General features: G+C 50.7%; 40 protein-coding genes and 3 tRNA genes (1 of these 43 running past the window's edge). 13 read left to right on the top strand and 30 right to left on the bottom strand.

Annotated features, from left to right (window positions below):
- Together HQ48_RS01260 and HQ48_RS01255 are read right to left on the bottom strand one after the other, a co-directional pair.
- Positions 1-887, bottom strand: partial view of an ABC transporter permease gene (locus HQ48_RS01260; RefSeq protein WP_235300176.1) — the 5' portion only. The gene continues 463 nt to the left of window position 1, outside the view; the window shows 887 of its 1350 coding nt (coding positions 1-887); its start codon is at positions 885-887; its stop codon lies beyond the left edge, outside the window.
- Complete coding sequence (locus HQ48_RS01255; protein WP_044186731.1) at positions 850-1758, bottom strand: ABC transporter ATP-binding protein; 909 nt, start codon at positions 1756-1758, stop codon at positions 850-852. The genes HQ48_RS01260 and HQ48_RS01255 overlap by 38 nt, the downstream gene beginning before the upstream one ends.
- 747 nt (positions 1759-2505) lie before the next feature.
- Between HQ48_RS01255 and HQ48_RS01250 the strand changes: the two genes are divergently transcribed.
- From HQ48_RS01250 to HQ48_RS01225, 6 genes are all read left to right on the top strand, one after another.
- A complete protein-coding gene (locus HQ48_RS01250; protein ID WP_081964706.1) occupies positions 2506-3240 on the top strand; it encodes a porin family protein in 735 nt (244 codons plus the stop codon).
- A gap of 38 nt (positions 3241-3278) precedes the next feature.
- Positions 3279-5549: an exo-alpha-sialidase gene (locus HQ48_RS08950; RefSeq protein WP_052408913.1), complete on the top strand. Its 2271-nt coding sequence runs from the start codon at positions 3279-3281 to the stop codon at positions 5547-5549.
- A gap of 329 nt (positions 5550-5878) precedes the next feature.
- Positions 5879-6217 carry a hypothetical protein gene (locus HQ48_RS01240; RefSeq protein ID WP_044186734.1) on the top strand — a complete coding sequence of 113 codons (339 nt, stop codon included), beginning with the start codon at positions 5879-5881 and terminating at the stop codon, positions 6215-6217.
- Between the two features lie 497 nt (positions 6218-6714).
- The gene (nifJ, locus tag HQ48_RS01235) at positions 6715-10272 is read left to right on the top strand and encodes a pyruvate:ferredoxin (flavodoxin) oxidoreductase (protein ID WP_044231313.1); all 3558 of its coding nucleotides are present in this window, start codon (positions 6715-6717) and stop codon (positions 10270-10272) included.
- A gap of 186 nt (positions 10273-10458) precedes the next feature.
- Positions 10459-11868, top strand: coding sequence for a PDZ domain-containing protein (locus HQ48_RS01230; protein ID WP_044231312.1), 1410 nt, complete (start codon positions 10459-10461; stop codon positions 11866-11868).
- Between the two features lie 2 nt (positions 11869-11870).
- Entirely contained in the window at positions 11871-12725 is an 855-nt protein-coding gene (locus HQ48_RS01225) for a S1 RNA-binding domain-containing protein (protein ID WP_044231311.1), read from the top strand.
- Between the two features lie 947 nt (positions 12726-13672).
- On the opposite strand, the gene HQ48_RS01220 is transcribed toward HQ48_RS01225, so the two are convergent.
- Positions 13673-13746, bottom strand: a tRNA-Asn gene (locus HQ48_RS01220).
- Positions 13747-14038: 292 nt separating this feature from the next.
- Here HQ48_RS01220 and clpB point away from each other — a divergent pair.
- From clpB to HQ48_RS08945, 3 genes are all read left to right on the top strand, one after another.
- Positions 14039-16636, top strand: a complete 2598-nt coding sequence (clpB, locus tag HQ48_RS01215; protein WP_044186745.1) for an ATP-dependent chaperone ClpB — start codon at positions 14039-14041, stop codon at positions 16634-16636.
- A gap of 170 nt (positions 16637-16806) precedes the next feature.
- Positions 16807-17832 (top strand): NAD(P)-dependent oxidoreductase, encoded by a 1026-nt coding sequence (locus HQ48_RS01210; RefSeq protein ID WP_044231310.1) that lies wholly within the window; start codon positions 16807-16809, stop codon positions 17830-17832.
- Between the two features lie 543 nt (positions 17833-18375).
- Positions 18376-21975, top strand: coding sequence for a C10 family peptidase (locus HQ48_RS08945; RefSeq protein ID WP_052408912.1), 3600 nt, complete (start codon positions 18376-18378; stop codon positions 21973-21975).
- Positions 21976-22370: 395 nt separating this feature from the next.
- Here HQ48_RS08945 and nagB read toward each other — a convergent pair whose 3' ends face one another.
- The 13 genes from nagB to HQ48_RS01140 form a co-directional block, all read right to left on the bottom strand.
- A complete protein-coding gene (gene nagB / locus HQ48_RS01200) occupies positions 22371-23165 on the bottom strand; it encodes a glucosamine-6-phosphate deaminase (protein WP_044231309.1) in 795 nt (264 codons plus the stop codon).
- Between the two features lie 39 nt (positions 23166-23204).
- The gene (locus HQ48_RS01195) at positions 23205-24425 is read right to left on the bottom strand and encodes an FprA family A-type flavoprotein (RefSeq protein ID WP_044231308.1); all 1221 of its coding nucleotides are present in this window, start codon (positions 24423-24425) and stop codon (positions 23205-23207) included.
- A 25-nt stretch (positions 24426-24450) separates the two neighbouring features.
- The gene (gene lgt / locus HQ48_RS01190; protein WP_044186755.1) at positions 24451-25341 is read right to left on the bottom strand and encodes a prolipoprotein diacylglyceryl transferase; all 891 of its coding nucleotides are present in this window, start codon (positions 25339-25341) and stop codon (positions 24451-24453) included.
- Between the two features lie 27 nt (positions 25342-25368).
- Positions 25369-26274 (bottom strand): diaminopimelate dehydrogenase, encoded by a 906-nt coding sequence (locus HQ48_RS01185; protein WP_044231307.1) that lies wholly within the window; start codon positions 26272-26274, stop codon positions 25369-25371.
- Between the two features lie 164 nt (positions 26275-26438).
- A complete protein-coding gene (gene ffh, locus HQ48_RS01180) occupies positions 26439-27794 on the bottom strand; it encodes a signal recognition particle protein (RefSeq protein WP_044231321.1) in 1356 nt (451 codons plus the stop codon).
- A gap of 64 nt (positions 27795-27858) precedes the next feature.
- Positions 27859-28209 carry an aspartate 1-decarboxylase gene (panD, locus tag HQ48_RS01175; RefSeq protein WP_044186762.1) on the bottom strand — a complete coding sequence of 117 codons (351 nt, stop codon included), beginning with the start codon at positions 28207-28209 and terminating at the stop codon, positions 27859-27861.
- 135 nt (positions 28210-28344) lie between these two features.
- A tRNA-Gly gene (locus HQ48_RS01170) sits at positions 28345-28417 on the bottom strand.
- Between the two features lie 22 nt (positions 28418-28439).
- A tRNA-Tyr gene (locus HQ48_RS01165) sits at positions 28440-28522 on the bottom strand.
- A 34-nt stretch (positions 28523-28556) separates the two neighbouring features.
- Positions 28557-29066, bottom strand: a complete 510-nt coding sequence (gene ribH / locus HQ48_RS01160) for a 6,7-dimethyl-8-ribityllumazine synthase (protein ID WP_044186764.1) — start codon at positions 29064-29066, stop codon at positions 28557-28559.
- 104 nt (positions 29067-29170) lie between these two features.
- Positions 29171-29860, bottom strand: a complete 690-nt coding sequence (locus HQ48_RS01155) for a tetratricopeptide repeat protein (protein ID WP_044231306.1) — start codon at positions 29858-29860, stop codon at positions 29171-29173.
- 183 nt (positions 29861-30043) lie between these two features.
- Positions 30044-31417: an alpha/beta fold hydrolase gene (locus tag HQ48_RS01150; RefSeq protein WP_044231305.1), complete on the bottom strand. Its 1374-nt coding sequence runs from the start codon at positions 31415-31417 to the stop codon at positions 30044-30046.
- A 150-nt stretch (positions 31418-31567) separates the two neighbouring features.
- Positions 31568-32023 carry a CYTH domain-containing protein gene (locus HQ48_RS01145; protein WP_044231303.1) on the bottom strand — a complete coding sequence of 152 codons (456 nt, stop codon included), beginning with the start codon at positions 32021-32023 and terminating at the stop codon, positions 31568-31570.
- Positions 32024-32033: 10 nt separating this feature from the next.
- Positions 32034-33158 (bottom strand): DUF2027 domain-containing protein, encoded by a 1125-nt coding sequence (locus HQ48_RS01140; protein WP_044231301.1) that lies wholly within the window; start codon positions 33156-33158, stop codon positions 32034-32036.
- A 769-nt stretch (positions 33159-33927) separates the two neighbouring features.
- Here HQ48_RS01140 and HQ48_RS01135 point away from each other — a divergent pair.
- Genes HQ48_RS01135 through HQ48_RS01125 form a run of 3 tightly spaced genes read left to right on the top strand, consistent with a single transcriptional unit; the run spans position 33928 to position 37256 of the window.
- On the top strand, positions 33928-35091 hold the full coding sequence (locus HQ48_RS01135; protein ID WP_044186781.1) for an AI-2E family transporter: 1164 nt from the start codon (positions 33928-33930) through the stop codon (positions 35089-35091).
- A complete protein-coding gene (locus HQ48_RS01130) occupies positions 35088-36521 on the top strand; it encodes a hypothetical protein (protein ID WP_081969679.1) in 1434 nt (477 codons plus the stop codon). The genes HQ48_RS01135 and HQ48_RS01130 overlap by 4 nt, the downstream gene beginning before the upstream one ends.
- 9 nt (positions 36522-36530) lie before the next feature.
- Entirely contained in the window at positions 36531-37256 is a 726-nt protein-coding gene (locus HQ48_RS01125; protein WP_052408911.1) for a tRNA1(Val) (adenine(37)-N6)-methyltransferase, read from the top strand.
- Here the strand turns inward: HQ48_RS01125 and tilS are convergent.
- The 12 genes from tilS to gyrA all read right to left on the bottom strand — a co-directional run bounded on the left by tilS (position 37253) and on the right by gyrA (position 51347).
- Entirely contained in the window at positions 37253-38608 is a 1356-nt protein-coding gene (tilS, locus tag HQ48_RS01120; RefSeq protein WP_044231300.1) for a tRNA lysidine(34) synthetase TilS, read from the bottom strand. The genes HQ48_RS01125 and tilS overlap by 4 nt on opposite strands.
- 17 nt (positions 38609-38625) lie before the next feature.
- Positions 38626-39384 carry a zinc ribbon domain-containing protein gene (locus HQ48_RS01115; RefSeq protein WP_044186785.1) on the bottom strand — a complete coding sequence of 253 codons (759 nt, stop codon included), beginning with the start codon at positions 39382-39384 and terminating at the stop codon, positions 38626-38628.
- A gap of 8 nt (positions 39385-39392) precedes the next feature.
- On the bottom strand, positions 39393-40493 hold the full coding sequence (locus HQ48_RS01110; protein ID WP_044231299.1) for a Nif3-like dinuclear metal center hexameric protein: 1101 nt from the start codon (positions 40491-40493) through the stop codon (positions 39393-39395).
- Between the two features lie 320 nt (positions 40494-40813).
- Positions 40814-42574, bottom strand: a complete 1761-nt coding sequence (aspS, locus tag HQ48_RS01105; RefSeq protein WP_044186790.1) for an aspartate--tRNA ligase — start codon at positions 42572-42574, stop codon at positions 40814-40816.
- Between the two features lie 633 nt (positions 42575-43207).
- Positions 43208-43780 carry a cob(I)yrinic acid a,c-diamide adenosyltransferase gene (locus tag HQ48_RS01100; protein WP_044231298.1) on the bottom strand — a complete coding sequence of 191 codons (573 nt, stop codon included), beginning with the start codon at positions 43778-43780 and terminating at the stop codon, positions 43208-43210.
- Positions 43781-43860: 80 nt separating this feature from the next.
- Positions 43861-44520: a hypothetical protein gene (locus HQ48_RS08940; RefSeq protein WP_052408910.1), complete on the bottom strand. Its 660-nt coding sequence runs from the start codon at positions 44518-44520 to the stop codon at positions 43861-43863.
- Positions 44517-45437, bottom strand: coding sequence for a TIGR01212 family radical SAM protein (locus tag HQ48_RS01090; protein ID WP_044231297.1), 921 nt, complete (start codon positions 45435-45437; stop codon positions 44517-44519). The genes HQ48_RS08940 and HQ48_RS01090 overlap by 4 nt, the downstream gene beginning before the upstream one ends.
- A 4-nt stretch (positions 45438-45441) precedes the next feature.
- Complete coding sequence (locus tag HQ48_RS01085) at positions 45442-46215, bottom strand: lipoate--protein ligase family protein (RefSeq protein WP_044231296.1); 774 nt, start codon at positions 46213-46215, stop codon at positions 45442-45444.
- Positions 46216-46430: 215 nt separating this feature from the next.
- The gene (locus tag HQ48_RS09125) at positions 46431-46595 is read right to left on the bottom strand and encodes a DUF362 domain-containing protein (RefSeq protein WP_081964709.1); all 165 of its coding nucleotides are present in this window, start codon (positions 46593-46595) and stop codon (positions 46431-46433) included.
- A 135-nt stretch (positions 46596-46730) separates the two neighbouring features.
- Positions 46731-47435: a ComF family protein gene (locus HQ48_RS01080; protein WP_044231295.1), complete on the bottom strand. Its 705-nt coding sequence runs from the start codon at positions 47433-47435 to the stop codon at positions 46731-46733.
- A gap of 108 nt (positions 47436-47543) precedes the next feature.
- Positions 47544-48725: a lipopolysaccharide assembly protein LapB gene (locus HQ48_RS01075; protein WP_052408909.1), complete on the bottom strand. Its 1182-nt coding sequence runs from the start codon at positions 48723-48725 to the stop codon at positions 47544-47546.
- A gap of 42 nt (positions 48726-48767) precedes the next feature.
- On the bottom strand, positions 48768-51347 hold the full coding sequence (gene gyrA, locus HQ48_RS01070) for a DNA gyrase subunit A (protein ID WP_044231294.1): 2580 nt from the start codon (positions 51345-51347) through the stop codon (positions 48768-48770).
- 882 nt (positions 51348-52229) lie between these two features.
- Between gyrA and HQ48_RS01065 the strand changes: the two genes are divergently transcribed.
- Positions 52230-53642, top strand: coding sequence for an arylsulfatase (locus HQ48_RS01065; RefSeq protein ID WP_044231293.1), 1413 nt, complete (start codon positions 52230-52232; stop codon positions 53640-53642).
- Between the two features lie 102 nt (positions 53643-53744).
- Here the strand turns inward: HQ48_RS01065 and HQ48_RS01060 are convergent, their stop codons facing one another.
- Both HQ48_RS01060 and purB read right to left on the bottom strand, forming a co-directional pair.
- Positions 53745-56018, bottom strand: coding sequence for a GH92 family glycosyl hydrolase (locus HQ48_RS01060; RefSeq protein ID WP_081969678.1), 2274 nt, complete (start codon positions 56016-56018; stop codon positions 53745-53747).
- 115 nt (positions 56019-56133) lie between these two features.
- Positions 56134-57474: an adenylosuccinate lyase gene (purB, locus tag HQ48_RS01055; protein ID WP_044231292.1), complete on the bottom strand. Its 1341-nt coding sequence runs from the start codon at positions 57472-57474 to the stop codon at positions 56134-56136.
- Positions 57475-57671: the final 197 nt, after the last annotated feature.

Below are 57671 nucleotides of genomic sequence, written 5' to 3'. Positions count from 1 at the left end.
TCACTTGCCGATAAGCTACCACTACTCTGTGCTGCGGCCAAGGCCTCGGGGCTGTACAAATCGCCTATTAGGAAGAATTGAGCAGCTAGGCCAATACCAATAAGGGCAACTACCCAAATGAAGATTTGCGTTAGCCCCACTAGGCCTATACCGACGATCTTACCCATCATCAACTCGAAGGGGCGAACAGAAGACACCATCACCTCTACGATACGGCTCTTTTTCTCCTCTATGACACTCTGAATAATCATACCTCCATAGAGCATGATGAACATATAACTGACGAAGCTAAGCAACAGCCCAATGACACTAGAAGCTGCCCCCGAGCTCACACTCTCGGCTCCATCTTCGCTCCACTTGTAGGTATTGGCGACGATCTCGACCTTGCTTGTACGGATAATTTCTTTAAGCTCAGGGATATTGTGCGAGGCTATTTTCTGATCCGTCACGTAAGTCGAGAGTAAGCTATTGATATGCCGCTCTAGTCCCGTGGGCAGAGTCTTGAAAGAAAATAGGTTGATTGCCTTGGGAGATACACCTAGATCCTCTGTGATCTCCAGCACAGCTGTGATCTCCTGCTCGCCACCTGCGGAGCGATATTCGTTGGCACTCTTGTCTGCCACGACGAAGCGATACTGCTCCGTATCTTCTAGCAGTGGTGCATATTGCCCCGTGCGGTCGATCACAGCAACGACCTGCTGCTCTCCCGTATCCATCTGACTGAGCAATATGGGGATTGTAGCAATCAGCACAAATACTACGGGCGCAAGCAGAGTAATAAGGATAAAGCTCTTTTTGGCAACACGGGTGATGTACTCTCGCTGGATAACCAGCCCTATTTTACCATAGTTAATCATGGTTCTGCACTGTATTAAGGAAGATCTCATGCATAGATGGGATCTCTTGATGAAACTCTAGGATATTGATATACTCGGGCAGTCGGTTGATGAGCGCTCTATTGCTCTCTCCCTCACGACGCATGAGCTTGAGCACCATTTGTCCTTGATGCAGCCTTGAGCTGATGGGGTCGATGTACTCCAGCTCCTCCTGAGATAGAGCTCTATCTACACGCAGCTCCACGTATGGGCTAGCATATCGGGCACGTATCTCCTCTACTGTGCCACTGAGCACTAGACGAGAGCGATTGATCAGGGCAATGTCGTCGCAGACCTCCTCTACACTCTGCATATTGTGGGTAGAGAAGATGATCGTACGCCCTTGATCCCTAAGTTGTAGGATCTCGCTTTTGAGTAGCTCAGCATTAACAGGGTCGAAGCCACTAAAAGGTTCGTCGAAGATCAATAGGTCGGGTTCGTGTAGGACAGTGCAGATGAATTGCACTTTCTGTTGCATGCCCTTGGAGAGCTCCTCGACCTTCTTATTCCACCAAGGCATAATGTCGAACTTCTCAAACCATTGCTCTAGGCGCTTCTTCGCCTCCGCCTTACTGAGCCCTTTGAGGCGAGAGAGATAAATAGCCTGATCACCCACTTTCATCTTACGGTATAGGCCACGCTCCTCGGGTAGATAGCCGATACGTGCCACATCATCAGCTTTGAGCGGATGCCCATCGAAAAGGATTGTCCCACTATCTGGAGCCGTGATGCGATTGATGATGCGAATAAGAGAAGTCTTACCCGCACCATTCGGTCCCAGCAAGCCGAAAACACGCCCAGCCTGCACGGACAGACTAACGTCGTCTAGGGCTGTGTGTGCGGCATAATGCTTGCTTACATGCTGTACATCTATAAATGCCATACGTATGATAAGTATTGAATTTGCTGTTGTTTATAGGCGTTATGGCACACAGCTTGGGGGAGAGTACTGAATACCAAAAACAATGCAAGATACACAATTTTCTCTATCTGATTCCGCTCTTGCGTGTTCATTCTCTCCCATTATTCCTGCTCGCATGACGGTGCTTGGCTAAGAAGCGAGATTTATATTTTAGCTCAAATTTCAGAATGTTGATGAGAAAAAGAGAATAGGACAGAGCAAAAATGGCACACGCCGTATTTAGCACCTAGCAGGCTCCACACGGCGCCCAATACTATTTGAGCACTTAGTCCTAGGCCAATGAAAACACCCGCCTAAAACAAAACTAAAACAACACACTTATTTACAGATACATAAAACAGGATCTGGAGAGATTGAGTTTGATTAAAGCAGACATTTCTGATTTTCTTCCCATCAATCTTGGGAGATTGGTGGGCACATTGCCGAGAATTGTAGGACTAATCAGAAAAAACGTTCCCTTCAATTTCTTATTTTGGGCGAAACCATTCTCCCAAAAACCTCCGTCAGTTCGCCCAAACAAGTCCAAACACATTTACATACTTTAACTCAAAAGACGAAAAGTAGCTTTTCAATGTCTTCGATTGAAAGCGACAGACTAAGAAAGCCCCAGTGGGGTATAAGTTTCCGAGCCTAGGACAAACGAACGTAGTGAGTGTCGCTTTGGGCATTCTTTTGGCTAGCGGGAGGATTTGAGTAAATTTGTCTTCTATGGAAGAAAGGCGTTTGATATGTCGAGGGCAGTGGCGATGGCTAATCGTATTGCTGTGCTTGTGGTTCGCTCCTATTCATAAGAGCACGGCACAGCGAGAGCGGGTTAAACATCAACCATACAGCGATCTAAAAACTTATTACCTAGGGTTCAACGTGGGGCTACATACCCAAGACCTTAGGATTAGCAACTCTGGCTTCGTGACACCGGAGGGACAAGCTCTCTTTGCAGACGTCCCTCACTACCGCCCCGGCTTCAGCGTTGGCGTTATGGCAGGTCGTGTCCTAATCCCGGGACTAGAGCTTCGGCTCAACCCAAGCCTCCACTTCGGCGACAAACCCATAGCCTATAGCGATGGTGTAAAAAAAGTAGCTGAATTTGGCCAGAGAGCCACTTACATCAGCCTACCTCTCATGCTCAAATATGCCGCCCTAAGACTCAACAACGTCCGCCCATACGTTGGGGCTGGTGTCTACACAGCCCTAAGCCTTGGAGGCAAGCGAGAAGATGTAGTACGTTTGAGGGCACTTGACTATGGATTATCCCTATCACTAGGCTGTGACTTCTATCTCAGATACTTCAAACTATCGCCCGAGCTTAGCTTTAGCTATGGCTTGACCAATGTGATCCAAACTAACCGACCCGAGCTGGCCGAGGATAAACGCCTGTACTATACGCAGGCGATCCGCTCGGGGCAGAATCGAATGATCGCCCTCACATTCTACTTCCAGTAGTTTGCGACTAAACCAACAATCAGGATAATTATAAATCAATGAAGAAGACCTTTCTTGTTTCACTTGCTCTAAGCTCTGCTTTGGCAGCTACGGCAAGTGATGTAAAGCATCGCTCTATCATCGAGCTAGATGGCACGAAGCAATACCTCAGTGTACCTGCCCATTCGGACTTTGATGTGGCTCCAAACGAGAGCTATACCATTAGCCTCTGGTTCAACTCCAACCGGACTTATTTCTGGGGGCCTACTCAACGTGTCGTTGGTCGCCGCCTCAATACCAAACGAGATAGTATAGACAGATCTGGATATGACCTCATGGTACTACGCAATACGGCAAAGAATTTCGTTGGAGCGACCCTGTCTGATCGCCAAGGCAGTGCGAAGAATGCTTTCGACGGCTGGGCGCCATCGGCCGAAAAAAGCGAGATGCGCCACTGGTATCATGTGGCTTGGGTGGTCGATCGCTCAGCAAACAAAATCCGCTTCTATGTAGATGGGCATGAAACTCACAATGCCGACATCTCGGCTAGTGAGCCTTGGCACACGACCAATGACCTGCCACTCTTCATCGGTGCTGGTCAGGAAGAGGGTAAGGCTTTTGCGCACTTCGGCGGCATGCTCGACAATTTGCGCTTCTACAAGCGTGCTTTGTCGCCCCAAGAGCTACTCGCCGATAGAGCTACAGAGCGCATCAAGCCTCGGACTAAAGGACTCGTCGCCGCTTTCGACTTCGATGGCTATAAAATTGGCGATACCACAATCAGAGATGTTACGGGCAAGCATACGGCAACCCTTATGGGCTTTGATACAAGCATTGAGCATGCCAATATCAAGTCTTTCACAGCTCGCCGCACCAATGGTAGCCTTGTAGGTCGTGGCGATACGCAGGCATTAGGTCTAGCGACCGTAGGACTTCGCACTCCAGATGTGCTGCAAGAGATCAGCATCAGCCTTACAGGGACGACACAACTATCGGATATCAAAGCCCTGAAGATTTATGAAACTGCCAATGGCGACCGGTACGATCATCGCAACCCCGGTAGGCTGGTAGCCGAGGGAATTGCCTCTGAGGAGTTAGTTACACTGCGTGCCGCCAAGGGTACCCCCACGCTCTCTAATCTAAGTAAGCTCTGGGTAGTGGCTGACGTGGCAGAGGATGCCACGGAGGGGAACATCATCAAGGCGGAGATTAAGAACCTGAAGTTTGCCAAGAGCAAGAACTTCACGCCAGACCAAGGCAGTCTTGGAGAGCAAACGATCGTACTAGGGCGCACGCTCGTCTGGACACCGGGAGAAAACCGCTCCGCGCACTACCGCATTCCAGCTTTGGTGCGCCTAGATAACGGCTCACTTGTCGCTGCGATAGACAAGCGTAAGAATAGCGACTACGATCTACCAGAAGATATAGATGTAGAGGTCAAAATAAGCAAAGACTACGGCAAGACGTGGAGTGAACCCATTACAGTGGCACAAGGGACTCCCGAGCATGGCTATGGAGATGCCGCTATTGCCACGGACGGCAAGACCATACATATGGTGATGGTGGCAGGCTCCGGACTATGGTTCTACCCAAGCGCAGCCAAGAAGCCTCTAGAGATGTACTATAGCCAGAGTGTCGATGGAGGTAAGACTTGGACGCCTGTCAAGGATATTACCGCTATGGTGCAGACAGATCGCTACCCCAATGGCGGATTCTTTGGCTCTGGCAATGGCATTATCACGAGCAAGGGACGCATTGCATTCGTTGCTGCAATGCGTATTGATGCTAAATGGGGCGGACAGATGGACAATGTAATGGTTTACTCCGACGACAATGGAGCTACATGGCAGGCCTCTCCTGTGGCTCGCTACAACGGAGATGAAGCCAAAGTCGTGGAGCTCGCCAACGGAGATCTGATGATCTCTAGCCGTAATAGAGCCTACAAGGCTACACCTCGTACCTATGTAACCTCGGAAGATCATGGTATGACTTGGTCGGGACCTCGTGTATGGGAAGATCTGAGTGGCAATGCCTGCAACGCATCACTAACACGATACAGCAAAGAAGATGGCAAAGGAGGAAAGAATATCCTCCTACATACGCTCCTAGAGGCAGACAATCGCACCAATCTACGTATCTATATGAGCGAAGATGAGGGTAAGACTTGGCCCTATGCACGCACGCTTTGCCTAGGCGAGGCGGCGTATAGCGAGATTGCTGTCTTGCCCGACGGCACGATAGGGATTATCTCTGAGGAGGACGATAGACCTGCCTACGACATCTACTTCACACGCATCTCTCTAGACTGGCTACGTGCTGGCAAACGATAGTAGACTGATAGGTAGATTAATCTAGTTTCTTGACCAAGGACTAATGGACGAAAAAGTCAAAAATCGATCTATTTAAGGTCTGTTTTGGGATAAAAAATCACATAAAAAGAACTTTTTTACTCACTTTTTGGTCAAGAAAGATAAATTACAATATATTTGCGGTTCAGAGGCTATGAGAATAGGTGTGCATTCGTGGAGGTATTTATGAGCCTTTGGTACTCTCGCTTATCAGATTGCCCACTCGCTTTGCATAGAGGCTTGGCTCTCGAGCTAGCCTTAGCAGAGAATATCACATTTATAATACTAACTAAAACTAAAGATTGAAGAAAATGAAAAAGATTTTTGGTGCTCTTGGTTTGGCAGTAGCAATGCTTTTCAGCACAACAGCTATCGCACAGACCCCAGAGAAAAAGGACTGCTGCAAGAAGGAAGCTAAGGCTTGCGATACTAAGAAAGCTTGCGACAAGAAAGATGCCAAGGCATGCGAAATGAAGGCTTGCTGCAAGGCAGACAAGTCTTGCGATAAGAAGGCTTGTGATGCTAAGATGACTTGCGACAAGAAGAAGGCTTGTGACAAGAAGGACGCCAAGGCATGCGATGCCAAGAAGTCTTGTGACAAGAAGGAAGGTAAGACTTGCGATAAGAAAAAAGCTTGCGACAAGAAGTAATCTAACGAGCTGCTCACAAGTAGCAACCGATAGACCCCTAGGAAGAGTGGAGGCTGCATCGAACGAAATCTCGATGTGGCCTCCACTCGTATATACGTATTTATATCATGATGCACTGGAGGTATCATAGTCTAGGCATAGTCTATTTCTGTTCTCCCTCAAGCACAAATAGCTAGAGCAACGGCTCTATATTGTAGTACGATACAATATGAAATCAAAGGGCTTAATCAATACACTTTGGTAGTTTTGTCAAGAAAAATTACCTTTGCTACCAAATATTAGGTATATATGTGGACGAAAAAGATAGGCTCCCTTAGTCGCTATCGCAAAAGATAGGGGAGTTTGTCTGCTTTTGGTTGTTATAATCCGAAGCTCGTTTCGCACAAAACCTACTAAACAACCCTAACCTAACTATAGCGCTCACCTCTGTCTGCTCTTTGAGCTGGCGGTCGAGGAGCATTGAGAAGTCTTACAATGTTAATAACGGATTACTACAAATGGCGAAAGAAAAAAAGTTTCTGACCTGTGATGGTAATCAGGCTGCTGCGCACATCTCGTATATGTTTAGCGAGGTAGCCTGTATCTACCCAATCACGCCATCCTCTACGATGGCCGAATACGTAGACGAATGGGCCGCCCAAGGACGCAAAAACATCTTTGGAGAGACCGTACTGGTAGAAGAAATGCAGAGCGAGGCTGGTGCAGCAGGTGCTGTACATGGTTCACTACAGACTGGGGTACTTACTACGACCTACACTGCATCTCAAGGTCTACTGCTGATGCTCCCCAATATGTACAAGATCGCAGGGGAGCTACTCCCAACGGTGTTCCATGTATCAGCTCGTGCTATCGCTACGCATGCGCTCTCTATCTTCGGCGACCACCAAGACGTTATGGCCGCTCGCCCCACAGGTTTTGCTCAGCTCTGTACTGGTTCTGTGCAGGAAGTTATGGACCTAGCAGGCGTAGCCCACTTGGCCACACTCAAGGCTCGCGTTCCTTTCATTCACTTCTTCGACGGCTTCCGCACCTCACACGAGATCCAGAAGATTGAGGCTCTAGACAACGAAGATCTAGCTCAGTTCATCGACTGGGACGCTCTGCGTGAATTCCGTGAGCGAGGCCTCAACCCAGAGAAGCCCGTGTCACGTGGTATGGCAGAGAACCCTGATGTTTACTTCCAGCACCGTGAAGCTGCCAATCCGTTCTATGATGCAGTGCCCGAGATCGTGCAGGAGTATATGGACAAACTCGCCACGGTAACAGGCCGCAAGTATCACCTCTTCGACTTCTATGGTGCAGAAGATGCCGAGCATGTAATCATCGCTATGGGATCTGTGACCGAAACGATCCGTGAAGTAGTAGATCATCTACGTGCCAAGGGCGAGAAGGTTGGTCTACTCTCCGTGCACCTATATCGTCCATTCAGCGCCAAGCATTTCTTGGCAGCTATGCCTAAGACCGTGAAGCGTGTAGCTGTACTTGACCGCACTAAGGAACCCGGAGCCGATGGCGAACCACTATACCTAGACGTGCGCTCATGCTACTACGGTGTAGACAATGCTCCTCTCATCGTAGGTGGTCGCTATGGTCTATCGTCCAAGGACACTACGCCTGCACATATTCTCTCGGTATTCGAGAACCTATCTATGCGCCTACCCAAGGATCACTTCACGATCGGTATCGTAGATGATGTAACCTTCACATCTCTGCCCGAGAAGGAAGACTTGATCTTCGAGGACAATAAGACATTTGAAGCTAAGTTCTACGGACTTGGTGCCGATGGTACTGTCGGAGCAAACAAGAACTCCGTGAAAATCATTGGAGACAACACCAATAAGTACTGTCAGGCTTACTTCGCCTACGACTCCAAAAAGTCGGGCGGCTTCACCTGCTCACACCTGCGCTTCGGCGACAACCAGATCCGCTCTACCTACCTCGTGGTTACTCCTGACTTCGTAGCTTGTCACGTACCTGCCTATCTGCGTCTATATGATGTAACTCGTGGTCTGAAGAAGAATGGTACGTTCCTACTCAACTCCGTGTGGGACGTAGACAGCGTGGAGAAGCACCTTCCCAACAAGGTTAAGCGTCATCTAGCGAAAAACAACATTCGCTTCTATATGATCAACGCAACGGGTATCGCTGCTGAGATTGGTCTTGGCAATCGCACCAACACAATCCTCCAGTCTGCATTCTTCAAGATCTCGGGCGTTATCCCCTACGACTTGGCAGTAGAACAGATGAAGAAGGCGATCGTCAAGAGCTATGGCAAGAAGGGCGAAGACGTTGTTAATAAGAACTTCGCTGCAGTAGATCGTGGCTCTGACGTAATTGAAGTGCCCGTGAAGCCTGAATGGGCTAATCTACCCAACGACCCAACAGAGGTATACCCACACGACAGCGAGTTTATCCAAAAGATTGTTCGCCCAATAAATGCTCAAGATGGTGATAGTATCCCAGTATCTCAGTTCAGAGGTCGTGAAGACGGAACTTGGGAGAATGGCACGGCCGCTAGCGAGAAGCGTGGTGTAGCCTCTCACGTACCTGAGTGGATCGCAGAGAACTGTATCCAGTGTAACCAGTGTGCCTACGTTTGCCCTCACGCTACGATTCGTCCATTCGTGATGACAGCCGACGAGCAGGCTAAAACGGGCGTCAATGCGATCAAGGCTATCGGTAAGCAATTTGCCGATATGACTTTCCGCATCCAAGTGAATGTACTCGACTGCCTAGGCTGTAGCAACTGTGTAGACGTCTGTCCCGGCAACAAAAACGGCAAGGCGCTAGTGATGCAGGAGATTGAAGGACAATTCCCCGAGCAGGGCAACTGGGATAAGATGGTTTCCGAGGTATCTAGCAAGGCTCACTTGGTAGACATTACCTCAAACGTGAAAAACTCTCAGTTTGCGACACCTCTATTTGAGTTCTCGGGTGCTTGCTCTGGCTGTGGAGAAACGCCATACGTCAAACTGATTACCCAGCTATTCGGTGATCGCCAGATGGTTGCTAATGCTACCGGTTGCTCATCTATCTACTCTGGCTCAGCTCCGTCTACACCATACACTGTCAATGAGCGAGGCGAAGGGCCTGCATGGGCTAACTCACTCTTCGAAGACAACGCAGAGTTCGGTCTAGGTATGCACCTTGGCTATACCAAGATGCGTGAGCGCCTTGTGCGTCTTGCAGAGGAATGTATCGCTAACCCCGACATCGATCACGCAGAGCTCAAGGGGCTACTACGTGAGTGGATTGACAACCGTGAGGACGCTCCTCGAGCCAAGGCTCTAGCCGATGCGATCAAACCTATTATCGCACGTCGCATCACAGGCGTATGCCAGAAGATGTACGATATGCGTTCGTACTTTATCAAGCGTAGCCAATGGATCATCGGTGGTGACGGTTGGGCATACGATATAGGGTTCGGTGGTCTAGACCATGTGATCGCCTCTGGAGCCAATGTCAATATCCTAGTACTAGATACCGAGGTTTACTCCAATACTGGAGGTCAGAGTTCCAAGAGCACTCCAGTAGGTGCTATCGCCAAGTTCGCAGCTTCTGGGAAGCGTGTTCGCAAGAAAGACCTTGGCATGATCGCCACTACCTATGGTTACGTGTATGTAGCTCAGATCGCCATGGGGGCGAACCCAGCTCAGACACTCAAGGCTATCCGTGAGGCTGAGGCATACAATGGGCCATCCGTGATCATCGCTTACTCTCCTTGTATCTCTCATGGTCTAAAGTCTGGCATGGGTAAGGCTCAGAAGGAAGAGGTAAATGCTGTGAACTGCGGTTACTGGCACCTATGGCGCTTCAATCCAGATCTAGAAGCCGAGGGCAAGAACCCATTCATTCTAGATAGCAAGGAGCCGAACTGGGACAACTTCATTCCATTCCTAGAGGGTGAGGTTCGTTATGCTTCTCTCAAGAAGCAATATCCCGCAGAGGCTACCGAGCTCTTTGAGGAGGCTAAGCGCAACTCACAGTGGCGCTATGCAGGCTACAAGCGTTTGGCTAACCGCATTTGGGAAGAAGAAACTATCTCTGCCGAATAAGGTTAGTTTAGACAACAATTATTGACAACCAAGCGGGTGCGTCGGAGCGTCAAGCTCTGTCGCACCCGCTTGGCATTATGTCCCTAGGGTAACGCTCTATAGGTTTGACGAAAATACCTTAGCTTTGTACCCGAGATGACTACTTTGGTGTACACTCATATCTCCAATCCAACTCTAGAATTATTGATGAAGAAGATCATTACAAAAAGTCTACTGCTGCTGGGTATTGCCCTGCAGGGTGGTGCTATGCTTTTGGCTGGCAATGAGGTTTGTCGTGTTGGCTTTCAGTTCCAGATCAGCCATCTCCCTGCTTGGGGAGCCTCGCAGCCCGTTGTCACGTCTATTGCTCCCTTTGGCCCCGCAGATCGGAGTGGGCTTCGTGTGGGTGATATCATCGAGAGTATCGATGGTGTGCCTACGCTCAATCTGACGGGGAAGCAAATTCATCAGCTTCTACATACCAGACAAGCTCAGCATATCCTACAGATCTCCAACTTTGGCCGGCAAAAGAAAACCTACCTGCTAGGCCGAGATTGCAAACTTGCTCACAGCGTCACAGAGCGTGAGCTAGCAGAGCTATTCGCCCTATACAGCCTAGAGGACGCCAGTAGCCAACGCATTGCCTACCCTTTCACCTACCAACAAGCATCTACATTTAGACTTGATCAGGTGCGAACCTTCGCTTTCGCTCCTTCTTCGCCTGCCACACAAGGGATAGACCAAGCACTCAACATACTTATTCGCAAGGCGCTTGTGGCTACGGGACTAGAGGAGAGCCACGACAGCCCCGATCTACTGATCTCTACCTACTACCAGCTTAGCCCAGTAGAGCCTACTGCGAAGCCCAGCGACGAGATGCCATTTGGCTGGCGCTACGACCCACAGCATCGGGATCTGAAGCCCCTGCCTGTACTCCCCTCCCAATCTCCTTTGGCGACCTACAAGCTCTCCCTAGGTATCGTGGCTCAAAACCCACAAACCCAAAAGGCCGTATGGAGCTGTGAGGCCAACGAGTCCCTTGGAGCGGATATGTCGATCCCCGAGTACGCAGCCTACTCTATACCCATCATGCTACAAGGCTTCCCCCTAGCCCCCAACACCCTAGCCCCATCTTGGACTTTCCAAACTCTAAGGTACCACTATACGGGTTTGGTCTACGACAAGGCTACACTTAGGCGTGTCATAGACGTCGAGTACGGGTCGCCTGCGATGAGTGCAGGTATCCTACCCGGGGATATCATCAAGAGCATCAATGGCATCGAGCTAGACCACCCCTCTCTCGACGATCTGCTCACGGCCTACTATACGTTCGCCGAGCGTAGCGAAAAATATCGAGACAAAGACCTCCCCGCTATGCATGTCCCCATGGCTAACTTACAGAGTCGCTACTGGGCACCTAGACACTACGATGCTATCGCCACGATGCTCCTCAGGGATCGCAGCGATGCAGCCTTCTCCTACCTCTTCTCCTTCCGCCCATACATCAACCCAGAGCGTCTAGACGTACTGGTCTTCGAGGTAGAGCGTCGAGGCGAGGTCTATCGGGTACCCATTCGTCCAGAGAAACGTGACGAATCGACCATCATACCGAACTAAATATGGAAGTCAAACTACACCAGAGCCGCTATCACATAGGGCGGATTAACGAGCTAGAGGTTCTACGCCTTGTGTCTATCGGTGCCTACCTCGAGTGGGACAATGAATCGGGCATCTTGCTCCCACTACGCTATCTGCCTCAAGGGCTCGAGGTGGGGCAAAAGGTCGAGGTCTTCGTCTACCATGACAACGAGGGACGCCTGATTGCTACGACCCTCAAGCCCTATGCTCAGGTTGGCGAAACGGCCTACCTAGAGTGCGTCGGCCTATCCTCAGCTGGAGCTTTTGTAGACTGGGGGATCCACAAAGACCTATTCGTACCCTTCGCCGAGCAGAAAGGGCAGATGGAAGAGGGCAAGTCCTATGTCGTCCATCTCTATATAGATCGCATCAGCGGCAAAATCGTGGGCTCGGCCAAACTCAACAAGCACATCGGCAACGTGCTGCCCAGCCATGCGCCCGGCGATCGTGTTCAGGCACTAGCATACGAGCGCAACGATGCAGGCTTGCGCTGTATCGTAGACCATATACATTGGGGTATCATCTATGAGGGAGAGTACGACGAAGAGCTTAGGCGAGGCGACAACATCACAGCCTATGTGACACGAATTCGAGAGGACGGACGCATTGACCTATCACTACGCCCCGTAGGCTACGATTGTGTTGATGGAGATATGACCAAACTGATGCGCCTACTACATGCCGCTGGAGGGAAGCTGCCTATCGGGGACAAAAGTCCAGCCGAGGAGGTGCTTCGTCTAACGGGGTTAAGCAAAAAGAGCTTCAAGATGGTCTGTGGCGCTCTCTACAAGAAGCGTAAGCTAAGGCTTACCCCTAACAGTATAGAGCTCATCTAGTCTAATCACCAGAGCTAGCTCTCTGTGCACCTCGACAGACTATGCCCCAATCCATATTGCCCATAAAAGGGCTGTGGCAAAATTAATTTTTGCTACAGCCCTTTTAGGTATTTCAGAGGAAAAAGAGGTGATCATAACCGAAACCCACAAGATCAACTAAATCACTTATATTCAAATTAATAATAGGATCTTTTGAGGATACAATACGAGCGATACAGTAATTTGCCTACAACAGCACACGCTCCGCTATGATGTTGGCCGTGGAGCTCCCCTCCTACTCCAACAGCAGGTGCCAAAATATCCACTAAACGATTTACACTTCTTAGCAAATCTCTAACTATTTGAGGCACGATTGTTGTCAGACTGGTCATAGAGGCTAGACCTCATATTTGGCCCCTAGCAAGCTCTCCACTAGCCGCAAGCTCATTTGGGCACTTCACACTCGGGCGCTCGAAAACACCCACCTTAAAACGAATCTACATAATCACCTAAAAACCAAACGCATAAGACGGCAATCTAGGATATCTTATAGCTTTTTGGGTTCTTTCTCTGTATTTCTTCCCATCAATCTTTCGGAATTGGTGGACACACCTCGGCAGGTTAGTCCATCAATCCCCCAAAATCAGTCCTTCAATCCAGCTATCCCATTGGCCAATCCAACCAGACGTGCCCTCCTAAGCATATAGACCAAGCGTTATTTATTCAGTTTTTTTTACAGAAAAGTATGAGTTTCGCACCCTAATTTTCGCCTCAGTTGTGCTTGAAACGGATAGAATACATAGAGGAGAACTATCTCAAGTGCTTTCATTCGGAACTATGATATTGGGCATTGGATAGGTAACTCTGGAGCTTGCGAATAAAGTTTATCAAGGGGCAATAAAAAGATTGGCACAAGACTCACGCCCTATGCCAACCACACAATCTACTATGAAAAACAAAAAGAGAAGCGCTTTCTCTTGGGCTCGAACCAAGGACCCTCTGATTAACAGTCAGATGCTCTAACCGACTGAGCTAAGAAAGCAGAAACACTATTGGTTTGTTTTGCGATGCAAAGATATATCCAATTATCCAATTGTGCAAGTTTTGCTGTGATTTTTCTCGTTTTGAGAGTAAAGTTCTTGGGTCATCAATCAAGCATTAACACAAAATAATTAGGGACAACGAGCAATAAGAAGCGTTTATTTATAGAACTTGCAGCAGAAAAAACGTCTGAAATATAGGATACTACGAGCCAGAATTAAGCCAATTTGTCATAAATTTACACTTAGGAACGCTGTTTGCCTAGATGCAAGTAAAAACAAAAGAACGAAACGATGAATATCAACAAGTTTACAATCAAATCGCAAGAAGCTCTACAGCAGGCTGTGGAGCAGGTGCGCAGAGCAGGTCAGCAGGCCATAGAGCCAGCACACCTACTCTCTAGTTTGCTTAGCTTAGAGGGTAGCCCACTACCGTTCCTACTAGCTAAGCTCTCGATCCCTGTGCAGAGGCTGACAGAGGCGAATACCGCCCTACTAGCTCAGCTCCCTAAGGTATCGGGAGGAGAACCCTATCTGAGCAACAAGGCTAATGAAGTTCTGCTCAAGGCTGAGGACATCGCCCACAACATGCAAGACGAATATGTAGCCCTAGAGCACATCTTGCTCGCACTTCTCTCGGTCGATAGCCCCGTGGCTAAGATGCTCAAAGCAGACTTCGGCGCCAAGGAGGCTGAGCTCAAGCAGGCTATCTCGGAGCTCAGAGGTGGGAGCAAGGTAACGAGTCAGAGTGCAGAGGAGCAGTATCAGTCGCTCGAGAAGTATGCGATCAACCTATGCCAGAGAGCCAGAGATGGCAAGCTCGACCCAGTAATAGGGCGTGACGATGAGATACGCCGTGTCTTACAGATACTCTCTCGTCGCACCAAAAACAACCCTATCCTCATCGGTGAGCCGGGAGTAGGTAAGACAGCCATTGCCGAGGGCTTGGCCTACCGCATCGTGCGAGGCGATGTGCCAGAGAACCTCAAGAGCAAGCAAGTCTACTCGCTCGATATGGGAGCCTTGATTGCAGGGGCCAAGTATAAAGGAGAATTTGAAGAGCGCCTCAAAAGCGTGGTGAACGAAGTGAGCCGTAGCGAGGGCGAGATTATCCTCTTCATCGACGAAATCCATACACTCGTAGGAGCTGGCAAGAGCGAGGGCGCCATGGACGCTGCCAATATCCTCAAGCCCGCTCTCGCTCGTGGTGAGCTGCGATCAATCGGCGCAACGACACTCGACGAATATCAGAAGTACTTTGAGAAGGATAAGGCACTCGAGCGCAGATTCCAAATGGTCATGGTCGAGGAGCCAGACGAGCTCAGCTCGATCTCGATCCTTCGAGGGCTCAAAGAGAAGTACGAGAACCACCACAAGGTACGCATCAAGGACGATGCTATCATTGCAGCAGTACGCCTCTCGGATCGCTACATCACCGACCGATTCCTCCCCGACAAGGCTATCGACCTGATGGACGAGGCGGCAGCACGCTTGAGAATGCAGATGGACTCTCTACCCGAGGATCTGGACGAGATAGGCAGACGCATCAAGCAGCTCGAGATCGAGCGTGAGGCCATTCGCCGAGAGCATGACGAACCCAAGCTCGAGAGCCTTGGGCGAGAGATCGCTGAGCTCAAGGAGCAGGAGGCGGGTCGTCTTGGCAAATGGAAGCAAGAGCAAGACCTCATCAACCAAATCCAGCAAGCGAAAATCGACATCGAGCAACTCAAATACGAGGCCGAGCGTGCCGAGCAGACGGGCGACTACGGCAAGGTAGCCGAGATACGCTACGGCAAGCTACGAGATAAGGAAGCCGAGATCAAGACCTATCAGAAGCAACTTGTCGAGGCGCAAGGCTCGGGGGCTATGATTCGCGAAGAAGTCGATGCAGAGGATATTGCCGAGATCGTATCTCGCTGGACAGGTATCCCCGTAGGCAAAATGCTACAAGGCGAGCGTGAGAAGCTACTCAACCTAGAAGCCGAGCTACACAAGCGTGTCGTAGGGCAGGAGGCAGCCATACATGCGGTATCCGAGGCCGTACGCCGCAGTCGTGCTGGCTTGCAAGACCCCAAGCGCCCGATTGGTTCTTTCATCTTCCTTGGGACAACCGGGGTAGGTAAGACTGAGTTGGCTAAGGCTCTAGCAGAGGTGCTCTTCGATGATGAGCAGATGCTCACACGTATTGATATGAGCGAGTATCAGGAGAAGCACTCAGCCTCTAGGCTCGTTGGTGCGCCTCCGGGATATGTGGGCTACGACGAGGGAGGTCAGCTGACCGAAGCTGTTAGACGCAAGCCCTACTCAGTGGTACTATTTGACGAAATCGAGAAGGCGCACCCCGATGTCTTCAACGTACTACTACAAGTGCTTGACGACGGACGCCTAACCGACAACAAGGGTCGGACGGTCAATTTCAAGAATACAATCATCATCATGACGAGCAATATGGGTAGCGATCTCATTCGTGAGCGTATGTCAGAGCTCCGCCCAGACAATGAGGAGGAGCTACTAGACCGCACAGCGAGCGAAGTGCTAGAGATGCTCAAACGCATTCTACGCCCAGAGTTCCTCAACCGCATTGACGAAACGATTGTCTTCACACCACTCAGAGAGGCAGAGATACGCCAGATTGTAGAGCTACAGCTCGCCTCTACGATCAAGACACTTGCGGGCAATGGCATCGAGCTAAGCTACACGCCAGCCCTAGTGGACCGCCTAGCCCACGAGGGCTACGACCCAGAGTTTGGCGCTCGCCCCGTGAAGCGAGTAATCCAGCGCAGGCTCCTGAGCGAGCTTAGCCGAAGCATTCTCCGAGGTGACGTGGAGCCCGGCGGACGCATCGTGATGGACGCCGACGAGGCTGGCTACACCTTCAAGACCAATAGCTAGGCTACCCAAGTAAGATTTGCCAGAGAGGCTAGTCGATATGCTCCGAGTGGGGCTATCGGCTAGCCTCTCTCGCTTTTGGGGTAGAGGCATAGGCCCAGATAGCTCAACATAAGTGTTCATGTAGGAGTTGTTTCTTTAGAAGACATTCAACTAGATATTAAGAATAATCTATGATCAATCGGACAAAACCAACAATACTACTCACTGGAGCTGCTGGCACAGTGGGCAGAGAGGTACTCAAGGCTCTAGCCGGGCAACCCTTCCGCTACCGCATACGTGTATTCGAGCTCAAGAATGCTCGCAGTATGGCACTCTTCGACAAGTATCGTGGGCGCATCGAAGTGTTCTATGGCGACCTGACTCGGCCACGAGATCTACAACAAGCAACCAGAGGTGTAGACTACTGTATCCATACAGCCTCGATTATCCCGCCCAAGGCATACGGGAATGAGGAGCTGACCTACAACGTCAATGTCATCGGTACGGCTAATCTAGTGGCTTCGCTCGAGAAAAACTCCCCCGAAGCCTTCATCGTGGCGACCTCCTCTGTCGCAGTCTATGGCGATCGCCTAGAGAAACCCAACATACGAGTAAGCGACGAGCTTAAGCCTTCGTACGGCGATAACTATGGTGCGTCTAAAGTGAAGCTGGAAGAAGTCGTCAGGGCAAGCCGTCTAGAGTGGAGCATCTTCCGCCTCTCAGCGATTATGGGTGCTGGCAACCACAAGATCTCCAAGCTAATGTTTTATATGCCGCTTGATACGCCTATCGAGATCACGACGCCTAGAGATACGGCTCGAGCCCTCGTGCTTGCCCTAGAGCATCGAGATGAACTCAAGGGACGCATCTTCAACCTCGGCGGCGGAGAAGCCTGTCGCACCACATATCGAGAGCTACTAGCGAAGAACTTCGAGCTACATGGCTTGGGGGCACTCGACTTCCCCGACAAAGCCTTCGCTGAGCGCAATTATCATTGTGGGTTCTATGCCGACTCGGACAAGCTAGAGAAGATCCTAAACTTCCGCCAAGATACACTAGAGAGCTACTATGCCGATGTCGTAGCCTCCATACCGTCTTACAAGCGCTGGGCTGCAGGGCTACTACACAACCGCATCAAGCGCAATCTGCTCAACCGCTCCGAACCCTATCGTGCATGGCAGGAGCAAGACCAAGAGCGCATGAAGTACTTCTTCTAGCACGAAGGTGCCTTTGGATTGAGAGGCAAATCCGTAGGGGCGTATGCCGAGATACGTAAACGTCGGAGATTACTTACGACATTGGCTCGGCAGGGATATCGTCGCTAGCTTCGATCATCGGCTCCAGCCGAGGGCAGACGAACTAATAGACCTCTTGACACTTAGTTGCAAAAAGGCGGTGTGGCAAAATTCATTTTGTCGCAGCCGCTTTTCCTTTCGTAGAAGTCAAAAAAAATCTTCCCTACAACTTTTCCAAATTGATGGGAAGATTTATTTGGATTGATGGGAAGAAAGTTTTCGATCTTCCCATCAATTTCTGGCCCGTGTACACAAGGCTACGCTAGACCCTACAAGAGTAGTCATCGCAGGGAAGTTGTCATAGATCAGAACCTGTCTAAACACCAATCTATATCGCTCAAAAGCACCCCTTTGACTTTCTCACCTCCTGCAAGCATCAAGATAGACCTTATATTTGAATACAAACAAATTTATATGCTTAACTTTACAAACAAATACAATATCTACACTTAACAGCCATCGGATATGACACTCAGACGATCTCTACTACTCCTGTGCCATCTACTACTCTTTTGCAGTAGTATAGCAGGTCCCATAGGGCGAGAGCAGGCGATGCGCCTAGCCGAACGCTATGTCAAGATCAATAAAGCGAGCGAACTAAGGCTCGCACAAGCGGAGCAAACCCAAGGCACTCCGCCAGCGTACTACATCTTCAACGATACCGACCACTCGGGCTTCGTCATCATCTCGGGCGATGATAGGACGACACCCATACTCGGCTACTCAGAGTCGGGTCAGCTCAAAGCCAATGAGCTCCCCATTCAGCTGGCTGCACTACTTGATGCCCACAAGGCTCAGGTTAAGGCTCTGTCCAGTACTCCTCAGACTTTTGGTATTCCCTCCTCAAATCCCCAACCACACCCCAAGGTTATCAAGGGGCCTCTTTTGACTTGTATTTGGGGGCAAGACGAGCCATTCAACGATCAAACCCCACGCACCCACGAGCAAGAACCCACCGTAACGGGGTGTGTCGCCACTGCTATGGCCCAAGTAATGTACTACCACAAATGGCCCATTCGCGGTAAAGGCTCCAATACCTACCCCACAGAGTTGTGGTCGGTTAGACAGTTGAGCGAGGACTTTAGCCAATCTGTCTATGAATGGGACGAGATGATAGACGAATATAAGTACCAAGAGCGATGGGAATATGACAGGTCGTACAAGGAGGGATTTTGGACAGAAAAACAAGGGAATGCCGTCGCCAAACTCATGCACGATGTGGGTATCGCAGTCAATACGAACTATAATGCGGAGAAATATGGAGGAAGTGGAGCCTCCAGTGAGAACGCAGCCCAAGCACTTCACAAGCACTTCTCCTACCATGTTTCGTTCCTTAACCATAGTCATACACCTCATGCAGATTTTCTATCTGCGATACAGAACGAACTAGACCGCGACTACCCGATTATCATCTCAGAGTCCAGAGGCGGACCTGGACATACTTGGGTCATAGATGGCTATGATGAAAACGGCTATCTCCATGCCAACTGGGGTTGGAGAGGCTCGAGCAATGGCTATTTTGCCCTAAGTTTCATGTTTTCGCATCCTTATGAAGCAGGGATGGGACAAATGTGGTACACCCAAAAGCAAGATATTATCCTATTGCGTCCCGACAAAGATGGAGTCGAAGCATTTGCAGAGAGTCCCGCACAATTCTCATTCATTCATGGAGGCGGCTTAGAGTTTGACAGCAGAACTACAGACCTATCATCTAGGAAGATTGGCATTAACCTAAAAAGGCTGGGCAATGGTTTGACGAGATCCTACCGGGGAGAGATTGCTTACTCTCTGAGGGACGAGGAGGGCAACGAGGTGAAACAATATGCCTCTCACTGCACCTTGAAGGAAATCGGCCGAAGACTTTGCTACCCTCCTTTGCAAGACTCAATCACGCTTGCGCCTACGCTCTCGGATGGATCGTACCAAATCGTAGCCATTTGTAGAGAGTTTATTCCCGACTCGCTCGGTCGGCAAAAGAATACCAGCCCCAACAATTGGATAGAGGTTGGCAATGGCTCGCCTCTATCATTGGAGGTGCGAGAGGGCAAAATCCTATTAGATACATCTCCTCGAGAGGCTAAGTTAGTTATGACCCAAGCGCCATTGGAAACAATGGAAATATGGACAAATATATTTGGCAGTACTCAACTTGCCATATCCAACACAACAGACTTCTCTACAGGCTTGGGCTACATTAACTTCAATCTAACAAATACCGATGGGATAAATAGGGATATCTCAACGGAGACATATCAGTTCTTTGGTCATGCTACCTTCAATCACCTTATTTCGTATTTAGATCCATCCCCAATCGACCTAGAGGAAGGTATCTACGATGTAACATTCTCTTTCATTGTCCCATCTAGATTTATCAAGTATGCCGATGGTACGAAAGAGGTTATCCCCGGCAAGGTTTACCCTATAGAGAATCCTTTTGGGCAATACCGCATACAAGTAATCGATTGCGATAGCAGACCACACCTTGTTTATCCGTACACTATAGACCGGCATCTAGACAAACAGCGTAGAGAAACCCCCGCCCCCCTCGAGATTCGCTTAGGATCATCGCTCCTCAACGATCGGATACTAGATGTCAGCAAATTAGCAGACAATGTGCTCTCCATCGCCTGTCCCATAGTTAACGAGAATTTGATGCCCTACAAGGGTGTAATAGACTACTCACTCGTAGACCCAACAACGGGAGCAAAATACCATTTGGGGCAAAGTGATACCCTTGATTTTGACAGGGGCATCAAGACAGTTGAGGAGACGAGAGCCGCGATCGCAGCATCTGTCTTCGACAGAATACCAGCCAATCGCACCTATCACATACATATCTCAGCCAACTTCAATGGGGAAGATTTTGATATTTGGTCGGCATTTACCCCCAGATATGAACTAACGATCCTCAATCCAGCTCCACCCTCCACCCCAAAAACTTATCAAGTAACCCTAGAGAGCAACGAGGGTGGCAAGATCGACATACCAAACATTGACCTCGACTCGGTGCAAGAGTGCATGACCCTGAGTGTAGATGCACATGTGGATCGGGGACACAGACTCAAAAGTCTTATGGCAAATGACAAAGTAATCAAGACACGGCGTCGGTTCACCGTAACATCCGACACCAAGGTCGTTGCCGTGTTTGAGAAGAAAAACTTTCGCGTATTCGATTATACCAAAGGCGAAGGTAGACTAGACCTTATAGGCTATGACGACCTAGATGATGTACCCTACGGTACGAAACTAATCGTACAGGCTAGCCCTTCCCCGGGGCATAGACTCGTTTCCATCACGGTCAATGAGAAAGAGATAGAAAACAATACGGAGATTACAATCCTCGATAAGACATTCGTCAAGGCAACCTTCGAGCCAAATATCTACCGAGTAACGAGAGAAGTGCAGGGCGAAGGAGAGATCACTCTAAGGGGAGCCGAGGATCTAAATCAAGTAGCAGCTGGCACCCCGTTCAGTATCGTCGCCAATCCTCACAAGCACTATAGGCTCAAGAGCCTAATGGCAAACGAAAAAGATATTACCCATAGCAAGTACTTCATCGTAGTGGCAGACACCAAAGTCGTGGCTGTCTTTGCCAAGAATACCTATCGTGTATGGCTCCCAAAGCTAGAGCACGGCAAGATCAGCATACCAGAAGCAGTGGATCTAGATGCCGTTGAGTCTGGCACAATGCTTACACTAGTCATTTCTCCCGATAAGGGCTATATAGTCGATTCCGTCAAGGTGAATGGTCAGCCACTTGCGGCACCATACAAATTCGAGATAGAGGACGATAGTAGGGTGAAAGTGAGCCTCAAGCAAAACACCTCTCTTACTGAGCGGCAACTCTCTCAGGGAGTACTCTATCCAAACCCAGCGCATGACTTCGTCACCATCTCGGGTGTTGCTCCCGGGACGACTATTCGGCTCATGTCTTTGGCAGGGCGTATCGTCCGAGAGGTTAGAATGCCCGAAACAGACGAATGGCGTTGGTCGTTGGCAGATCTAGAGGCAGGCGTCTATATCGTACAGATCGGCAAGACGGATAGCAAGCTCGTCATTCGATAAACTCCGAGCGAGCAGTCTATAATAGCTTAGGGGCTGTGGCAAATTCGCCGTCTGCCAATTTCCTCACATCAAACCGTGAGGTAGCCTAAACAAGACGAAAACCGTTATAGAATGTAAATACCCTAGAGCATAGGGCAGTAAATAAAGGCGGTGTTTCAGAATGCACAAAAGGCGGTGTTGCTTTCGACATTTGCTCCGCACGGACTTCATCATCGGCTTCAATCACATACTTTATAGTATGCTCCCGTCAGCCTCAGTCTTAGCGCCTTGTAGTTTGCGCATTCTGAAACATCTTAAAAAAAGGGCTGCGCCAAAAATGAATTTTGACACAGCCCTTTCAATCTAATTCCCCTCTCAATAGAGGACTATCCTATCTGAGTATACGGCACTCGCATTTAGAGATTGCCACGCTCAATATCCTTGAAATAATTGTAGGTGCCAACCTTAAGCTCTAGGCAAGCGGCCTCATCACACACAATGATGCCATGGGGGTGTAGCTGTAGAGCGGTGATTGTCCACATCTGATTAACCGAACCCTCTACGGCCTGCTGCAAAGCACGTGCCTTAGCATGTCCATTAACGAGGATCAGCACCTCACGAGCGTCCATCACTGTGCCTACACCAACAGTCATGGCAGTCTTAGGAACCTTATTGACATCGCCCTCAAAGAAGCGCGAGTTGGCAATGATCGTGTCTGTCGTCAGCGTCTTAACACGTGTACGAGAAGTCAGTGAGGAGCCCGGTTCATTGAAAGCAATATGGCCATCGGGACCAATCCCTCCGAGGAAGAGGTCAATCCCACCTGCCTTGACGATCGCACCCTCATACGCAGCACACTCGGCTACTGCATCTGCGGCATTACCATCAAGAATATGTACATGTTCGGGATTTATATCGATGTGGTTGAAGAAATTGTTCCACATGAACGAGTGGTAGCTCTGGGGGTGATCCTGAGGCAAACCTATATATTCGTCCATATTAAACGTTACGACCTCGGCGAAAGATACACGCCCAGCCTTGTGTGCCTCAATCAAGGCACGATACATACCCAGAGGCGTAGATCCAGTAGGTAACCCAAGCACAAAGTGAGGATGGTCGGACGTAGGAACGAAAGCATTGATACGAGCGATCACATACTCGGCAGCCCAAGAGGCTATGGCCTGAGCATCTGGCTGAATGATTAGTCTCATTATATATTTTGATTAGTTTGATGATGTCCAATTAAGGTTCTATGCGTCAGCCTGAGAGCTATCTGCTGTAAGTGCAGCGGCAACTTCTTGTCCCAGACTCCAAGCGGCATCTACGACCGCAGGCAAATCCGCCATCTTGAGCTCGACTGGAGTACCAATCTGCGTCCAGCCCATTTCTTCGGCGAAAGGCAGTAGCTTCTTGACCGCTGCGGGCGCCCAAGTATAGGAGCCAAAGACAGCATACAAGCGATTCTTGAGATCACGAACACGAAGTAGGTTGAGGATATTCTCAATCGGTGAAAATAGCCCCCCACAGTAGGTCGGGCTACCAACGATAAGTGCCTTGTAAGTGAAAATATCACGCAGGATCTCGGACTGATCGCTCTTGCTAACGTTGTGACAAACAACCTGACTGATGCCAGCCTCGGCTAGTGACTGAGCAATAATATCGGCCATCTGCTCCGTATTGCCGTACATAGATCCATAGAGAACGACCACTCCGTCCTTACCCTCGTAGCGACTAAGGCGATCATAGATCTCTAGAGCTTGTGGGAAATGCTTAGGCGTCCAAATCACACCATGCGTGGGGCAAACGTAGTCGATCGTGAGGTTCTGCTCGCTCATGGCTTTAAGCGCCTTCTGAACGAAGGAACCATACTTCCCAACAATGCAAGAGTAGTAGCGATGCATCTCTCTGAAGTAGAGATCTAGATCAGCTTGGTAGTCGAAGATATGACCATTGAGAGCACCAAAAGTGCCAAATGCATCAGCAGAAAAAAGCACCTTTTGGGTTTGCTCGTAGGTAAACATCACCTCGGGCCAATGTACCATAGGAGCCATCAGGAAGGAGAACTCGTGCTTGCCTACACGGATCGCATCTCCGCTCTTTACCTCCACTAGCCCATCTGTGATGCCATGATAGCCCTTGAGCATATCAAAAGTCTTCTTATTCCCAATGATCTTCACATTAGGATAGCGCTTACGAAGCAAGCCAATAGACCCTCCATGGTCGGGCTCCATATGGTTCACAATGAGATAATCGAGCTGACGCTCCCCAAGAACGGTTTCGAGCTTATGGAAGAAGACGTCGGAGTAGCACACATCGACTGTGTCGATAAGCGTGGTCACCTCATCTACAACAAGAAATGAATTGTAGGACACACCATAGGGTAGCGACCACATATTCTCAAAAAGCTGCTTGGTACGGTCGTTAACCCCAACGTAATAAATAGAGTCTGTAACCTGAGGTACTTGATACATATTATTAGGTGTTTGATTATTATACTTAATTAGTTGGCTGGAGGGGGTGCTTGTAAGCTCGAACAATGAGCCAGAGCCCTACAAGAACGAATGGGATACTTAGGAGCTGGCCCATGTTCAACCCGATGGTTTGTATCATATCTAGCTCCCAGCTCTCTTGCACATTCTTAATGCTCTCCACAACGAGGCGAGCACCGAATATGCCCGTCAAGAAGTAGCCAAGGATCAGCCCAGAGTAGCGTTGGGCAGCATTGCGCTTCCAGTATAGCCACATACAGAAGGCGAAGACAAGCAGATAAGCCAGTGCTTCGTAGAGCTGGGTAGGATGCCAGCCGATAGAACCGGTGAGTAGCCCCTGCTCTACGTCTGTGAGCGCTTCCCCTGCTTTCTGTTTGGCGAAAATATTGTAGTACTCTCCCGATCGCACAAAGCTAAATGCCCAAGGCAAATCCGTTGGGCGACCAAAGATTTCACTATTCATCAGATTGCCTAGTCGAATAAGCGCAGCCGCTAAACCTACTGGTACCGCCAAGCGATCTAGAGTCCAAACAATAGGCTTCTTAACTACCCGACGGGAATAAATCCACACAGCGATGATGATGCCCAGCGTACCGCCATGGCTAGCAAGACCTCCCTCCCAAACGGCGAAAATCTTGAGCGGATTGGCCAGATAGTACATGGGGTCATAGAAAAGCACATGCCCCAGCCTAGCACCAATCACGGTACCTAGTACAACGTATATATAGAGCGAGCTCATCCACTCCGGATTGAGTTTCTCACGCTTCCAGATCTTCTCCTCGATAGCGGGGCCCAAAATCAAAAGCCCTAGAGCAAAGAGCAAACCATACCAGCGGACTTCTCTTCCGAAAATCTCGAAGATAGCAGGGTCTACATTCCAATTAATGACACTAAGCATACTGTGTGGGGATGTAAATCAGATAGATTAACAAAGTTTGGCGATCCACTGCTCACGCTCACCGGGAAGCAAATCAATGAGTGGAATCTCCTGCATCGTATAGCAACCGCTGCTCTGACGCATAGAAGCTCGAGCCACGGCAACGAGGATCTGCGCCGTAAGAGCTGGATTGTTGATGCGCATATTGAACTCGAGGAGCTGATTGTGCGTTTGCCCCGACACGCCCTTACGTACCATATTAACCCCATGGCCCATATCAATGAGCGCATCAACCGAGTCTACGACCTGTACATGCGTTTCGTCGTGGACAAAGTATTCGTCCGCCTTGATGGCCGCTTTGACTTGATCAGCCTCATACCCGTCCTCTAGCTCGACATAAACCATACGTCTGTGAATACCAGTTCCCGTTGGGATTGTCATAGATAGGGCTTTGCGAACGCCCGCAATAGCTTTAACCGCTACTGTATGCCCCATACTCATCCCCGGGCCAAAGTTGGTGTACGTTACCCCCTTGGGGACAATCGCCTCCATAAGCGTGCGAACGATGGAGTCGCTACCGGGATCCCAACCTGAGGCAATGATCGCCACGGCATTATTTTGCAGCGCCTTATCTCCAAGGCTTCGGCGTAGCGCCACGATCCCCGTGTGGATATCGTAGCTATCGACGGTATTGATGCCAAGGCCCAAAATCTCTAGCGCAGTAGACTCCACCAAACGAGTTGGTGAGCAAATGATCGCCACGTCCACTTGCCCAAGCTCCGAGATATGCCCAACCACTGAATAAGGCGAGAGTTCATGGGGGATCTGTGTGGGGTCTCGACGCACAACACCAGCAATCTCAAAATCGTCTGCGGCTCGAAGTGCCTCTACTGCATAGCGGCCGATATTGCCATAGCCTACGATGGCCGCTCTAATAGTCTTTGTCCTCGACATTTTTTCGTTTCTAATCCTATTTCTTTCTGTTATATAATTTAGCAAGACAAAGGTAATCATTTATAACCAAACCTGTGGCCACGCTCAAAGGCAAACGAAAGGCAGGAGATGGATAGCCACACCTACCATCTCCTGCCTTTGATATATCGCTCTATACCGATGGACTAGAACCCAAACTTACCGGGGAACTTGGGCATCTTAGGGAGCTTGGGTATCTTACCCCCAAAGCCTTGCAACTGCTTCATCATCTTACGCATTTGGGTAAACTGATTGATCAGCTTGTTTACCTCCTGCACGCTCGTTCCACTACCATCGGCGATACGCTTACGACGTCGGCCGTCAATAATGGACGGACGCTTACGTTCCTCTGGGGTCATGGAGTAGATGATTGCCTCTACGCTCTTGAAGGCATTGTCGTCGAGCTCTACATCCTTATTATCCTTCATAATCTTGCTCAGCCCGGGAATCATCGAAGCAAGGTCTTTGAGGCTACCCATCTTCTTGATCTGCTGTACCTGTGCCAAAAAGTCATTGAAGTCAAACTGATCCTTAGCGATGCGCTCCTCAAGCCTACGTGCCTCACGCTCATCATACTGCTGCTGAGCACGCTCCACGAGGGAGATGATATCACCCATACCGAGGATACGGTCGGCCATACGGTCGGGGTGGAAAACATCTAGAGCGTCCATTTTCTCTCCCGTACCGACAAACTTAATTGGCTTATCTACGACAGATCGAATAGAGAGGGCTGCACCACCACGCGTATCTCCATCGAGCTTCGTCAAGACAACGCCGTCGAAGTCTAGGCGCTGATTAAACTCCTTGGCGGTATTCACGGCGTCCTGACCCGTCATTGAGTCTACGACGAAGAGCGTTTCTGAGGGCTTGACGGCTGCCTTAATGGCCTCGATCTCACGCATCATCTCCTCATCAATAGCCAGACGACCAGCAGTATCGACGATCACGGTGTCGCATCCCTGAGCCATAGCCTCAGCTACTCCACGACGAGCAATACCTACGGGATCTTTGCTCTCTAGATCGAAGAAAACTGGCACACCGATCTGCTCGGCCAGTACTCTGAGCTGCTCGATAGCAGCAGGACGATAGACGTCGGCAGCGACAAGCAGGGGTTTGCGACTCTGCTTAGTCTTGAGCAGGTTGGCTAACTTACCACTCATCGTAGTCTTACCAGAGCCCTGAAGGCCGGACATCAAGATAATGGCTGGCTGGCCTGAGAGATTAATATCCATAGCCTTACCACCCATGAGCTCGGCCAGCTCGTCATGGACGATCTTGACCATCAACTCGCCGGGGCGAACTGAGGTAAGCACATTCTGCCCTAGAGCCTTGATCTTGATTTGCTCAGTAAATTGCTTTGCTACGTTATAGTTTACGTCGGCCTCTAGCAAGGCTCGACGTACATCCTTGAGCGTTTCGGCTACATTTATCTCGGTGATTTTACCTTCACCTTTGAGGATCTTAAACGATCTCTCGAGTCTTTCGCTTAAATTTTCGAACATGAGCATCTATCTCTTACGCCCGATCCTCCCAGCCATTCCGAGAGCAGGCATCATACTACTTATATTATACAATCTGATTGGTAGCCGTGTCTGGGAACACGACTGCGGGCTTGAAGCCTTGCGCTTCCTCATAGGTCATCCAAGCGTACGCCATGATGATGACGATGTCACCCGGCTGTACCAGACGAGCTGCTGCACCATTGAGGCAAACGACCCCAGAACCACGCTCGCCAGCTATCGTATAGGTTTCTAGGCGAGCCCCATTATTATTATTGACAATCTGCACTTTCTCTCCGGGGAGGATATTGGCAGCCTCCATCAGTGCCTCGTCTATGGTGATGCTACCAATGTAGCTAAGGTTGGCCTCTGTGACGGTTACCCGATGTATCTTGGACTTAACAAGTTCTACTAACATTATTTCTGTTGTTATACCTTATAACGGGGGCAAAGATACTCTAATTCTCAAAACTATGGATTGGCATAGGAGAGATACTATCCAGCCATAAAAACAAAAATCCAGTAAGCTATTGCCTACTGGAGTCTTTGATAGAGCGGAAGACGGGGCTCAAACCCGCGACCCTTAGCTTGGAAGGCTAATGCTCTATCAACTGAGCTACTTCCGCATTCCCTAAGGAAACAAAAGGGTGGGCAGTGATGGATTCGAACCACCGAAGGCGTAAGCCAGCTGAGTTACAGTCAGCCCCATTTGGCCACTCTGGTAACTGCCCTTCCTTGTTTTGTTTTGCACTGCAAAGATAGACACTATTTTTCAACTGTGCAAATCGGGCGGCACATTTTTATCGCAGCCTCGGCCGCTTCCTCACCCTTATTACCTAGCTTGCCTCCTGCACGTTCCTCAGCCTGAGCCATATTCTCTGTCGTCAGCACGCAAAAAATAATTGGTTTGATCTCGCCAGAATGATACGGTTGCGTCGCATTGAGATAGCTGATACCGTAGCTAACGCCTTGGCAAATGTAGTCGAAGTGAGGCGTATCCCCACGCACGACGCAGCCAATGACAATCACGGCATCTACATTCATCTCTGCTCTTAGGCGTGCTGCGGCATTGGTTAGCTCAAAAGTCCCCGGCACACGCATCACCTTAATCCTCTTCACCTCCGACTGCTTGAGCACCTTGATTGCACCCTCGAGCAGGGCTTCTGTGATATTGCTATTCCACTCAGCCACCGCGATGGCGATGTTGAGTCCCTTACCATCTAGGATCACTGGGGCTTGATGCTCTCTAGACTGAATGTATTCGATTGTAGACATATCCTACTATACGTATTTATATATGGTGTAATGAAAATGTCGCATGATGCAACCCACCCAGTGAGCACCACCATGCGACAAGTGATATCATCGACAAGACTGACTTACTTGACAGCAGCTGTAGCGCGGATAATGTCGGCCTCTACAGTCTGAGCCTCTGGTGCAGTATAGTACTTAGTCTTGATGCTTTGGTATAGCTCTAGAGCTTTCTTAGGATCTCCCAACTTCTCGTAGGCATGGCCTGCCTTGATGAGACAGCTAGGGGCGATAGCATCGTTATCTGCCATAGAAGCAGCCTTCTCGTAGGCGCTGGCAGCGTCCTTGATCTGACCAAGCTGAGCATAACAATCACCGATGAGGCGCTGGATAGATGGAGCTACATAAGCGTCCTTGGCTGTAAACTGCTTAAGTGCATCGAGTGCTTCCTGATACTTACCTGCGTCGTAAAGGCAGATACCTGCATAGGCATACGAGAGGTTGGCTGCAGCAGAGCCCGAGTATTCCTTCTGGATAGCCTCGAAGCCCATATTGGCTATGCCTTCACCCTTGAGGGCTGTGCTGTCCTGTCCCATGAGGAATCGGTCCTCAGCTACATACATCGCAGCAGAAGCCTTCTCTGCGGCAGGCTTACTCACCTTATTGACGTACACGAAAGCACCAACACCAATCAGGATAAGGGCACCGAGGGCGATGAGGATCTTCTTCAGATTTTTCTCTAGGAACTGCTCTCCCTGCACCATAGCTTCCTCTACCTGTGTCTCTAGTTCAGAATTTTGAAGATGTTTTTTAGACATACTTAACTAGCTTGTATTATTTAATTTGTTTATAATCCTAATTATTACCCCTGCAAAGTTAAGAATAAGTCATTATAAACCAAAAGCCTTTTAGGCCAAATAAGGGGAGGAATAGTACCCCTTGGCATACCTAAGCCTGACGAGCCTGAGCCTAATACCAGAGGTTTGGAGCTCTCTCGCCCACTACATCTGTATCGGAGAGATCTCTTGCAGCCGATCGATGAGCCAAGCTATGACCTCTGGCTCTATGGTTGTTTTGATTTGTCCGTACTCCATAGGCGACCCAGTCTTAGCTCTCTGCATCAAATGATTCAACCCCTCAAACACGCGCACCCGAGCACTGGGGACAAGCTCCTCTAGCCTACTGGCATTACTAGGGAAGACCTGCATATCTAGAGAGCCATATATCCCGATGATCGGGCATCGAACCGCCTGCCATGTGGCAGCAGGATCGGTCTTGACGAACTGACGGAACCAAGGCGTGGCTACCTGCCCCACGGTCTGCTTGACAAACGCATCAATTTGGCTAGGCTGGAGCAAGCCCGATCTGCCTGCCTGCTGACGCACAAGCTCTTCGACACGCACAGACAAATCCTGCATGGAGAGCTTATCGTCCGCGGCTAGGGCGTAGACCTGCTCATTGACCGCTCTATTCTGCGCTTGCTGCTCTGCGGTTAGCCCCATGAGCTCCGAGGCTCGATCCATCTGTTTGAGCAGAAGTTCCCCAAATGGTTCTGTGGGAGCGGCAAGGCTAACGACGCCGGAAACCATGGGGTTTCGGCTAGCCACCGAAGCTGCTAGATAGCCACCCTCGCTATGGCCAAGTAGGACGATACGCCCAGGGTCTACCTCCTCAACCTCGGCAATCCCTTTGTAGACGCTCTCAGCATCTAGGATTAGGTCGTCGAGCAGTGCCTCTACATACTTACCCGTGCTCTTGCCTACCCCACGATCGTCGTAGCGAAAGACAGCATAGCCTGCTCGTGCTAGAGCATCGGCAAGCACGGCAAAGGGCTTATGCCCGAAGAGCTCCTCATCTCTATTCTGTGGGCCACTACCCGTAATCAAGACCACAATGGGGAGCCTACCCACTCTCTGCTTAGGTAAGGTAAGCGTGCCAACAAGACTAATCCCCTGAGGGTGGCCTCCAATGGTCAGCTCTCGCTCGATATAGGGCAGACTGGCTACGACGGGAGCTGGTGCTTTGACCTCTCGAGCGAACTGTAGCTGGGTAGAGAATCCACCTTGGGCGAACTGCCCGAGAAGCTCATCTCCCGAGCGTACAGCCTCGTACTTCAACCCCAAAGGGCTGACACCAAGAGAGAGGCTATCTCCACGAACACTGAGAGCATCAACTGGGATACCGTATGCCCCTTGGGTAGGACTATCGAGAGTAGCAGTCCATCTGTCCTGATTGTGTTTGAGGTGTAGCACAAGCTGTAGCTTGCCCATAGGCGTCTGTAGGGCGCCTCGCCATGAGCCTATCATAGGACTCTGAGCTACGGCGGCAAGGCCAAACAGCCCAATGAGAGCCAAGGCAAATATGTACTTCTTCATTATTATCGTTATTATAGGAGTATGCCAGTCCTATCTAGTCTAATGTCACAAAGCTAAAGAATTCGGAACTATATCGTATACCCACCTATAGCGAGGCGAGGCCCAAGCGCATGCGCCCCCTGCCTTATTTTGTTCGCTCCTCTACGCTCGTCAGAGATTAGACTGGCTAAGCGCCACAGTGGCGTTGTAATAGCGACGATCGCCCGTTACCTCCTGCCCAACCCAAGGCGGGAGCTCGTAGGTCTCATCGGCGCGCTCCACCTCCAGCTCCGCTAGAGTCAGCCCCTCGTGGCGACCGAGAAATACATCTACCTCCCACGTATGCCCTGCGTAGGGTACGAGGTAGCGATCCTTGACGAGGGTTCGCCCAGAGCATAGCTTCATCAGCTCGCGTGCCTCGGCCACGGGGATCTCATACTCCCATTCGTCTCGCATCAGCCCAGACGGATCCGACGCTCCCTTAATAGTCAAGAAGGCTTCCTCGTCTCTGATGCGCACACGCACTGTGGGGCGCGTGGCGAGATACCCCTGCTCGATGTGGTAAACCTTAGTAGCTTGGGCTCTGAAACTCTCGTCCACGACGAGGTATTTGTGCTCAATCTCCATGGTATATAGTCTACTTGGGCTGATTGCCTATGGTAACCTGCGTAGCCCCGTAGCTATACTCCTTAAACGAAGCGTCCTGATAGCGACAGTGCTTGTAGCGATACCTGAGCTCACCCTCTATCTTATTGCGCAGTACGCCCTCGCCTTTGCCATGAATGAAGACGATCTTACGCCCCGGGTGCTTGAGGTGCTGCTGCATCACTTCGTTGAATTTGTCTAGCTGATAGCGCAGGATTTCGGCATTGCCCATGCCAGTAGTATCGTCGAGTAGCTCATCGATATGCAGATCTACGACAAGAGGTTCGTCCAGCTTAGGGGCAGGCTGCGACACCGACTGCTTGCGTGCAGGCTCGCTCTTGCTGGTACGCTGCGTCATCGCCTCGGCGAGTGCCTCGACATTTGGTTTGGCCTCTACGCCACGCACCACACCTGCACACACGAGCGGCTCTACCCAAGCCCCCTCGTCGAAGAAATCATTCTCCTCGAAGGTATGGAGCTTAAAGAACTTGCGCCCGTCCAGCCTAAACTCCACGCCATAAGTCCCCTTGTAGATCCCGGGGTTCTCGGCAATGGCCACGAGCTGAATGTTGATGCGCTCCAGATCGTTGATGTCTGTGGCGGCAAACTCCTCGACGAAAAGTTTGGTATTTGGCTCGATAATGCCGTGCGCCCTGAGCTTCCAGCCCCGATGCTGCTGGCTACTATATACATAATATAGACTATAGTTGCAGTCGTTGATGAGGTAGGCCTCGTAGTTGGTCTGCCCTAGACGCTTCTCATCGATGGGCAGATAGGCTAGATGGGCACTCACCTCGCCCGTGGCAGGGAGGAAGGTGTGCGCTGCCTTGATAGGACGCTCGGGCTCGGGAGCTTTGGGCTGAGCAGCGGCGACGCTTCTAGCCTGAGGTCTGCCCTCCACCTCTACGGGCTTCTTCTCGAAGGTAGGTGGTTTATAGGCTGGCATGAATGTATCTCCCTGCTCCACGACGACGCACTCGCGTAGGAGTGTAGGGATCTCAAACCCGTCGGGATCCTCTACCCAAGCGGTATCGCCAACTACTCGGGCGACACGTCCACCACCCACGGCATTGAGGAAGCGAACCTGAGCACCAACTTCTATTTTTTTTGCTGACATAATCTTGTATTGTTTATTTTGTTGATAGCCAAAGTTACAACTTTTCGGCGGCGCATCTACACCCACACGACGGCTCTGCCACTGGTTCATCAGGTTCCCTATGCATCGTGGCGGATCCATCTAGCCCCATATACACCTTGTGCCTACTAGCGATGATAGCAGCAGGGCAGCATCAATACTACAAGCTAGCCAACTGACCCAGTTCTATCCAGCAGTAGAGCACATTATGCAGCACTAGTATAAAAGAAAGACCCCTCGGCCATTTCTCCTCCTCTTTGGTTAAAAAATGCAAAGGATTTATTGAGTATTTTGGCGAACGGGGCTGAAATTTGCCGAGAGCAGCGAAGCAACCTAAGAAAATTGATGGGAAGACTCTAACCAATCGGTGGGCTCATTGGCCAAGATATGTCCACCAATCCGATAAGATTGATGGGAGGAAATGCCTAGAAGTACGGCTAGATCACATAAAACAGACCAATAAAACCGAATATACCAATGATTATCAAACAATTACAAAAACCGCTTTTAAGGGGGCATTTTCAACCTGCTGGAGGGCAGGTGCCCTAACGAAGCAGAGTGCCGTGTAGAGCCTCCTAGAGGGCAAATGCGAGGCCTATGTATTTTCGCTCGGCGCAAACAGAGGTTTCCCCACCAACATTCTGAAAATTGGTCTAAAATATAAATTCTGCAGTTGCACGACGAACTTTGGCTAGTTGCTAGCAAATGACGAACTTTGGAGGGCAACTTTTAAGCATTTTAGTACTCAAATATGGATCATTTTTTACGAAAGCCATTCGACCTAGACCGAACGGTACGTATCATTTTCACCACGCTAGTAGGCATCATCTTTATATGGGCTATCTCCGCCATTTGGGAGGTGCTACTCCCGTTCTTGCTAGCAGGGATATTCGCCTATGTGATGATGCCACTCGTACGCTTCTTCCAGTACAAGCTACGTATTCGCATCAGAGGGCTGGCAGTTCTACTCGTTTTTGCCCTTATAGCTCTGGTAATCACGCTGGCTGTCATCTACCTCATACCGGCTCTAGAGAGCGAGGTAAGCAAAACTTTGGAGGCCCTATCGGCATACAGCCAAGGGCAGAGTATCCTAGATATGCTCATCCCCGACTGGCTGATGTCTACACTCAAGGAATCTCTCAACTTCCAAGAGCTCAGCTCACACCTAAGCCCCGAGAGCATCGTCGAGACTAGCAAAACGATTTGGGGACAGATTAATGGCATTGTCAACGGCACGCTATCCGTTTTCTCATGGGGCTTAGTATTCTTCATGGGGCTACTCTACTTCATCTTCATCATGATCGACTTCGAGGATCTAGCTCATGGCCTCATCTCGCTCATACCACATAGCCTCCAATCTCCAGCCAAAGCAGCCCTCAAGGAGGTAGATTTCTACATGAATAGCTACTTCCGTGGCCAAGGCCTCATAGCCCTAAGCGTGACGGTACTCCTAGCCATTGGCTTCAACATCATTGGGCTACCGATGGCCACAGCCATGGCGATTTTCATTGGGCTACTCAACCTAATCCCCTATATGCAAGCCTTGGGAGTTATCCCCCTCGGTCTAATGGCACTCCTTATGGCGGCCCAGACGGGGCAAGGGGTATTCTTCTGCCTACTGCTGGCATACGGTGTACTACTGATCGTGCAAGTGCTACAAGACACGCTGATTATCCCTCGCATCATGGGCGAGAGCATGGGCATGCGCCCCTCTATCATCTTGCTCTCTCTAGCAGTATGGGGCTATCTACTCGGCTTCTTTGGTATGCTCATTGCCCTACCGATGACGATGTCTATCTACTCGCTCTATATGCGCTATGTGCTCAGAGATGAGCAATACATAGAAGAGGTCGATAAGAAGCTCCTAGAGGAAGCCAACATCCGACGAAAGCCACGCAAAAAACGTAAGAAGTGAGCCACGCGACCGTACTACCAGAGGCCTTCTGCCAGCAGATGAGCCAGCTACTGGGGGCAGAAGAGGCGCAATCTCTATGCGCCTGCCTCGAGCAGCCTGCCCCAACCTCTATTCGCCTCAATCGGCACAAATACATACCAGCCAAGATAGTCCCCAGCGACCTCGAGCAGGTACCTTGGTGCTCGTGGGGCTACTATATACCAGAGCGACCAACCTTCACGGGCGACGCTGCCTTCCACGGCGGAGTGTACTATGTACAAGAAGCCTCGTCGATGCTACTCTATCAGATAGGCCAACTCTTGGACTCCTCCGCCCCTCTCGTTGCCCTAGACCTCTGTGCAGCCCCGGGGGGTAAAAGCACCCTACTGCTAGATCTGCTGCCCGAGGGGAGCCTCTTGGTCGCCAACGAGGTCGTTCCTCAGCGTGCGCATATCTTGGTGGAGAACCTCCAGAAGTGGGGCAACCCGATGCACATCACGACGTCCACTCTACCCGAGCGGCTCGGCAAGCTCCAAGGCGCCTTCGACCTAATACTCGTCGATGCGCCATGCTCGGGAGAGGGCATGTTTCGCAAAGACCTAGGGGCACGCAACCAGTGGCAACCCTCCAGCCCCAAAGTGTGCGCCGAGCGTCAGCGCACCATACTGGCAGATATCTGGCCAGCTCTAGAGGACGGCGGTCTACTCGTGTACAGCACCTGCACGATGAATAGGCAAGAGAACGAAGACATAGTGGCCTATCTAGTTGATGAACTAGAGGCCGAGCCAATAGATTTAGGCGAGATAGGCCATGGTGTGTGGCGCTCTACCCTATCTGACTATCCATGCTACCGTATGCTACCACATCGGGCCAAGGGAGAGGGGTTATTTATGGCAGTCTTGCGCAAGGGGGGCGAGTGCACTATCAGAGGCGATAGGTCGAAAAGTAAAAAAGGCAAAGACAAGCAGGGGCGAACCAGCAAAGACTTGCCACAAGAGGTAAAGGGCTGGGTAGATGCGACGAAGACCAAACTGCTATGGGAGGCAGATCAAGGGCGCATAGTCGCCTACCCCGAGGCGCTCGCTCCGATGCTAGAGCTACTCAGAGAGGTCAAGGTATCTCCTATGAGCTACGGCATTCCTGCGGCTGAGGTCAAAGGTAAGTCTGTGCTCCCGCTAGCACCTCTGGCCCTAAGCAACCTGCTGGCTGGCCATGCCTTCGAGCGTGTGGAGCTCCCAGACGATCAGCTCATTCCCTACCTCTCTCGAGAGGCTATTACCCTACCCTCTAGCCTGTCCACCGGCATTAAGCTCATCTGCTATGGGGGGATCCCATTAGGCTTCGCCAAGCATCTTGGCAACCGCACCAACAATCTTTACCCGACGCACTGGCGTATCCGCCATCGTGAGCAGGTAGAGCGTCTGCAAGCCGAGCAAGAAGAATACTGGTAGTAGGGAGGTATGTCGCGCGATTTCCATCTCAAACAGTTCAGCATCAGACAGCAGCGTGCCGCAATGAAGGTCGGCACCGACGCTATTGTTTTGGGGAGCTGGCTTGGCTCCCTAGGGTTCAACCCGCAGAGCTTCCTAGATGTGGGGACGGGGACAGGTATCATCGCTCTAATGCTAGCGCAGGCCTACCCCAAGGCTAGAGGCATCGCCCTCGATCTAGAGCCCAATGCCGTGCTTGATGCTCGGGACAATATCGCAGCTTCGCCCTTCGCCTCACGCCTACAAGTAGAGCAAGCCGACTTCCTCGATTGGACTTCTGGCCCATACGACCTCATCGTCAGCAATCCGCCCTACTTCGAGGAAGACGGCATTCGTAGCTCAGAGCATAAGCGACAGATGGCACGCCACGAGTTGAGCAGTGGGCTCAACCTGCGCAGTCTGATGCAACATGCGTCGGGCCTACTCGCTCCATCTGGCGTACTTGCCCTCATCACACCTTGGGACAGAGAGCAAGATCTGCGCCTCTACGGCGCAGAGTATCTACTTCGCCCCGATACGCTAGTTCGGGTCTATGCGAGCAAGGGTAAGCCTATCAGATTACTTAGCCTATGGCGTCGGCTAGATCTGCACGGCTCATACCAGAGGTGCAGATACGACACGCTCACCCTCAGGGACGAAGCCTCCAAGGAAACACTCGAATTTAAAAATCTAACGAAAGACTATCTCCTAGACTAGATCTGGTCTAGAGGCAACAGCCGAAATTTGATGTACTGCCCCTGCCGTGTGTCTATGGCATAGGTACGATCTGCAATGTGGCCAATCAGCCAGATTGGTTGGTCGCCGAGGCAGAGCAGCAGGGCACGCCGACGCTCCTCGTGCGAGAAATGCCCATCGATGAAGATACGCCTTAGCTTCTTGCGTCCCTGCATGCCGTAGGGAGCCAAGCTATCGCCCTCTCGGCGTGTGCGGATATTAAGCTGTGGCATATCGCCAAGTTTGTCGAGCGAGAAGATAGCCTCGTGCTTGCCACAGCGCAGGGAGTTCAGCATCTTGACACTCCCGACCTCCCATGAGAGGCGGCCAATAGGCAAGTCAATGTATCTACTCTCCAAGATATCAAGCATCGTGATCTCTAGTCGCTCCTGCTCTATCTCGCCCAGCTCCAACACTCCTCTAGAGCGAATAAGGCAATGGCTAGCAGAGAGGAACCGACGCCCAGAGGGCAAGTCGGGCAAACTCTGTGCAATGGCATGGCACTGCTCACTACCGAAGCCGTAGGGTCTGAGCAACTCATAGAGCACTGTCTGTGGGTGTGGAGTACTCATTAACCGAGCGATGTCGATTTGCCCTGCAGTAGGCATCACAGCACGCTTGAGCAGCTCTATGGCATCTAGATAAATCGCCTCTACTCCACGCAGATGCTCTATGGTACGCCCAGAGGACTGTCGGAAAGAAGGGTTGAGCTGCTCGAAAGCAGGAATTAGCTTATGACGGATGTAGTTGCGACGATAGACCTCGTCGCTGTTGGAGCTATCCTCACGGCTCGGCTGGCCAAGTGCGTGCATATATGCCTCGATATCCCTGCGTGAGCAATCCATCAATGGGCGGACAATCCGATCTGTGCGCCTATACGGCATACCACTAAGCCCTCTAATACCCGTCCCCATCGAGAGGTTCAGGAGCATCGTCTCGATCTGATCGTCGGCATTGTGCGCTACGGCCACATGAGCCTCTGGATGCGCCGAGAGGATGCGCGCAAACCACGCATAGCGCAACTCCCGAGCAGCCATCTCAATGGAGATACCGTGCTTCTGTGCGTATGCCTCGGTCTGGTAGCGCTCTACCTCTAGCGGTATGGCGTGCGTATGGCAAAGCGAGCGGACGAACTGCTCATCGGCATCGCTCTCCTCCCCACGCAGCGAGAAATTGCAGTGTAGCGCTCTGAGCTCATAGCCTAGAACAGACATAGCCCTAAGCAGAGCTACAGAGTCTGTACCTCCACTTAGGGCTATATATATGGGTTGCCCAAGACTAGCTAGTCGGTAGCGAGCGATGGTTCGGGCTACAGTTTCTTCTAGTGGCAACATAGTTTAGGCATTGCGTCTTAGTCCTCTTGGCCTAGCTCTGGGTCTACCATGATGCGCCCGCAGTACTCACACACGAGAACTTTCTTGTGGAGCTTAATATCGAGCTGACGCTGAGGGGGGATCTTGTTGAAGCAACCGCCACAAGCGTCACGATCTACACTTACGACAGCCAGACCATTGCGAGCGCCCTCTCGTATACGGTGAAAAGCCTTGAGCAGACGCTCCTCGATTCCTTCCTCGATCTTGAGAGCATGCTTGCGTAGCGTTTCCTCCTCAGCCTTGGTTTCGGCCTTGATGCGATCTAGCTCTTCTTGCTTAGCCTTCAGGTCGATACCACGCTCGTCAATGCTCGTCTTGAGGCTAGCTATGCGCTCCTTGCGTGTCTGGATCTCGGTTGAGTGCTCGGCAATGCGCTTGCGAGATAGCTCAATCTCGAGGCCTTGGAATTCAATTTCCTTGGAGAGGTTGTCGTACTCACGGTTGTTCTTCACACTCTCTAGCTGAGTCTTATACTTCTCAATCAGGCCTTCGGCATGCGTGATCTTGGATTTCTCAGCGCTTGTTAGTTGGCTATAACGCTTGATTTCTTCCTCCAGATTACCTTGTCGGGTCTGCATACCTGCTAGCTCGTCCTCGAGATCTTGCACCTCAAGAGGTAGTTCGCCACGTAGTGTCTTGATGCGATCAATCTCCGAATAGGCATTCTGCAGATTGCGCAGGTCGATCAACTTCTCTTCGACAGTCTTCTCCTGCGGATTTGTTAGTTCTTGCTTCATAATTTATGTTAGATAGATTTTATTGGATTACTATTTAATTGACTTGTAAACAACATAAAGTTAGGGAATTTGCGTGAGATGATTTCTCCGAAAACCCTAGTGGCAATGCACTCACTCTCGTAGTGCCCGACAGTCGCTAGCACTGGGCGGCACTCCACATCGAAGTAATCGTTGTACTTCGCTTCGCCAGTTATGAGTACATCTGCAGAAGCTCTGCGGGCGGCCCTCCAAAGGAAAGCACCAGCACCCGAACAGATTGCTACACGGCGCACCTCATGGGCTGAAGCATCGCAGGCGCTATAGCTAAGTTTCTCCGTAGCAAAATACGCTTTAACCCGATCTAGAAAGTCGGATAAAAGCTCCTGCTGTGCCAAATCGCCCACAATACCACTACCAGCCATTGGGTAGTCGTTGGCCAGAGGCACAAGGCTGTAAGCTGGGACTTCGTATGGATGAGCCTCATATAGAGCCTTGATCACAGCCGAGCTATCCGCCGAGGCAAGCACAACGGAGAGGCGAACCTCCGACTCATGATGTAGCTCCCCCTGCTCTCCCACGAATGGGTTAGCCCCCTCTAGCGCACGGAAAGTTCCCTGCCCAGAGCTAGAGAAACTGCACTTGTCGTAGGCACCTATACGACCAGCACCTGCCGCCCAGAGTGCCTCTTGCACTGGCTCCAGATAATCTTGGGGAACAAACGTAATGAGCTCGCTCATCTTACCAGAGAGAGGCTGCAACGGGCGGAGATTCTTCAAGCCCAAATCCCGAGCCAATAGAGCATTCAGTCCGACAGGGGCATTGTCTGCATTGGTGTGGGCTGCGTAGATCGCAACATCCGCCTTAATGGCTCGCATAACCACCCGCTCGATGTAGCTACCCATACCGATGGTCTTGAGGCCTTTGAATAGAAGCGGGTGATGAGCAACAATGAGGTTGCAACCTCGCTCAATAGCCTCCTCGACAACCTGCTCGGTTAGGTCTACACAGAGCAGAGCTCCCGTAGCCTCGAGGTCGGGATCACCAACCTGCAAGCCACAGTTGTCGTAGCTCTCCTGTAGCCATAGTGGCAGCTCCGCCTCTAGGGCTAGTATAATATCTTTGATCTTCATACAGTCATTCATTAATTTATCAAATAGGTAAACGACCACAAGTATCCGTTGCGAGCAACATCACTTGACGATCTCTGCCTTGTATGCAGCCTACACACACTCCTTATCCAACTCTACTCTAGGCTACTACACGAGTGCTCTGCAAGACACCTAAAGGGGCTGTGCCAAAATCAGATTTCGACACAGCCCCTATCCTTTTATTTCTGCGTAAACGCTTACTTTTTGAATAGTCCCCGACGCCCCAGCCACCTCAAACACTGCTCAAGGCTAACATTGGCATCGCTATAATAAGCCCACGTATAGTGGGGTCTAGGATCGTCCTACTTATTGAACGGACGAATATCTAGGTACAGCTCGTCGAGCTGCTCTTGGTCAATGACAGATGGCGCGTCGATCATCACATCACGCCCAGCGTTGTTCTTTGGGAAGGCAATGCAATCACGGATACTATCCAGCCCAGCAAAGAGCGACACCAATCGGTCTAGACCATAGGCAATACCTCCATGAGGAGGAGCACCATACTTGAAGGCGTTCATCAAGAAGCCAAACTGATCCTGCGCCTTCTCTGGCGTGAAGCCTAATACTTGGAACATCTCTGCTTGCAGATGGCTGTCGTGTATACGGATAGACCCTCCGCCTACCTCGACGCCGTTGATGACCATGTCATAGGCATTGGCACGTACAAGTGCAGGGTTGGTCTTCAGTAGCTCAATGTCCTCTGGCTTAGGAGAGGTAAAGGGGTGGTGCATAGCATAGTAGCGCTGCGTCTCTTCGTCCCACTCCACCAGTGGGAAGTCTACTACCCACAGACAGCTAAATTGATTCTTATCTCTTAGACCAAGCTGAGAGCCAACCTCTAGGCGCAGCTCACAGAGTTGCTTACGTGTCTTATTAGTTTCGCCACACATGATGAGCATCAGGTCGCCTACCTCTGCCTGCATCTTGGACTTGAGCGCCTGCAAGTCGTCTTGAGTATAGAACTTATCTACGCTACTTTTGACAGATCCATCGGCCTCTACACGGGCATAAACTAGGCCTGTGGCTCCAATCTGCGGACGCTTAACGAAGTCCACTAGCGCATCAATCTGCTTGCGTGTGTAGCTAGCAGCTCCCTTAGCACAAATCCCACCAACATATTCGGCCGAGTCGAAGACTGGGAAGCCCTTGCCCTGCATCACGTCCATCAACTCCACAAACTTCATCTCGAAACGTGTGTCAGGCTTATCCGAGCCATACAAACGCATTGCATCGGCGAAGCTCATGCGTGGCAGTGGGAGTGGAATATCTACACCTCTAAGCTCCTTGAAGAGGTGAGCCGTCATGCCCTCGAAGACCGTAAGTACATCTTCCTGCTCTACGAAACTCATCTCGCAGTCTATCTGAGTGAACTCTGGCTGTCGGTCAGCTCTGAGGTCTTCGTCACGGAAACACTTAACGATCTGGAAGTAGCGGTCAAAGCCACTGACCATCAGCAACTGCTTGAAGGTCTGCGGGCTCTGAGGGAGAGCGTAGAACTGGTTGGGGTTCATACGGCTAGGCACTACGAAATCTCTTGCCCCCTCTGGAGTAGACTTGATGAGCACAGGCGTTTCTACCTCTAGGAAGCCTTCACCGTCTAGATAGCGACGAACCTCTAGAGCACAGCGGTGTCTTAGCTCAAGATTGGCACGCACTGCATTTCGACGCAGGTCGAGATAGCGATACTTCATACGCAGATCATCGCCACCGTCGGTAGCGTCCTCAATCGTGAAAGGAGGGGTCTCGGAGGCATTAAGGATCTTCAGTTCCTTAACTTCAATCTCGATATCCCCAGTAGGCAGATTGGCATTCTTGCTTGAGCGCTCAGACACCACACCCACCACTTGGATCACATACTCACGCCCCAGTTCCTGAGCCTGAGCAGCAAGCTCACTCCCAGTATGCTCTTCGTTGAAAGCCAACTGAGTGATACCATAGCGGTCGCGCAGATCAACAAATGTCATGCCACCCATACGGCGAGCTCTCTGTACCCAACCTGCAAGTGTAACGATCTCTCCTACGTGATTGAGGCGAAGTTCGCCACAAGTTCTCGTCCTATACATATTATATGTAGCCTGTAGTCTTTGTAATCAGTTATAGGTTACAAAAGTACAGAATTTCCATCAATGCTCATTAGTTAGATCAAAAAAGCAGCGAAGGATCAGTCTAGAGCAAGCTTAGCTCTATGTAGAGATAGTCTTGCTCTATATAGAGATAACCTTGATCTATATAGAGCTAAGCTTACTCTAAAGAATTGCACACAGATCAATAAATTTTCAGGGCTAGGCTATGAACTTTCAACCCCCAGCTAAACGAAAGACAATACTCAGGGTATAATGCTCCCAAAGAACGAAACATTCAAGGTTGAGAAAGTATTGTGTAACCTTAGGAGGAGGAGGGAACATTATGGAGCGTCCGACATTTACCGTGATTAAGGCCTGATAGGGATATGTTTGGCTCAACAATTCTTTGGAGCCCCCAGCAATCTTAAAGTACGGGGCCCCAGTAGTCATGTATCGTGAGGCTTCCTAATATGGAGGCGTGTATCATGGTCTTTATTCACTTGACCTCATACAAGAGGGGCTGCGCCAAAAATAAATTTTGACACAGCCCCTCGATGTATTTACGCCCACTAAGGGCAGAGATATTACGGCTCTTGCCTTCCTATTCTTGGCCGAAGAGCAGCCCTCGATAAGCTAATCGTGCTCGTAGAGCCAAGTGATCTCCTCCCCGTTGAGGCGATAGCTTTCCTTACGCGCTAGAGCAAAGAAGTAGTCACTCAGACGATTGACATAGCGAAGCACCTGAGCCTCAACTTGTCCTTGGTCGGCATCTAACCTGTAGATGCAACGCTCGGCTCGACGACACACCGTGCGGCAGATATGTGCAGCCGCTGGAATAGCCCCACCTGCGGGCAAGATAAAAGCCTTAATGGGAGGCACCAAATCGTCCAAACGGTCGATCTCTCGCTCTACTCGCTCGATTGCCTCATCCGTGACACGACTCTCCATGTGGAATGAGCCATCATTAGGGTCGGTAGCCAGATAAGAGCCGACAGAGAAGAGCTTATGCTGCATCCATGTGAGAGTCTTACGATCGGCTTCTTCTAGATCAAAAGATAGCAGATGGCCAATGAATGAGTTCAGCTCATCAATAGTGCCATAGCTCTCGATGCGTAGGTCATACTTAGGGACACGCTGCCCCCCGACCAAGGAGGTCATACCTTTATCCCCACCCTTGGTGTAGAGTTTATATTTTTCTGTATTCATCGATAGAGTTTATTAGTGATTACACAGCAAAAATAAGCCTTAAAAATCGGATAAACATGCTATTAGGCCATGAAACTGGGCTAATAATAGACCTTGTATCGCCCGGGAGTAATAGCCTCTCTCCAGACCCATAGCTCCAAATGGAGCAAGTCAAACGCCACATCTGGCCTTAGAACTGACCTAAGGTGCTGGCTATACCGACGAAGCATGGGGTTACTTCGATTAATCAGCACCTGCTTGAGCTCGCCCACTTCGCAAGCAGCTAGGAGCATCTGCTCTAGTAGCACAAACTCCTCTTCCAGCATATCCTCTACGATAATGAAGTCAGCCGTAGCGATATGTGCAGCCGCTGAACTATCTAGCCTAGAGATGTGGGTCATTTGTAGAGCAGTAGAGATAGCCTGTACGTAGAGAGGCAAAAGGCTCTCATGGGGAGCCAAAACAAAAACTCGATCTGGGCGATGATCCATGACCAAACGAAAGACCAACTCCAAGACACGACGGCGATAGATACACCTATCGCCATATTCACTACGTAGGGCCTCAGCTCGCTCTCTACCTGCCCGAGCCAGAGGTTCGAAGCACGTGTAGGGGTAAGGGTTGCGGATAACCTTACTAATTAGTCGAAAAGCATACGGAGAGTGTACTCCATCGCCACGCCTATTGAGCACGAAGCGTTTGGCCCGAGATAGCCGTCGATAGGTACTATATTTGAGAGAATTACGTAGCTTCTGTTTCATTGCTTAGTACTGGAATTGGCTAGAGCCTGACGAGCACGTAGGCCACTGCGTATTTTCTCGGTAAACTGATAATTCTTCCACCCCCAGCGAGGCGCAAGCAATAGCTCCATAGGGGACTGCGACACGAAGCGTTCGATAACGATGTCCGGTCTTAGACGCTCTAGGAAGTCTAGGCATAGCTCGATATACTCCTCCTCTGTATAGAGATGATAGTCGGAGGGATCTTCGAGATATTCGGCTGCCATGATCGTACCTTTGATGATCTGCAACTGATGTATCTTGAGCGTCGTGATGGGGAGAGCGGAGAGCCGATCGGCATGAGCGAGCTGCTCCTCTCTGCTCTCTCCGGGCAAGCCTAAAATTAGATGTGCCCCAACGATAATACCAGCTCGGTGCGTGCGCTCAATAGTCGCCACACTCGTAGCCCAGCTATGGCCACGCTGCACTCTCTCGAGGGTTCTATCAAGCGTGCTCTCCACACCATACTCGACGATGACGAAGTGCCTCTTGGCCAGATCCGACAGATAGCTCAGCAATTCGTCGGGCATGCAGTCTGGACGGGTACCGATAATCAGCCCGACGACACTGGGATAGGCAAGGGCCTCTTCGTACTTACGAATGCACTCCTCTACCTCTCCGTACGTATTGGTGTAGGACTGGAAGTAGGCGATGTACTCCATATCGGGGTACTTGTGTGAGAAGAAGGCAATCCCTTCACGCAGCTGCTCACTCACACTTTTCTGCCTAATGGCGAAAGCAGGGCTAAAGCTCTTGACATTGCAATAGGTACACCCACCTCGGCCATGGGTCCCATCACGTGTAGGGCAAGTAAAGCCTGCACTCAGTGTGATCTTCTGCACACGCCGCCCGCCAAAGCGCTCTCTGAGGTATGAGCCAAAATCAATCCATTCGTTCATCTCACTACCCTCCCTTTTGGGTCATACGCCCTACACTCGAGTGTATCCACTCTGGATTGGCGTAGCGTTCGACTTGTATTGCTGCGACATAGGCCTCGGCTTCTAGCGGAAGCTCCAGCGGGAGTAGCGCCTCATATCTCTGAGCAATAGCCGAGAGAATCAGATCTCGAAAGCTATCAATCGTCGCAACACTGGGCAATACTGTCTTGAGGTTCCTTACCCGTGAGCGCACAGACGGCACTCGTGAGCGAACCTGCACATCGTGATCAACCTGTAGGACCCGCTCTAGCTGGTCGAGATCGGCATCGAATAGTAGCGACATATGGTAGAGCATACGCCCCGATCTGGTCGCTTCGGCCGAGCCGCCCACCTTATACCCCTCAAGCCTCAAATCTCCTCTAGGGCTGATCTCAAGCTCCACACCCTGCCTCTGCATCGCCTCGACGATCGGTCTAGGGAAAGCACGCAGATCAAATCCTCTCCCTGCCAGATCATTCTGGATACAAGTGTAGTTAAGATTGCCAGCGTCGTGATAGACCGTGCCACCACCAGAGGCTCGACGCAGCACTGGTATGCCTTGCTCGATGAGATACTGCACATCGCTCTCCGCCTCGGCACACTGGTAGCGCCCCATAAACACGGAGGGGCTATTGACCCAAAAAAAATAGATGCACCCTACATCTCTCATCTGAGTGTAGAGATAATCCTCTAGGGCAATGTTGTAGAAAGGATCGCTCAACGGACTGATATAGTAATAGGCCTGCTTATGCTCTGTCATTATGATGATAACGTTTGTATCAAGAACACTGCTATACGATAATCTGTTTGCCCAAAACTAAAAAAGCCGAGGTTTGACTCTAGAACTCTAGAGCCAAACCCCGACATCTCTCAAACTTCAAAAAATGCTCCTATACTAAGAATAGTCGCTTTGACCTTTGCCCTAAAGTACCCGAAACTCACCTGAGGAGCTGTGGCACTCTTGGTAGGACTTACTTATGCGTGGATTGCTTCTGTAGGACAAACGCTAGCGCAAGCACCACAGTCGATGCAAGTGTCTGCGTCAATCACATAGATAGCGCCTTCTGAGATAGCTGATACTGGACATTCGTCGATGCAAGTGCCGCAAGCTACGCAGCTATCAGTAATAACATGTGCCATTGTCGTAAAAACCGTTTAAGTGATAAATCAAATTCTTATTCTGAGAGCAAAGGTAGTAAAGTTTCCGAAATATATACCTACTTATAGGTATTTTATTTTCTACCCAACTGGGCTTCTAATACTTTTTAGGTATCCCTAAACAGCAACAGAGGCTACGAAAACATCAACAGAAGCGACTCCAACACACTCTAAATGAACACATATACCCAGAATAGTGGATCCAGTGGTCAGCACATCATCGACAAGTAGCACTCGCTTACCTATTAGGTATTTTTTCTCCTCATTGGGTAGGTAGAATGCGTCTGCGGTATTATTCATTCGCTCCTGACGGGTCAGCTGAGTCTGCGAATGACTACCTCGTTGCCGTCGAATATGCGTATCGCTTGCCTCAACACCCAAACCCTTGGCGATGACACGAGCCACGGAGAGTGCCTGATTGTAGCCACGCTCCATAAGGCGGTTCTGCTCTATGGGGACAGCAATGACTAAATCATAGGCTCCCATCCATTGGGGATATAGCTCAAGAGCAGTACTGCCAATCAGCTGGGCTACATCGGCATGCCCTCGATACTTGAGGCTATGAATCAGCTTCTGAACCTGCGTCCCTCTCTCGTAGGCATAGAGAGCGTACAGATCTCGAAAAACGGCAGAGCTATATAGGCGCTCGTGTGCTACCATGGTGGAGGGTTCGTAGTGCCTAAGCCCAAGGGTACAGAACGTGCAGATCGCCAGCTCCTCGGTGTGCAGGCGAGCGCGACAAACGGCACACAGAGGCGGATAGACGAAGTCTAGCAGTCGAGAGAGAGCATATCGCCCGATGGTGCGTATAGGTATAGACATAATAGTGATTTCACAGCTCCAAAAGATTAGCCCTAGACTGCGGAGTTACTCTCCACACGTCTAGGGCTAATATATTACGTTATACTAGAGGCAAAGCCCCTATAAGTATTACTTGTGCGCAGCCATGATCTCGTCGTAGCGCTGCTTCTTGCCTAGACGGTCACAAACGTTGGCAAGCACGTAGTACACCTCGTCAGGCTTCTGCTTGTAGGCATTCTCTAGGTATGGATAAGCCTTCTCGAACAGAGCCTTAGCCTTATCCTCGGTGAGCTTGTCTAGCTCTGCAGCGTTGAGCAGAGTAACAGCCTGATTGTAGTATGAGCGACCGAGGTTGTGGTTGGCATCGAAGTCATCACCCTTGATCTCAAGCGCCTTCTTGTACCAGTCGGCTGCAGCAGTCCAGTCTTCCTTGCGTTCATACAGACCACCCATAGCGATGAGGTAGTTAGTATTGGTAGGATCTTGGCTGATAGCCTTGTTTAGGTAGTCGATAGCTCCATCGTTGTTGCCTTGGATCGCATAGATATTGATGATATTGCCGAAGTAGTAGGGCTGTTTGGGGAACTTGGCAGCACCTTCCTCAAGCACCTTCATAGCAGCGACCGTGTCAGCCTTAGCCAGCAGAGAGGCTGAGATGAGCTGATGAATATCGTCGCCCTTATAGTCCTGATCCTTGAATTGCTGACCATAAGCTACAGCCTTGTCGTAGAGCTTACCCTCGTAGCAGGCAGCCACAAGCAGATAAGAGGCATCTAGCATCGCAGTATCAACGGTAGCGATAGCCTTATCGTCGGCGAATAGAGGGTGCTTTCTTACCTTGATATAGTGGTCGAAAGCCTCTGCACTCTTGTCATACTCCTTATTCTGAATGTAGAAGTAGCCAGCATTTACGAGCAGTGGGTGGTCCTCACGGAGCATATCCTTAGCCTTCTTGGCATACTTGAGCTTAACCTTGCCCTTCTCGTTGGGGATACTCTCTAGACGATAAGTCTCGAGCAGGTAAGGCACCTCGCCCATCAGAGCACCATACATCACAGCCTCGTTGTGTGGCTGCTGTAGCTGAGCCTTGACGAGCTCGCCTCGAAACTCCTTCTGCTCGATCAGACCAGATACATACCATGCATAGGGGTCTGCCTTAGTTTCCTCGTGCTCACGAGCAGCCTTGGCCAAGTTGCGAGCTTCGGCCACGTTGCTGTCTGCTACTTTCTCGGCTGCTTTCACGTTAGCCTTCTGAGCAAAAGCACCTGTGGCCACGAGGCCTAGTGCTGCTACATAAATCAGTTTCTTCATCGGTTTGTATTGTTTGAAGTTGATAATCTATTGCTTCTATTATTACACTTCGTCTGTTGGCTCCGTTGCATCGGCATCGCCCTGCTGCATCTCCCCGCCCTCAACCATATCTGCAGATGGCTGAGCCATTGGGTCTACTTCTATCGCATCGGCATCGGGGAGCTCGTCCTCGGCCATTACTCGGCACACGGAAGCAATCTCGTCGCCACGCTTATCTAGATTGATGATGCGCACGCCCTGCGTGTTGCGTCCGATGATAGACAGATCTCTGGCATGCACACGGATCGTCACACCGCTGCGGTTGATGATCATCAGGTCATGCTCGTCCGTTACACTGCGGATTGCCACCAGCACACCCGTCCTATCAGTAATATTAAGTGTCTTGACCCCCTTGGTACCACGGTTGGTAATGCGGTAGTCCTCGACATTGCTGCGCTTACCGAAGCCATGCTCACTAACCACTAGGATCGACTCCTTGGTTGCGTCCTTGACAGCTAGCATACCGATCACCTCGTCCTTGCCGTCGTCATCGAGGATCATGCCACGCACACCAGTGGCTGTACGCCCTGTATGGCGTACAGCGCTCTCGTTGAAGCGCACGGCACGGCCATTGCGGTTAGCCAACACAATCTCGCTACGTCCATTGGTCAAAGCCACGCCTACTAGCTCATCACCCTCGAGCAGGTTGATGGCAATGATACCCGTAGTGCGGGGACGAGAGTATGCCTCTAGCAGTGTCTTCTTGACGACACCACGCTTGGTGGCAAAGAAGAGGTAGTGCGACTTGGTAAACTCGACATCCTTAGTCAGATTCTTGATGCGAATGAAAGCCGTTACACGATCGCCCGGCTCGATATTGAGCAGGTTCTGTATGGCACGTCCCTTAGCATTCTTGGCCCCCTCTGGGATCTCGTACACCTTGAGCCAGTAGCAGCGCCCCATCTGAGTGAAGAGGAGCATCGTGGCATGCATCGAAGCCGAATAGATGTACTCGATGAAGTCTTCATCTCGAGTATCACTACCCTTGCTACCTACCCCTCCACGGCTCTGCGTGCGGAACTCAGATAGCGGCGTACGTTTGATATATCCTAGATGAGAAATGGTGATGACCATTTCGTCGTCGGCATAGAAATCCTCTGGATTGAACTCCTCGGCGGCATAGACAATCTCGCTACGACGCTCATCGCCAAACTTCTCCTTGATCTCGATCAGCTCGTCACGCACTACGCCCATACGCAGCGCACGATCGGCGAGCAGCCCCTCTAGGTACTCAATCGTGGCCATAATCTCGGCATACTCTGCCTTGAGCTTATCTCGCTCGAGCCCCGTGAGGGCTCTTAGACGCATGTCTACGATAGCACGAGCCTGAATGAGGCTTAGATTGAAGCGCTCCATCAGACGAGAGATAGCCTCCTGCGGCTCGCTAGAAGAGCGAATGATGCTCACTACCTCGTCTATATTGTCTACTGCGATGATCAAGCCCTCGAGCAGATGTGCACGCTCACGAGCCTTACGCAGCTCATAGACAGATCTGCGTGTCACGACATCTAAGCGATGATCCACGAAGTGTGCGATCAGATCTCTGAGGTTGAGTAGCTGCGGACGCCCCTTGACGAGGGCTATATTATTGACGCTAAAGGAACTCTGTAGCGCCGTCATTTTGTATAGTTTATTGAGGACTACCGAGGCATTGGCATCACGCTTGATGTCGATGACGATGCGCATACCCTTACGGTTGGACTCGTCCGAGATATTGGATATGCCCTCGATGCGCTTCTCCCCGATAAGGTCTGCGATACCACGCACCAGCTCAGCCTTATTCACCTGATAGGGAATCTCGGAGATGATGATACGCTCATGGTTATTGTGCTGCTCAATCTCGGCACGACTACGGATCACGACACGTCCACGCCCCGTCTCGAAAGCCTCCTTCACGCCAGCATAGCCGTAGATAAAGCCCCCAGTGGGGAAGTCTGGAGCCTTGACGTACTTCATCAAGCCCTCCACATCGATCGTCTCTGCGCTATCGATATAGGCCACACAGCCGTCGATACACTCCGAGAGGTTGTGTGGGGGCATATTCGTGGCCATCCCCACAGCGATACCTGCAGAGCCATTGACCAGAAGATTTGGGAAACGGGTAGGTAGCACCGTTGGCTCCTGACGCGTATCGTCGAAGTTGTTCTGGAAGTCTACCGTCTCCTTCTCTATATCGCGGAGCATCTCTGCAGCCAAGCGACTCAGACGGCTCTCGGTATAACGCATGGCCGCAGGCGAGTCGCCATCGACCGAACCAAAGTTCCCCTGCCCCTCTATCAGCGGATAGCGAAGACTCCAAGGCTGAGCCATACGCACAAGCGTCCCATAGACAGATGAGTCGCCGTGTGGGTGGTACTTACCGAGCACTTCCCCAACGGCATTGGCACACTTACGAGTAGGCTTATCGTGCGTGTTGCCGATTTCGTTCATCGCATACAAGACACGACGATGCACGGGCTTGAAACCATCACGCACATCGGGGAGAGCACGAGAGACGATCACCGACATAGAGTAGTCGATGTAGGCCGTCTTCATGGCCTCCTCGATCTTGATATCTATTATTCTATCTTCTGCATCAACCATTTTTATACTGGATCAATGATTTTCGTTATTCTATATATTTGGGAAGCTAAGGTACGATTTTTTTGCCGAATATCGCCCTTATTTTCTCTATATAACGTAGAGGTTGGGCATTATGTATATGTAAAGATTAGACAAAAGTCAATAGACTCTAGAACCCTACATTCGGCCAATCATCACAAAGTTAGATTTCGCCCCTACTACATCGAGGCTCTTTGCCAGCCGATTTGCTATCATGCGAGGGTTCACTCATGCACACCGAGCATCAAAATCTATGGTTGTGTGTGCAAACAAAGCGATTCATCAACTCTCAGCCCTCGCCTAGCTCTAGCCATGCATGAGGACAGACAGATCTAATTTTACACGCTCATTCCTCTACTCTTTCGTTAAGGTATGTTAAGACATTAGGTTCAATTATTGAGGAATAAATGAGCAATTCATAAGAACTAGCAGAATGGATTCAGAGGATTGGTGGGAAGATTTTTGGACATTGGTGGACCAATCCTCTGCGACGTGTCCGTCAATCTACAAAGATTGGTGGGAAGAAAAGACGAAAAATGAGCATCAGACTTATTAATCGCCCCCAAGAAAAACCACAAACAAATGACTATCAAGAAATTACAAAGATCGCGTTTTAGACGCATATCTGGGGTTGACTAGGTATGCAGTGCGGGAGCGGCATCGGACGCGGCAGAGAGCCTCCTAGAGGGCAAATACGAGGTTTAGCATTTTCTAGGCAAGAGAGAGAATATCAATCGCAAACCTCGCCAAACATCACACAAAGTGTTAATTTCTTAAAAACGCAGAAGAGGCGTTTGGTCGGTTGACAGAATTTGGGCAATTTTAGGGCTCACAAACAATCAATCATGACAGCAATACAAGCCTATGACTAGAACAATAGCTCTGCCCCTCTGCCTCATTGGGTCAATTAGTCCATTGCTCGCCGAGGGAGGCGAGCGCCCAAATGTCATCTTCATTCTAGCCGACGACTTAGGCTACGGAGATATCGGCTGCTATGGGCAGAAAATCATCGAGACACCACACATAGATGCTTTGGCTGACCGTGGTATGCGCTTCACAGACTTCTATGCTGGGTGTACCGTGAGTGCCCCCTCTCGTGCCTCATTGATGACAGGGTTGCACACTGGGCATACCAAAATAAGAGGCAATAAGGAGATCAAACCCGAGGGGCAGATGCCTATGGCTGATGTCCCCACACTAGCCACACTCTTTCGCTCTGTGGGGTATGCTACGGGCTTATTCGGCAAGTGGGGCTTGGGAGCACCTGCCTCGGGAGCCGAACCACAAGACAGAGGTTTCGATCGCTTCTACGGCTACAACTGCCAGCGCATCTCACACCACTACTACCCCGAGCATCTCTGGGCGGATCGCTCTCGAGTTACCCTCCCCGAGAACTCTGGCAAGCGCCAGTCTACCTACGCCCCAGATCTCATTCAGCAAGATGCCAAATACTTCATTCGCCAGTCTGTGCATAGAGGTAAACCCTTCATGGCGATGATGACCTACACGCTCCCACACGCAGAGCTCAATCTGCCACACAGAGGCCTCTATCAGTATTACAGAGGCAAGGTTGAGCCTCGCCCATGGCAGAGCCAATACAAGCACGACTATCCCAGCACACCCGATGCTCATGCCTCATTTGCTGCCATGGTCGGTCAGCTAGACCTATATGTAGGCGAGCTCGTTCAGGAGCTTAGAGCCCTAGGAGTAGAGGAGAATACGCTGATTGTTTTTACGAGCGACAATGGACCACACCGTGAGGGTGGAGCCAACCCTGAGTACTTCGACAGCAATGGCCCACTCAGAGGAGCCAAACGAGATCTGTATGAGGGTGGCATTCGTGTACCCATGATTGCTACTTGGCCGGGGCAAATCAAGCCAAAGACAGAGGCTAATACCCCCGCTGCCTTTTGGGATTTCTTGCCAACTTTTGCAGAGATGCTCAAGCAGCCTCAATTTGTAGAGCGCACCGATGGCAGCTCCCTTCTAGGTCTGTGGCAAGGAGGCACCAGCCGCCCGTCCCCTACACGCCCACTCTACTGGGAGTTTCATGAGGAGGGGGGCAAAATGGCTATTCGACAAGGCGTATGGAAACTGATTGCCCTACAAGTGAACTCTGGGCAACCTCAATATGAGCTATACCGACTAGACAGTGACCTAGGCGAGCATAACAATGTCGCCCATAAGCACCCCAAGGTGGTACGACGACTAAGCAAACTGATGCAGCAGATGCATCAGCCCTCTGCCGAGTTCCCCTTCAAGTCTGAGGTCAAGTAAGAGGGATAGGGATCTTAAGTACAGCATCATAAAAGCAAGGAGGACATCATGCAATGCGATGATGCCCTCCTTGCTTTTATTGTCTCTTCGACTTCTTGGCAGCTAGTGCTTATCTTGAGTGAAGAATACGATTTGACCTGCGTTCACGAGCTCTTCATTGCTCAGACGATAGCGGTTGCTATGCGTCTTATCGCCAACCTTGAGGCGCTTGAAGTAAGTATCAGCCTCCGCTCCTTGACGCTCAATAACGAGCTTAGGCTGCTTATAGTACTTAGGGTCTAGATGCAGGGTTACTCGTTTGAAGGTCGGCGTCGTAAGCGCAAAGCTCATATCCCCCGGGCAGTCGGGGTAGAACCCGAGCATCGTGTAGATCGCCCACGCACTCATAGTACCCGTATCATCATTGCCCGGGATACCATTGGGCGCATTGTGGTAGACTGTCTGTAACAGATCTTTGGTAATCTTCTGCGTACGCCAAGCCTCCTTGGGGAAGTAGGTGAAAAGGAATGGATAGGCGATATCAGGCTCGTTGGCTGGGTCGTAGTTACCCTTGTCGAATACACTCTGTAGCTTAGCCACGAACTTGCGCTCGCCACCCATCAGCTTAGCAAGCCCCTTGACGTCGTGTGGCACGAAGAATGAATAGTTCCAAGAGTTGCCCTCGTGAAAACCGGGGTTAGGCTCGAAGTCACGCCCCAAGACGGGGTCGAAGGGAGATAGGAATTTGCCATCGGGTGTAATGGGGCGCAGCAAACCGTACTCCTTGTCGTAGTAGTGCTTGTAACCTAGCGAGCGCTGATGGAAGCGTTTGGCATCAGCTTTCTTACCGAGGCTCTCGGCGAAGCGTGCGAGGTTCCAGTCGGCAATGTAGTACTCGAGAGAGTTAGACACCGAGTGGTCGAACTTCTCCCTCAGCGGAATGTATCCACGGCTGACGTAGTCATCAATATCGGGACGTAGTAGGTTGTCCTTGCCTCGTGTCGTCGCCCCCTTGAGCATCGCCTCGTAGGCGGTAGCGACATCGAAGTCCCTTAGACCACGCTGCCAAGTGTCGTTGATTACTGTGATAGATGGGTCGCCCGACATCGTAAGCGTTTCACGACCATATAGCTCCCACTTGGGTAGCCAGCCGCTCTCCTTGTACATATCAATCATCGTGCGTACCATATCTAACTGCTTCTCCGGGTAGAGCAGAGAGAGTAGTGGGTGCACGTTGCGATACGTATCCCAGAGCGAGTAGACCGTATAGCGGTTGTGGCTGGTTTTGGCCGTCTTGAGGCTAGTCATCATGGGGTATTCGCCATTGACATCTTGCAGGATATTGGGATGAATGAGCAAATGATAGAGCGCCGTGTAGAAGATCGTACGCTGATCTGGGCTACCGCCTTCTACCTCGATGCGAGAGAGCGCCTGCTCCCACGCCTCCTCTGCTCGAGCTCGTGTGGCAGCGAAGTCTAGCTTGGGCTGCTCTGTCTCTAGGTTGAGCAGAGCATTCTCGGCACTAACGAAAGAAACTGCCGTCTGCACATAGATCGTTTCGCCGGGTTGCGTATCGTAAGAGAACCACACCCCGATATCATTACCACTCATCTCACGGCGATAAGAGCGGTAGATCTTGTTGCGCCCGTGGTCATGATCCCACTCGGCCTCTGTCCCCGTCATAGGGGGCTGCTTCTTCCAGTAGCCGCTCTCGGGAGCTCGCTTGCTGATGCGCATCGCAAAGTACTGGTTGAAGACGGCTTGTGGATTGTAGCAGAAGGTGCCCATGAGCTTACTACCTAGTATAGTAGAGTCATTGACGAAGCGCACAGTCGCTCCACTTTCGTTCGTCAGCCCTTGGCCTAGGTTGAGCAGGATATTACTTTTGCCTCCACGCTCGAAGGTAAAGGCCGTGACGGAGGTACGTGCCGTCGCCGTCAGCTCGGCCTTGATGCTGTGCTTATCTAGATGAGCTGTATAGTAGCCCGGGTGTGCGTGCTCCTTGCTCAGTGTAGAGCCATAGCTCTTGTAGTCTACATCTAGCTCTCCCGAGGCAGCCGAGAGGAGCAGGCTACCTAGCTCTGGACAACCTACACCACTTAGATTGACGTGGCTAAAGCCCGTAAAATACTTGTTGTCGGCCGAGTAGGGTGTGCTCCACCAGCGAGCATCTTTATCGAATGTATTCAACTCGCCACCGCCCATCACGTTGAAAGGCGTTACGCTCATCAAACCATTGGGTAGGACGACGCCCGGATTGGTCGTACCGAAGTTACTAGTCCCGATAAACGGATTGACCTCGTCGATTAGGCGTCCCGTCTTCTGTGCCGAAAGGCTCAGAGTACTCATAAACATCAGCCCTAGCAGACCGTGTCTGAGGTATTGCTTCTTCTTCATCTATTCGGATTGTTTTTGCGATTAATGACTGTGGTATGCTCAATAGTTCCGAGAGCGAGAAGTGACATCCAAAAGAGATGCCTCTCCTCGCTCTCGGGGTATCTATTGCGTATGATTAGTAGCCTAGATAGGTCGCTGGGCTAATCTGGCGCATCTCACTCTTGACTTGCTCAGATACATCAAGCGTGTCGATAAACTTGGCGATCGAGTCCGCCGTGATTGCCTCATTGGTACGGGTAAGAGCCTTAAGCGCCTCGTAGGGCTTAGGGTAGCCCTCTCTACGAAGGATCGTCTGGAGTGCCTCGGCCACCACAGCCCAGTTGCGCTCTAGATCGGCCTCTAGGGCTTCCTGATTGAGCAGCACCTTACCTAGACCCTTACTCAAGCTATTGAGAGCAATAAGCGTGTGTGCTAGAGGCACCCCGATATTGCGCAGAACAGTAGAGTCCGTAAGATCCCTCTGCAAGCGAGAGATCGGTAGCTTGCGAGAGAGGAAACCAAAGATTGCATTCGCAAGGCCTAGATTACCCTCGGCATTCTCAAAGTCAATCGGATTAACCTTGTGTGGCATCGCAGACGAGCCAACCTCTCCCTCCTTAATGCGCTGCTTGAAGTAGTCCATCGAGATATACATCCACATATCACGAGCAAGATCCGTGAGGATTACGTTGATGCGTTCTAGGGCATCGAAGAGGGCTGCCGTGTGGTCGTAGTTGGCAATCTGTGTCGTATAGCTCTCACGCATTAGCCCCATAGAGCTCACGAAGTTCGCTGCAAACCCGAGCCAGTCGTGCGTAGGATAGGCAATGCGATGGGCATTGAAGTTGCCCGTAGCTCCACCAAACTTGGCAGAATGAGGGATCTGTACCAGCTGTGCTCTCTGCTGCTCTAGGCGATAGACAAATACCTGTATCTCCTTACCTAGACGAGTTGGCGAGGCTGGTTGGCCGTGTGTACGAGCCAGCATGGGGATATTCGCCCATTCCTCGGCATAGGCACGCAGAGTATCAATGACCTTATCAAGGGCTGGTAGATATATCTGCTCAAGGGCCTCCTTAGTCATCAGAGGGAAAGAGGTATTGTTGATATCTTGGGAGGTCAGACCGAAGTGGATAAACTCCTTCTCATCGCTCAGGCCTAGGCGATCGAACTGCTCCTTGATATAGTACTCTACGGCCTTGACGTCGTGATTGGTTACAGACTCGATCTCCTTGATGCGCAGGGCGTCCTCGGCTGTCAGGTGGCGATAGATATCGTGAAGCTTCTCCTCGTCAATACGATCGAGTAGACCAGATAGCTGAGGAATCTCCTTGCTTAGAGCGATGAAATAGAGTATCTCGACACGCACTCGGTAACGAATGAGCGCCTCCTCGGAGAAGTAGGCAGCCAATGGTTCGGCCTGCGCACGATAGCGACCATCGACGGGAGAGACGGCCTTGAGCTTGTCTAGTTGCATAGGGTCATAATCTTTGTTTATTGATATAATGTGCTACAAATTTAACTCATTTCTCCCGAACCCTTTCGCCCCTCGAGAGACTATTGCGCAATGCGCCGTTCAAAGGTTCTTGTATCTTTCTCGGTGTTTTTTGCGTGTTTGAGCGGCTTGGGGAGCCTTGAATACTATCCCCCTATCCCCATCCCTGAGGGATATTT

This window comes from Porphyromonas sp. COT-290 OH3588 (assembly GCF_000769075.1).
Lineage (GTDB): Bacteria > Bacteroidota > Bacteroidia > Bacteroidales > Porphyromonadaceae > Porphyromonas.
Note: the sequence above shows the minus strand (reverse complement) of the source record. Positions and strands in the feature narration are given on the sequence as shown.

Bases quoted from the DNA above. Each gene is read 5' to 3' on its own strand.
- HQ48_RS01255 (WP_044186731.1), bottom strand. From the start codon at position 1,758: ATGGCATTTATAGATGTACAGCATGTAAGCAAGCATTATGCCGCACAC.
- HQ48_RS01250 (WP_081964706.1), top strand. From the start codon at position 2,506: ATGGAAGAAAGGCGTTTGATATGTCGAGGGCAGTGGCGATGGCTAATC.
- HQ48_RS08950 (WP_052408913.1), top strand. From the start codon at position 3,279: ATGAAGAAGACCTTTCTTGTTTCACTTGCTCTAAGCTCTGCTTTGGCA.
- HQ48_RS01240 (WP_044186734.1), top strand. From the start codon at position 5,879: ATGAAAAAGATTTTTGGTGCTCTTGGTTTGGCAGTAGCAATGCTTTTC.
- nifJ (WP_044231313.1), top strand. From the start codon at position 6,715: ATGGCGAAAGAAAAAAAGTTTCTGACCTGTGATGGTAATCAGGCTGCT.
- HQ48_RS01230 (WP_044231312.1), top strand. From the start codon at position 10,459: ATGAAGAAGATCATTACAAAAAGTCTACTGCTGCTGGGTATTGCCCTG.
- HQ48_RS01225 (WP_044231311.1), top strand. From the start codon at position 11,871: ATGGAAGTCAAACTACACCAGAGCCGCTATCACATAGGGCGGATTAAC.
- clpB (WP_044186745.1), top strand. From the start codon at position 14,039: ATGAATATCAACAAGTTTACAATCAAATCGCAAGAAGCTCTACAGCAG.
- HQ48_RS01210 (WP_044231310.1), top strand. From the start codon at position 16,807: ATGATCAATCGGACAAAACCAACAATACTACTCACTGGAGCTGCTGGC.
- HQ48_RS08945 (WP_052408912.1), top strand. From the start codon at position 18,376: ATGACACTCAGACGATCTCTACTACTCCTGTGCCATCTACTACTCTTT.
- nagB (WP_044231309.1), bottom strand. From the start codon at position 23,165: ATGAGACTAATCATTCAGCCAGATGCTCAGGCCATAGCCTCTTGGGCT.
- HQ48_RS01195 (WP_044231308.1), bottom strand. From the start codon at position 24,425: ATGTATCAAGTACCTCAGGTTACAGACTCTATTTATTACGTTGGGGTT.
- lgt (WP_044186755.1), bottom strand. From the start codon at position 25,341: ATGCTTAGTGTCATTAATTGGAATGTAGACCCTGCTATCTTCGAGATT.
- HQ48_RS01185 (WP_044231307.1), bottom strand. From the start codon at position 26,274: ATGTCGAGGACAAAGACTATTAGAGCGGCCATCGTAGGCTATGGCAAT.
- ffh (WP_044231321.1), bottom strand. From the start codon at position 27,794: ATGTTCGAAAATTTAAGCGAAAGACTCGAGAGATCGTTTAAGATCCTC.
- panD (WP_044186762.1), bottom strand. From the start codon at position 28,209: ATGTTAGTAGAACTTGTTAAGTCCAAGATACATCGGGTAACCGTCACA.
- ribH (WP_044186764.1), bottom strand. From the start codon at position 29,066: ATGTCTACAATCGAATACATTCAGTCTAGAGAGCATCAAGCCCCAGTG.
- HQ48_RS01155 (WP_044231306.1), bottom strand. From the start codon at position 29,860: ATGTCTAAAAAACATCTTCAAAATTCTGAACTAGAGACACAGGTAGAG.
- HQ48_RS01150 (WP_044231305.1), bottom strand. From the start codon at position 31,417: ATGAAGAAGTACATATTTGCCTTGGCTCTCATTGGGCTGTTTGGCCTT.
- HQ48_RS01145 (WP_044231303.1), bottom strand. From the start codon at position 32,023: ATGGAGATTGAGCACAAATACCTCGTCGTGGACGAGAGTTTCAGAGCC.
- HQ48_RS01140 (WP_044231301.1), bottom strand. From the start codon at position 33,158: ATGTCAGCAAAAAAAATAGAAGTTGGTGCTCAGGTTCGCTTCCTCAAT.
- HQ48_RS01135 (WP_044186781.1), top strand. From the start codon at position 33,928: ATGGATCATTTTTTACGAAAGCCATTCGACCTAGACCGAACGGTACGT.
- HQ48_RS01125 (WP_052408911.1), top strand. From the start codon at position 36,531: ATGTCGCGCGATTTCCATCTCAAACAGTTCAGCATCAGACAGCAGCGT.
- tilS (WP_044231300.1), bottom strand. From the start codon at position 38,608: ATGTTGCCACTAGAAGAAACTGTAGCCCGAACCATCGCTCGCTACCGA.
- HQ48_RS01115 (WP_044186785.1), bottom strand. From the start codon at position 39,384: ATGAAGCAAGAACTAACAAATCCGCAGGAGAAGACTGTCGAAGAGAAG.
- HQ48_RS01110 (WP_044231299.1), bottom strand. From the start codon at position 40,493: ATGAAGATCAAAGATATTATACTAGCCCTAGAGGCGGAGCTGCCACTA.
- aspS (WP_044186790.1), bottom strand. From the start codon at position 42,574: ATGTATAGGACGAGAACTTGTGGCGAACTTCGCCTCAATCACGTAGGA.
- HQ48_RS01100 (WP_044231298.1), bottom strand. From the start codon at position 43,780: ATGAATACAGAAAAATATAAACTCTACACCAAGGGTGGGGATAAAGGT.
- HQ48_RS08940 (WP_052408910.1), bottom strand. From the start codon at position 44,520: ATGAAACAGAAGCTACGTAATTCTCTCAAATATAGTACCTATCGACGG.
- HQ48_RS01090 (WP_044231297.1), bottom strand. From the start codon at position 45,437: ATGAACGAATGGATTGATTTTGGCTCATACCTCAGAGAGCGCTTTGGC.
- HQ48_RS01085 (WP_044231296.1), bottom strand. From the start codon at position 46,215: ATGACAGAGCATAAGCAGGCCTATTACTATATCAGTCCGTTGAGCGAT.
- HQ48_RS09125 (WP_081964709.1), bottom strand. From the start codon at position 46,595: ATGGCACATGTTATTACTGATAGCTGCGTAGCTTGCGGCACTTGCATC.
- HQ48_RS01080 (WP_044231295.1), bottom strand. From the start codon at position 47,435: ATGTCTATACCTATACGCACCATCGGGCGATATGCTCTCTCTCGACTG.
- HQ48_RS01075 (WP_052408909.1), bottom strand. From the start codon at position 48,725: ATGAAGAAACTGATTTATGTAGCAGCACTAGGCCTCGTGGCCACAGGT.
- gyrA (WP_044231294.1), bottom strand. From the start codon at position 51,347: ATGGTTGATGCAGAAGATAGAATAATAGATATCAAGATCGAGGAGGCC.
- HQ48_RS01065 (WP_044231293.1), top strand. From the start codon at position 52,230: ATGACTAGAACAATAGCTCTGCCCCTCTGCCTCATTGGGTCAATTAGT.
- HQ48_RS01060 (WP_081969678.1), bottom strand. From the start codon at position 56,018: ATGAAGAAGAAGCAATACCTCAGACACGGTCTGCTAGGGCTGATGTTT.
- purB (WP_044231292.1), bottom strand. From the start codon at position 57,474: ATGCAACTAGACAAGCTCAAGGCCGTCTCTCCCGTCGATGGTCGCTAT.